Origin of the sequence: Flavobacterium sp. ASV13 (assembly GCF_000745775.1) — a bacterium.
In the GTDB taxonomy this organism is placed as follows: domain Bacteria; phylum Bacteroidota; class Bacteroidia; order Flavobacteriales; family Flavobacteriaceae; genus Flavobacterium.
The window spans coordinates 459,348-515,658 of the sequence record NZ_JQJY01000005.1 but is presented as its reverse complement, the minus strand read 5'-3'; the positions used below and the strand labels follow the sequence as shown (position 1 = coordinate 515,658).

The 56,311-nt window shown below is 33.7% G+C and carries 66 protein-coding genes (2 of these 66 only partly in view); 57 read left to right on the top strand and 9 right to left on the bottom strand.

Translation table 11 applies throughout. The features are described 5' to 3' along the window. A protein-coding gene (locus GQ47_RS16250) for a PQQ-dependent sugar dehydrogenase (protein ID WP_035650506.1) crosses the window boundary here: on the bottom strand, positions 1 to 1,159 show its 5' portion. The gene continues 119 nt to the left of window position 1, outside the view; 1,159 of the gene's 1,278 nt are visible here — the first part of the coding sequence; the start codon lies at positions 1,157 to 1,159; the stop codon falls past the left edge of the window. Positions 1,160 to 1,325: 166 nt separating this feature from the next. On the opposite strand from GQ47_RS16250, the gene hpt reads away from it, so the two are divergent. The 4 genes from hpt to obgE all read left to right on the top strand — a co-directional run bounded on the left by hpt (position 1,326) and on the right by obgE (position 5,013). Beyond that, positions 1,326 to 1,856 (top strand): hypoxanthine phosphoribosyltransferase, encoded by a 531-nt coding sequence (gene hpt, locus GQ47_RS16245; protein WP_035650503.1) that lies wholly within the window; start codon positions 1,326 to 1,328, stop codon positions 1,854 to 1,856. A gap of 71 nt (positions 1,857 to 1,927) precedes the next feature. Further along, positions 1,928 to 2,500, top strand: coding sequence for an adenylate kinase (locus GQ47_RS16240; RefSeq protein ID WP_035650501.1), 573 nt, complete (start codon positions 1,928 to 1,930; stop codon positions 2,498 to 2,500). Positions 2,501 to 2,597: 97 nt separating this feature from the next. Next, positions 2,598 to 3,872, top strand: coding sequence for a hemolysin family protein (locus GQ47_RS16235; RefSeq protein WP_081909369.1), 1,275 nt, complete (start codon positions 2,598 to 2,600; stop codon positions 3,870 to 3,872). 139 nt (positions 3,873 to 4,011) lie between these two features. Then, positions 4,012 to 5,013, top strand: coding sequence for a GTPase ObgE (gene obgE, locus GQ47_RS16230; protein WP_035650497.1), 1,002 nt, complete (start codon positions 4,012 to 4,014; stop codon positions 5,011 to 5,013). Between the two features lie 118 nt (positions 5,014 to 5,131). Here obgE and GQ47_RS16225 read toward each other — a convergent pair whose 3' ends face one another. Next, positions 5,132 to 5,662 carry an outer membrane beta-barrel protein gene (locus GQ47_RS16225; RefSeq protein WP_035650496.1) on the bottom strand — a complete coding sequence of 177 codons (531 nt, stop codon included), beginning with the start codon at positions 5,660 to 5,662 and terminating at the stop codon, positions 5,132 to 5,134. A 313-nt stretch (positions 5,663 to 5,975) separates the two neighbouring features. On the opposite strand from GQ47_RS16225, the gene GQ47_RS16220 reads away from it, so the two are divergent. The 6 genes from GQ47_RS16220 to GQ47_RS16195 all read left to right on the top strand — a co-directional run bounded on the left by GQ47_RS16220 (position 5,976) and on the right by GQ47_RS16195 (position 12,663). Continuing rightward, positions 5,976 to 8,120: a S46 family peptidase gene (locus GQ47_RS16220; RefSeq protein WP_035650495.1), complete on the top strand. Its 2,145-nt coding sequence runs from the start codon at positions 5,976 to 5,978 to the stop codon at positions 8,118 to 8,120. Between the two features lie 84 nt (positions 8,121 to 8,204). Further along, positions 8,205 to 8,891, top strand: coding sequence for a tetratricopeptide repeat protein (locus GQ47_RS16215; protein WP_035650494.1), 687 nt, complete (start codon positions 8,205 to 8,207; stop codon positions 8,889 to 8,891). A gap of 70 nt (positions 8,892 to 8,961) precedes the next feature. Further along, a complete protein-coding gene (murC, locus tag GQ47_RS16210; RefSeq protein WP_035650493.1) occupies positions 8,962 to 10,317 on the top strand; it encodes a UDP-N-acetylmuramate--L-alanine ligase in 1,356 nt (451 codons plus the stop codon). 196 nt (positions 10,318 to 10,513) lie between these two features. After that, positions 10,514 to 11,203: a RadC family protein gene (gene radC, locus GQ47_RS16205; RefSeq protein ID WP_035650491.1), complete on the top strand. Its 690-nt coding sequence runs from the start codon at positions 10,514 to 10,516 to the stop codon at positions 11,201 to 11,203. Between the two features lie 3 nt (positions 11,204 to 11,206). Continuing rightward, positions 11,207 to 11,893: a YjjG family noncanonical pyrimidine nucleotidase gene (locus GQ47_RS16200; RefSeq protein WP_035650489.1), complete on the top strand. Its 687-nt coding sequence runs from the start codon at positions 11,207 to 11,209 to the stop codon at positions 11,891 to 11,893. A 2-nt stretch (positions 11,894 to 11,895) separates the two neighbouring features. Next, the gene (locus GQ47_RS16195; RefSeq protein ID WP_035650486.1) at positions 11,896 to 12,663 is read left to right on the top strand and encodes a hypothetical protein; all 768 of its coding nucleotides are present in this window, start codon (positions 11,896 to 11,898) and stop codon (positions 12,661 to 12,663) included. A 15-nt stretch (positions 12,664 to 12,678) separates the two neighbouring features. On the opposite strand, the gene GQ47_RS16190 is transcribed toward GQ47_RS16195, so the two are convergent. Further along, the gene (locus tag GQ47_RS16190; RefSeq protein ID WP_035650482.1) at positions 12,679 to 13,956 is read right to left on the bottom strand and encodes a replication-associated recombination protein A; all 1,278 of its coding nucleotides are present in this window, start codon (positions 13,954 to 13,956) and stop codon (positions 12,679 to 12,681) included. 169 nt (positions 13,957 to 14,125) lie between these two features. Here GQ47_RS16190 and GQ47_RS16185 point away from each other — a divergent pair, with 169 nt between their 5' ends. Further along, entirely contained in the window at positions 14,126 to 14,890 is a 765-nt protein-coding gene (locus GQ47_RS16185) for a rhomboid family intramembrane serine protease (protein ID WP_035650479.1), read from the top strand. Positions 14,891 to 14,957: 67 nt separating this feature from the next. Beyond that, the gene (locus GQ47_RS16180; protein WP_035650477.1) at positions 14,958 to 15,464 is read left to right on the top strand and encodes a hypothetical protein; all 507 of its coding nucleotides are present in this window, start codon (positions 14,958 to 14,960) and stop codon (positions 15,462 to 15,464) included. A 3-nt stretch (positions 15,465 to 15,467) separates the two neighbouring features. Here the strand turns inward: GQ47_RS16180 and GQ47_RS16175 are convergent, their stop codons facing one another. The 5 genes from GQ47_RS16175 to GQ47_RS16155 form a co-directional block, all read right to left on the bottom strand. Further along, positions 15,468 to 16,268: a DUF2490 domain-containing protein gene (locus tag GQ47_RS16175; protein WP_035650475.1), complete on the bottom strand. Its 801-nt coding sequence runs from the start codon at positions 16,266 to 16,268 to the stop codon at positions 15,468 to 15,470. Between the two features lie 44 nt (positions 16,269 to 16,312). Further along, positions 16,313 to 17,047, bottom strand: a complete 735-nt coding sequence (rlmB, locus tag GQ47_RS16170; protein ID WP_035650473.1) for a 23S rRNA (guanosine(2251)-2'-O)-methyltransferase RlmB — start codon at positions 17,045 to 17,047, stop codon at positions 16,313 to 16,315. 86 nt (positions 17,048 to 17,133) lie between these two features. Further along, positions 17,134 to 18,582 (bottom strand): SusD/RagB family nutrient-binding outer membrane lipoprotein, encoded by a 1,449-nt coding sequence (locus GQ47_RS16165; protein WP_035650470.1) that lies wholly within the window; start codon positions 18,580 to 18,582, stop codon positions 17,134 to 17,136. Positions 18,583 to 18,593: 11 nt separating this feature from the next. After that, positions 18,594 to 21,839: a SusC/RagA family TonB-linked outer membrane protein gene (locus tag GQ47_RS16160; protein WP_035650468.1), complete on the bottom strand. Its 3,246-nt coding sequence runs from the start codon at positions 21,837 to 21,839 to the stop codon at positions 18,594 to 18,596. 85 nt (positions 21,840 to 21,924) lie between these two features. Then, positions 21,925 to 23,478 (bottom strand): BamA/TamA family outer membrane protein, encoded by a 1,554-nt coding sequence (locus GQ47_RS16155; RefSeq protein ID WP_238568000.1) that lies wholly within the window; start codon positions 23,476 to 23,478, stop codon positions 21,925 to 21,927. Between the two features lie 332 nt (positions 23,479 to 23,810). On the opposite strand from GQ47_RS16155, the gene rpsL reads away from it, so the two are divergent. The 37 genes from rpsL to ctlX all read left to right on the top strand — a co-directional run bounded on the left by rpsL (position 23,811) and on the right by ctlX (position 47,441). Then, positions 23,811 to 24,194 (top strand): 30S ribosomal protein S12, encoded by a 384-nt coding sequence (gene rpsL / locus GQ47_RS16150; protein WP_007136570.1) that lies wholly within the window; start codon positions 23,811 to 23,813, stop codon positions 24,192 to 24,194. 24 nt (positions 24,195 to 24,218) lie between these two features. Further along, entirely contained in the window at positions 24,219 to 24,695 is a 477-nt protein-coding gene (rpsG, locus tag GQ47_RS16145) for a 30S ribosomal protein S7 (RefSeq protein WP_026727879.1), read from the top strand. Positions 24,696 to 24,705: 10 nt separating this feature from the next. Continuing rightward, positions 24,706 to 26,862, top strand: coding sequence for an elongation factor G (gene fusA / locus GQ47_RS16140; protein ID WP_035650464.1), 2,157 nt, complete (start codon positions 24,706 to 24,708; stop codon positions 26,860 to 26,862). A gap of 11 nt (positions 26,863 to 26,873) precedes the next feature. Then, a complete protein-coding gene (gene rpsJ / locus GQ47_RS16135; protein ID WP_007803605.1) occupies positions 26,874 to 27,179 on the top strand; it encodes a 30S ribosomal protein S10 in 306 nt (101 codons plus the stop codon). Positions 27,180 to 27,585: 406 nt separating this feature from the next. Next, entirely contained in the window at positions 27,586 to 28,203 is a 618-nt protein-coding gene (gene rplC, locus GQ47_RS16130) for a 50S ribosomal protein L3 (protein WP_035650463.1), read from the top strand. Next, on the top strand, positions 28,203 to 28,832 hold the full coding sequence (gene rplD, locus GQ47_RS16125) for a 50S ribosomal protein L4 (RefSeq protein ID WP_035650461.1): 630 nt from the start codon (positions 28,203 to 28,205) through the stop codon (positions 28,830 to 28,832). The genes rplC and rplD overlap by 1 nt, the downstream gene beginning before the upstream one ends. Positions 28,833 to 28,839: 7 nt before the next feature. Next, the gene (rplW, locus tag GQ47_RS16120) at positions 28,840 to 29,130 is read left to right on the top strand and encodes a 50S ribosomal protein L23 (RefSeq protein ID WP_012022489.1); all 291 of its coding nucleotides are present in this window, start codon (positions 28,840 to 28,842) and stop codon (positions 29,128 to 29,130) included. A gap of 9 nt (positions 29,131 to 29,139) precedes the next feature. Continuing rightward, entirely contained in the window at positions 29,140 to 29,964 is an 825-nt protein-coding gene (rplB, locus tag GQ47_RS16115) for a 50S ribosomal protein L2 (protein ID WP_035650459.1), read from the top strand. 6 nt (positions 29,965 to 29,970) lie between these two features. Continuing rightward, positions 29,971 to 30,249 (top strand): 30S ribosomal protein S19, encoded by a 279-nt coding sequence (gene rpsS, locus GQ47_RS16110; protein ID WP_008464288.1) that lies wholly within the window; start codon positions 29,971 to 29,973, stop codon positions 30,247 to 30,249. A 6-nt stretch (positions 30,250 to 30,255) separates the two neighbouring features. Beyond that, a complete protein-coding gene (gene rplV, locus GQ47_RS16105; protein ID WP_007803631.1) occupies positions 30,256 to 30,669 on the top strand; it encodes a 50S ribosomal protein L22 in 414 nt (137 codons plus the stop codon). 5 nt (positions 30,670 to 30,674) lie between these two features. Further along, complete coding sequence (rpsC, locus tag GQ47_RS16100) at positions 30,675 to 31,436, top strand: 30S ribosomal protein S3 (protein WP_007803635.1); 762 nt, start codon at positions 30,675 to 30,677, stop codon at positions 31,434 to 31,436. Between the two features lie 19 nt (positions 31,437 to 31,455). Continuing rightward, on the top strand, positions 31,456 to 31,881 hold the full coding sequence (gene rplP / locus GQ47_RS16095; RefSeq protein ID WP_017495016.1) for a 50S ribosomal protein L16: 426 nt from the start codon (positions 31,456 to 31,458) through the stop codon (positions 31,879 to 31,881). A gap of 12 nt (positions 31,882 to 31,893) precedes the next feature. After that, positions 31,894 to 32,085, top strand: coding sequence for a 50S ribosomal protein L29 (rpmC, locus tag GQ47_RS16090; RefSeq protein ID WP_008464297.1), 192 nt, complete (start codon positions 31,894 to 31,896; stop codon positions 32,083 to 32,085). Positions 32,086 to 32,102: 17 nt separating this feature from the next. Beyond that, complete coding sequence (rpsQ, locus tag GQ47_RS16085; protein ID WP_007803646.1) at positions 32,103 to 32,363, top strand: 30S ribosomal protein S17; 261 nt, start codon at positions 32,103 to 32,105, stop codon at positions 32,361 to 32,363. Between the two features lie 2 nt (positions 32,364 to 32,365). After that, entirely contained in the window at positions 32,366 to 32,734 is a 369-nt protein-coding gene (rplN, locus tag GQ47_RS16080; protein ID WP_007803649.1) for a 50S ribosomal protein L14, read from the top strand. Between the two features lie 11 nt (positions 32,735 to 32,745). Continuing rightward, complete coding sequence (rplX, locus tag GQ47_RS16075) at positions 32,746 to 33,060, top strand: 50S ribosomal protein L24 (RefSeq protein WP_007803650.1); 315 nt, start codon at positions 32,746 to 32,748, stop codon at positions 33,058 to 33,060. Between the two features lie 2 nt (positions 33,061 to 33,062). Next, positions 33,063 to 33,614, top strand: coding sequence for a 50S ribosomal protein L5 (gene rplE, locus GQ47_RS16070; protein WP_012022484.1), 552 nt, complete (start codon positions 33,063 to 33,065; stop codon positions 33,612 to 33,614). Between the two features lie 3 nt (positions 33,615 to 33,617). Next, positions 33,618 to 33,887: a 30S ribosomal protein S14 gene (gene rpsN / locus GQ47_RS16065; RefSeq protein WP_031456037.1), complete on the top strand. Its 270-nt coding sequence runs from the start codon at positions 33,618 to 33,620 to the stop codon at positions 33,885 to 33,887. A 105-nt stretch (positions 33,888 to 33,992) separates the two neighbouring features. Next, the gene (rpsH, locus tag GQ47_RS16060) at positions 33,993 to 34,391 is read left to right on the top strand and encodes a 30S ribosomal protein S8 (protein ID WP_008464306.1); all 399 of its coding nucleotides are present in this window, start codon (positions 33,993 to 33,995) and stop codon (positions 34,389 to 34,391) included. 18 nt (positions 34,392 to 34,409) lie between these two features. Then, positions 34,410 to 34,952: a 50S ribosomal protein L6 gene (gene rplF / locus GQ47_RS16055; RefSeq protein ID WP_035650454.1), complete on the top strand. Its 543-nt coding sequence runs from the start codon at positions 34,410 to 34,412 to the stop codon at positions 34,950 to 34,952. Between the two features lie 11 nt (positions 34,953 to 34,963). Continuing rightward, complete coding sequence (gene rplR / locus GQ47_RS16050; protein WP_035650451.1) at positions 34,964 to 35,314, top strand: 50S ribosomal protein L18; 351 nt, start codon at positions 34,964 to 34,966, stop codon at positions 35,312 to 35,314. Between the two features lie 3 nt (positions 35,315 to 35,317). Then, the gene (gene rpsE, locus GQ47_RS16045) at positions 35,318 to 35,842 is read left to right on the top strand and encodes a 30S ribosomal protein S5 (protein ID WP_085950926.1); all 525 of its coding nucleotides are present in this window, start codon (positions 35,318 to 35,320) and stop codon (positions 35,840 to 35,842) included. Between the two features lie 12 nt (positions 35,843 to 35,854). Then, positions 35,855 to 36,037 carry a 50S ribosomal protein L30 gene (rpmD, locus tag GQ47_RS16040; protein ID WP_017495010.1) on the top strand — a complete coding sequence of 61 codons (183 nt, stop codon included), beginning with the start codon at positions 35,855 to 35,857 and terminating at the stop codon, positions 36,035 to 36,037. Positions 36,038 to 36,048: 11 nt separating this feature from the next. Continuing rightward, a complete protein-coding gene (gene rplO / locus GQ47_RS16035; protein ID WP_035650448.1) occupies positions 36,049 to 36,501 on the top strand; it encodes a 50S ribosomal protein L15 in 453 nt (150 codons plus the stop codon). A gap of 12 nt (positions 36,502 to 36,513) precedes the next feature. Beyond that, on the top strand, positions 36,514 to 37,860 hold the full coding sequence (secY, locus tag GQ47_RS16030) for a preprotein translocase subunit SecY (RefSeq protein WP_035650446.1): 1,347 nt from the start codon (positions 36,514 to 36,516) through the stop codon (positions 37,858 to 37,860). Positions 37,861 to 37,867: 7 nt separating this feature from the next. Next, entirely contained in the window at positions 37,868 to 38,083 is a 216-nt protein-coding gene (gene infA / locus GQ47_RS16025) for a translation initiation factor IF-1 (RefSeq protein WP_007136545.1), read from the top strand. A gap of 12 nt (positions 38,084 to 38,095) precedes the next feature. Then, a complete protein-coding gene (gene ykgO, locus GQ47_RS23220; protein WP_002987490.1) occupies positions 38,096 to 38,212 on the top strand; it encodes a type B 50S ribosomal protein L36 in 117 nt (38 codons plus the stop codon). Between the two features lie 2 nt (positions 38,213 to 38,214). After that, complete coding sequence (rpsM, locus tag GQ47_RS16020; RefSeq protein WP_012022478.1) at positions 38,215 to 38,589, top strand: 30S ribosomal protein S13; 375 nt, start codon at positions 38,215 to 38,217, stop codon at positions 38,587 to 38,589. An 8-nt stretch (positions 38,590 to 38,597) separates the two neighbouring features. Next, positions 38,598 to 38,981 carry a 30S ribosomal protein S11 gene (gene rpsK, locus GQ47_RS16015; RefSeq protein ID WP_007803677.1) on the top strand — a complete coding sequence of 128 codons (384 nt, stop codon included), beginning with the start codon at positions 38,598 to 38,600 and terminating at the stop codon, positions 38,979 to 38,981. Positions 38,982 to 39,072: 91 nt separating this feature from the next. After that, a complete protein-coding gene (gene rpsD, locus GQ47_RS16010; protein ID WP_035619621.1) occupies positions 39,073 to 39,678 on the top strand; it encodes a 30S ribosomal protein S4 in 606 nt (201 codons plus the stop codon). Positions 39,679 to 39,699: 21 nt separating this feature from the next. Then, positions 39,700 to 40,692 carry a DNA-directed RNA polymerase subunit alpha gene (locus GQ47_RS16005; RefSeq protein ID WP_026109818.1) on the top strand — a complete coding sequence of 331 codons (993 nt, stop codon included), beginning with the start codon at positions 39,700 to 39,702 and terminating at the stop codon, positions 40,690 to 40,692. A gap of 62 nt (positions 40,693 to 40,754) precedes the next feature. Then, positions 40,755 to 41,246 carry a 50S ribosomal protein L17 gene (rplQ, locus tag GQ47_RS16000; protein WP_026727865.1) on the top strand — a complete coding sequence of 164 codons (492 nt, stop codon included), beginning with the start codon at positions 40,755 to 40,757 and terminating at the stop codon, positions 41,244 to 41,246. A 244-nt stretch (positions 41,247 to 41,490) separates the two neighbouring features. After that, a complete protein-coding gene (carA, locus tag GQ47_RS15995) occupies positions 41,491 to 42,609 on the top strand; it encodes a glutamine-hydrolyzing carbamoyl-phosphate synthase small subunit (RefSeq protein ID WP_035650443.1) in 1,119 nt (372 codons plus the stop codon). A gap of 101 nt (positions 42,610 to 42,710) precedes the next feature. Beyond that, positions 42,711 to 44,003 (top strand): phosphopyruvate hydratase, encoded by a 1,293-nt coding sequence (eno, locus tag GQ47_RS15990; protein ID WP_035650440.1) that lies wholly within the window; start codon positions 42,711 to 42,713, stop codon positions 44,001 to 44,003. A gap of 156 nt (positions 44,004 to 44,159) precedes the next feature. After that, positions 44,160 to 45,437 (top strand): citrate synthase, encoded by a 1,278-nt coding sequence (locus GQ47_RS15985; RefSeq protein ID WP_035650438.1) that lies wholly within the window; start codon positions 44,160 to 44,162, stop codon positions 45,435 to 45,437. 63 nt (positions 45,438 to 45,500) lie between these two features. Beyond that, the gene (locus tag GQ47_RS15980; protein ID WP_035650437.1) at positions 45,501 to 46,415 is read left to right on the top strand and encodes a dimethylarginine dimethylaminohydrolase family protein; all 915 of its coding nucleotides are present in this window, start codon (positions 45,501 to 45,503) and stop codon (positions 46,413 to 46,415) included. 90 nt (positions 46,416 to 46,505) lie between these two features. Continuing rightward, positions 46,506 to 47,441 (top strand): citrulline utilization hydrolase CtlX, encoded by a 936-nt coding sequence (gene ctlX, locus GQ47_RS15975; RefSeq protein ID WP_035650435.1) that lies wholly within the window; start codon positions 46,506 to 46,508, stop codon positions 47,439 to 47,441. A gap of 82 nt (positions 47,442 to 47,523) precedes the next feature. On the opposite strand, the gene GQ47_RS15970 is transcribed toward ctlX, so the two are convergent. Next, complete coding sequence (locus GQ47_RS15970) at positions 47,524 to 48,150, bottom strand: MarC family NAAT transporter (protein ID WP_035650433.1); 627 nt, start codon at positions 48,148 to 48,150, stop codon at positions 47,524 to 47,526. A gap of 152 nt (positions 48,151 to 48,302) precedes the next feature. Here GQ47_RS15970 and GQ47_RS15965 point away from each other — a divergent pair, with 152 nt between their 5' ends. From GQ47_RS15965 to GQ47_RS15930, 8 genes are all read left to right on the top strand, one after another. Next, positions 48,303 to 48,668 (top strand): CoA-binding protein, encoded by a 366-nt coding sequence (locus GQ47_RS15965; RefSeq protein ID WP_035650431.1) that lies wholly within the window; start codon positions 48,303 to 48,305, stop codon positions 48,666 to 48,668. 151 nt (positions 48,669 to 48,819) lie between these two features. After that, entirely contained in the window at positions 48,820 to 49,440 is a 621-nt protein-coding gene (gene recR / locus GQ47_RS15960; RefSeq protein WP_035650738.1) for a recombination mediator RecR, read from the top strand. Positions 49,441 to 49,512: 72 nt separating this feature from the next. After that, on the top strand, positions 49,513 to 50,304 hold the full coding sequence (locus GQ47_RS15955; protein ID WP_035650428.1) for a polysaccharide biosynthesis/export family protein: 792 nt from the start codon (positions 49,513 to 49,515) through the stop codon (positions 50,302 to 50,304). A gap of 28 nt (positions 50,305 to 50,332) precedes the next feature. After that, a complete protein-coding gene (locus tag GQ47_RS15950) occupies positions 50,333 to 52,777 on the top strand; it encodes a polysaccharide biosynthesis tyrosine autokinase (protein ID WP_035650425.1) in 2,445 nt (814 codons plus the stop codon). A gap of 11 nt (positions 52,778 to 52,788) precedes the next feature. Continuing rightward, positions 52,789 to 53,772: an SDR family oxidoreductase gene (locus GQ47_RS15945; RefSeq protein ID WP_035650422.1), complete on the top strand. Its 984-nt coding sequence runs from the start codon at positions 52,789 to 52,791 to the stop codon at positions 53,770 to 53,772. A gap of 27 nt (positions 53,773 to 53,799) precedes the next feature. Next, positions 53,800 to 55,191 (top strand): UDP-glucose 6-dehydrogenase, encoded by a 1,392-nt coding sequence (locus GQ47_RS15940; protein WP_035650419.1) that lies wholly within the window; start codon positions 53,800 to 53,802, stop codon positions 55,189 to 55,191. Positions 55,192 to 55,279: 88 nt separating this feature from the next. Further along, complete coding sequence (locus GQ47_RS15935) at positions 55,280 to 55,744, top strand: UpxY family transcription antiterminator (protein ID WP_035650416.1); 465 nt, start codon at positions 55,280 to 55,282, stop codon at positions 55,742 to 55,744. Positions 55,745 to 56,031: 287 nt separating this feature from the next. Then, positions 56,032 to 56,311: the 5' portion of a nucleotide sugar dehydrogenase gene (locus GQ47_RS15930; protein WP_035650414.1), read on the top strand. It continues 1,004 nt past the right edge of the window; 280 of the gene's 1,284 nt are visible here — the first part of the coding sequence; it begins with the start codon at positions 56,032 to 56,034; the stop codon falls past the right edge of the window.

Here is a 56,311-nt window from a genome sequence, read left to right as displayed (position 1 = left end):
CAGAAATAAATCCGGTTAAAAAATCTTCTGGTTTTCCAGAAGGTTTTCCGTCTTTAAAAGGAACAAATAAAACTTTATAACCTGAAATATTAGAACGGTTCCAAGAACCATGCTGACCAACAAAGGCGCCATTTTTATATTTTGCCGGAAAAGCATCTTTAGTATAAAAAGCCAATCCAAGAGAAGCAGTGTGTGGTCCGACAGGAACATCTGGAACAATTGCTCTTTTGATTAAATCTTTTCGTTCGCCTTTCCCTTTCCATCTTGGATCAGGAATACTTCCAAAATACGAATAAGGCCATCCGTAAAAACCGCCTCTTTTTACACTCGTAATATAATCAGGGACCAAATCGTCACCAAGTTCATCTCTTTCATTTACTGCAGTCCAAAGCTCTTTTTTGTTCGCCGGATTCCAATCCATTCCCATTGGGTTTCTAAGTCCGTCAGCATAAATTTTTTCGCCGGTTCCGTCAGGATTAATTTCTAAAATGGCAGCGCGACGAATTTCTTTATCCATTCCGTTTTCTCCAACATTGCTTCCTGAACCAACACCAATATAAATTTTTGTTTCTTCAGGATTTGTAAGCAAACTTCTCGTCCAGTGATTGTTGTATCCGCCAGCTGGTAATTCAACAATTTTAGTTCCTTGAGTTTCTAATTTTAAAGGTGCATTTTTATAAGGATAACGATAAAGTCCATCGGTATTTGCAACATAAAAAAAGTCTTTTAAAATTAACATTCCTAAAGGTCGGTTAAGGTCTTTTAAAAAAACTTCTCGAGTTTCATATGTTCCGTCTTTGTCTTTGTCGCGCAAAATTATAATTTGGTTTTTACTCGTTCTTGTTCCGCTTTCAACAACAAAAATATCATCGTTTGGACCTATATAACTCCAACGAGGATTACTAAAACCGTCAGCAAATTTTGTAACGGTAAAACCTTCTGGTGCTATTGGCGTTTTTCCTTCTGGCCAGCCTATAACTTTACTGTTTTTCGTTTTTGATTCGGTTGCGTATGGAGGCGGCAGGGTGAGGTCGCCTATTGCAGTTTTTACAACAGTTGCAGGTTGTTTAGCTAAAGCTTCTTTTTCTTCCTTTGTTACTTGTCCTTGACAGGCTGTTAATATCAGGAATGCTGAAAAGATTTGTATTGTGGTTTTCATTGAGGTTTATATTAAAGTTTAAAAGGCCTCAATTTACTAAAATTTAAAAGATTTTTTTCGAAAAGATGTGCTTAATGTGCTTAAAAAATACTCAGACAGTTTATTTTGATACTTACAGTTAAGTTGTAATTCTGTATCTTTGTCCATTATTTTAAATTTAAAAATAATGATACAACTTCACGATAAACAATTTGTTCCGTTTATTTCGGCTAAAGAAATTGATTTTGCTTTAATCAAATTAGTGGCTCAGGTAGAAGACGATTTTGGAGATGATACACCAATTTTTATTGGAGTTTTAAACGGAGCCTTTATGGTTGTTTCCGATTTTTTGAAAAAATATAAAAAACCATGCGAAGTTTCATTTATAAAAATGGCATCGTATGAAGGTACTGAAAGCACAAATTCGGTTAAAGAATTAATCGGAATCAATCAGGATTTGACAGGCAGAACTGTTGTAATCATTGAAGATATTATTGATACCGGAAACACAATCGAAGAGTTAAAACATTTATTTAAAGAACGAAATGTAAAGCATTTTAAAATTGCAACATTATTTTTTAAGCCAGAAGCGTATAAAAAAGACATAAAAATCGATTATATCGGAATCAGAATCCCGAATAAATTTATTGTAGGTTACGGATTAGACTATGATGGTCTTGGAAGAAACCTGACAGAGGTTTATAAATTAGCTGAATAATTAAAAACAAACACAACTATATATTCATTTTAAACTTCTTAAAGTAAGAAGTCGCAACACTAACAGTCATTATGATTAACATCGTTTTATTTGGAAAGCCTGGTGCAGGAAAAGGAACTCAGGCAGAATTTTTAAAAGAAAAATACAATTTAACACACCTTTCAACAGGAGATATTTTTCGTTTCAATTTAAAAAATGATACTGAATTAGGAAAAAAAGCAAGAGTTTTTATGGATAACGGAGAATTAGTTCCGTGCGAAGTAACAACAGCAATGTTAATTGATGAAGTAAAAAAACACCCTGATACAGCAGGATTTTTATTTGATGGTTATCCAAGAACAATTGATCAGGCTGAAGCTTTAGATAAATTTTTGCCAACAATTGGTTCAAGTGTTACTGCTACAATTGCTTTAGAAGCTGATGACGAAATTTTAGTAGCACGTTTACTAGAAAGAGGAAAAACTAGCGGAAGAGCTGATGATCAAGACGAAGAAAAAATTCGTGTAAGATATCAGGAATACAACGAAAAAACAGCTCCATTAATTGGATATTATAAAGAGCAAAATAAATTTCATGCCGTAGATGGTATTGGAACAATTGAACAAATTACAGAAAGATTAACATCGGTTATAGATAATTTGTAACAAAACCTGTTTGAAGTTAAAAGTTAAATGTTTAGAAGGAAATTGAAATAAGTTCTGAAAAACATTTAACTTTTGGCTTTTAACTTTAAACTTAAAAATGGAAATACTAATAATATTTTTTCTAATACTATTAAATGGAGTTTTCTCGATGTCTGAAATTGCATTGATTTCGGCCAGAAAAAACAGATTGGAAACGGCGGCAAAAAAAGGAAATAAAGGTGCCAAAATTGCGCTAGATCTGGCGAATTCTCCAAACAAATTTTTATCAACGGTACAAATCGGAATTACCTTAATCGGGATTTTGACGGGTATTTATAGTGGTGATAAAATTACAATAGATGTAGAAAGTTTTGTTTCCGGTTTTGCTGTTTTAAAACCTTACGCTCATTCACTTGCAGTTGGAATTGTGGTTGTTGTTTTAACTTTTTTCTCGTTGGTTTTGGGAGAATTGCTTCCAAAACGAATTGGATTAAATTATCCTGAAGCAATCGCAAAAATGTTTGCAATGCCAATGAAAGTAATTTCGATTATTACAGCGCCATTTATTTGGCTCTTAACATCTTCGACCGATTTTTTGTTGAATATTCTTCAGATAAAACCAACCGCTGACGGAAAAGTTACTGAAGAGGAAATCAAAGCAATTATAAAAGAAGGAACTGAAGTTGGTGAAGTTCAGGAAATTGAGCAGGATATTGTAGAACGTGTTTTTCATATTGGAGATAGAAAAGTAAGTTCGTTAATGACGCACAGAAAATCTGTTGATATGCTTCCATTAAAAGCAGATAAAGAAAAGATTAAAGCATTAGTTGTTCAGGATTTACATACTGTTTACCCGGTTTACAAAGACAATTACGACGATATAGTTGGTGTTGTAACTTTAAAAAATATTTTTGCCAACATCGAAAATGATAATTTTGATTTGACTTCAATACTATCTGATGCACCTTATTTAATGGAGCAGACGACAGCTTACAAAGCGTTGGAAAATTTCAAAAAAACAGGTGTTCATTATGCTTTAGTTTCAGATGAATATGGAGTTTTTCAGGGTATGATTACTTTGAATGATATTTTGGAAGCTTTAGTAGGTGATGCATCTGAGTTTTATAAAGATGAATTTCAATTGATAGAAAGAGAAGATGGTTCATGGCTGGTTGACGGACATTACTCATTGCATGATTTCTTAACTTATTTTGAGTTAGATGAATTGACAAATGATTACGAAGTAAATACTGTTAGCGGAATGATTATGACCGAGCTGTCGCATATTCCAAAAGAAGGCGAAAAATTGGTTTGGCAAAAATTCGTTTTAGAGGTCATCGATATGGACGGCGTTAAGATCGATAAAGTGCTTGTAAAAGCTTTGAAAGAATAAAAAAAGTTTGCAGTCACAGTTTACAGTCGCAGTTTGTACTGAAAATATGGACTGGTATTGAAAAATAAATAAAATAGAGTTTAGATATAGAATTTAGAGCAATCTGAAATTTAAAATCTAAAATCTGAAATTCAGAAAAATGACAGAAGGAAATTTTGTAGATTACGTTAAGATATATGTTTCTTCCGGAAAAGGAGGAAAAGGATCTACGCATTTACATAGAGAGAAATTTATTGAAAAAGGAGGTCCTGACGGAGGTGACGGAGGTCGCGGAGGACATGTGTATTTAGTGGGAAATAAAGGACTCTGGACATTATTTCATTTAAAGTTTGCGCGTCACATTAAAGCTGGACATGGCGGAGACGGAGGAGGAGATCGTAGCACAGGAGCAGATGGAGATGATAAAATCATTGAAGTGCCTCTGGGAACTGTTGTAAAAGACAAAGAAACTGGCGAGACACTTTTTGAGATTACAGAACACGGAGAAAAACAGATTCTTGCAAGAGGAGGAAAGGGAGGTTTAGGAAACTGGCATTTTAGAAGTTCGACTAACCAAACGCCTCGTTATGCACAACCAGGTTTGCTTGGTGTAGAAATGGATGTCATTTTGGAACTTAAAGTTTTGGCTGATGTTGGTTTAGTTGGTTTCCCAAATGCAGGAAAATCTACTTTATTGTCTGTATTGACTTCGGCAAAACCAAAAATTGCTGATTATCCGTTTACGACTTTAAAACCAAACTTAGGTATTGTTGCTTACAGAGATTTTCAATCTTTTGTAATTGCTGATATTCCTGGAATTATTGAAGGTGCTGCCGAAGGAAAAGGTTTGGGACATTATTTCCTGCGTCATATTGAACGTAATTCAACATTACTATTTTTAGTTCCTGTTGATACGCCAGACATCAAAGCAGAATATGATATTTTGGTTAACGAATTAACCAAATACAATCCTGAAATGCTGGACAAAGAACGTCTTTTAGTTATCTCAAAATGCGATATGCTGGATGATGAATTAAAAGCCGAATTAAAGGCGGAACTTGATGTTTCCTTTAAAGATGTACCTTACATGTTTATTTCATCTGTTGCGCAACAAGGTTTGACAGATTTGAAAGATAAACTTTGGAAAATGCTTAACGAGTAAAATCGTTTTTCTTTATAAATATAAAACCCGACAATTAGAAAATTGTCGGGTTTTTTACTTTTTGCGCGAAAAAACAAAAAGTATAAAGGATTTTACTTTTTAACGTAAATCCAAAAAATTATAATCCGAAGTTTTTAGAAATTCCGATTTTTAAAGTTTTTCCAAAATCAAAACCAAAACGTTCTTGTCTTGGGTCATTTTTTCCATCAAGATTATCATAGTTTAATCCTCCGATAGAGAAATTTAAACCAAATCCTCTTTTCATGTTAATGAATAATGCAGGCGTTAAATTTGCATACATTCCTTTAGCATCGTTCAAGTTTGTAGATTGGTAGCCGGCGCCTAAATCTCCAAAAACAGAAAATAAATCTGACAGAGGTACCGTATAACGTACAAAACCTCCAATTTTATATCGCTCCGTTGTATCAGATCCAGAAGTTTTAACATTCATAATTGAACCTTCAACTCCGGCAGTCCATTGATCAGCAAACTGATACCCAACTTTTGGAGAAAATTCAAAGTTTTCAAGTTTAGAGTCTCCAATCTTTTCTGAAGAAAATCCAACATTTCCGCCTAGTAAAATTGAATTTTTTTGTGCACTTGCATAAGTTGTAATCATTACAACTACCGCTACTAATAATTTTTTCATCTTTTAAATTTTTTATAAGTGGGCAAATTTAGAAGATTTAAAATTGTAAGAAATAATTTATAATTAAAATTTTTAAAAGAAAGTATATTTTTACAAATTTTATTGTTTTTTAAAAGTCGTATTGTTTAGTTTTCTAAATTTTTAAATGTTTCGTGAAGATTTATACTCGATTTTTAAGATAATTTTTGTGTTCGCTTAAATTATGGATTTCGCAAAATCACCTTTTCTTTTATTTAATATGTTTTGAATTTGCGTTGAAAGCTTACTTTTTTTGCGAAAATGAGCTATATTCGCATCACTTAAATAAAATAACATGAAAAAAATAGTTTTATTCTTAACCATGTGCTTGATGGCTTTTCCTGTAAGAGCTGATGAAGGAATGTGGTTTTTGATGTTTATCGAAAGATTGAACCATAGAGATATGGAGAAAATGGGGCTTCAGTTAACAGCTGAAGAAATCTACAGTATCAATCATCATAGTTTAAAAGATGCTATTGTACAGTTCAATGGAGGTTGTACTGCTGAAATCGTTTCTAACAGTGGTTTGGTATTAACTAATCATCACTGTGGATATAGTGCGATTGCAGAACTTTCAACTGCCGAACAAAACCATTTGAAAGATGGTTTTTGGGCAAAAAATCGTTCAGAAGAATTGAAACCTAAATCTTTATATGTTCGTTTCTTCGTTCGTATGGACGATGTTTCGAAAAGAATTTTGTCAAAAGTAAATGATCAAATGACAGAAACTGAAAGAAATAAAATCATTCAACAAGAAATCAGTTTAATTGAAAAAGAAAACAGCGAAAACGGAAAATATACTGTTTCTGTTCGTCCTTTCTTTCAAGGAAATGAATATTATTATTTTGTTTACCAAGATTACACAGACGTTCGTTTGGTAGGAACACCGCCAGAAAGTGTTGGTAAATTTGGTGGAGATACTGACAACTGGGAATGGCCTCGTCAAACGGGAGATTTCTCTATGTTTAGAGTTTATGCTGATAAAGACGGAAATCCTGCAACGTATTCAAAAGATAATGTGCCATTACAGCCAAAACATTATTTGCCAGTAAGCATCAAAGGAGTTAAAGAAAATGATTTTGCAATGATTCTTGGTTATCCAGGTAGAACAAATCGCTGGATGCCAGCTGGAGGAATTGAGCAAAATGTAAAATTTGCTTATCCTGCATGGGTTGAAGGTGCAAAAACCGGAATGGATGTCATGAAAAAGTATATGGATAAAGATGCGACTGTTCGTTTAAACTACGCTTCTAAATATGCTTCGACTGCAAATTACTGGAAAAACCGTCAAGGTATGATCGATGCTTTAACAAAAGCCGGAACGGCAGATGCAAAAGCAGAGCAAGAAGATAAATTTTATGAGTGGGCAAGCAAGCCGGTAAATAAAGATAAATACGAAAATGTTATTCCGACAATTAATGACTATTACAGAGAAACGAATTTAAAAGCGCGTCACGATAATTATTTGTCACAAGTTTTACGAACGTCAAGTTATGCCGCTGGTCCAGCAAATCTTGGAAATGCATTGATTGCTTACTATAAAGAAAATGATGCTAAAAAAGCTGAAATGCTTCCTAAGATCAATGCAATGGTTGAGAACATTTATGGTGATTTTTATGCACCTTTAGAAAAAGATGTTTTAACGGCTCAGCTAAATTTATACGCTGCAAAAGCTTCTGAATATGGACTTGCTCCAGAAATTGCAAAAATGAAAGCGGCTAATAACGGAGATTTTACTGCTGATGTAGTAAAAGCAACTGAAATTAGTTATTTTACAAATAAAGAAAAAGTATTAGCATTTTTGGCTGATCCAAAACCATTAGCAATTGTACACGATCCATTGTATATTATTTCTAATGATCTTATGACTAAATTCCGTGCTAAAACAGATGATCAGGCAAAAGCAGATGATGGTTTTGCAATTGCTTACCGCAAATTAGTTGAAGGTTTAAGAGAGTCAAAATTAAACGCAATAAAATATCCGGATGCTAACTCAACTTTGAGATTGACTTACGGAAAAGTTCGCGCTTTACCTGCTGATCTTCGTAACGATGCTAAAATCAACAATTATACAGATATGGCTAGTATGGTAAAAAAATACAAAGCCGGAGATCAGGAATTTGATTTACCAGCTCGTTTATTAGAATTAAATAACAAAAAAGATTACGGACAATATGCTGATAAAGCAGGATATATGCCAATCAATTTCTTGACAGATAATGATATTACTGGAGGAAATTCAGGTTCACCGGTTCTTAATGGAAAAGGAGAATTAATCGGAATTGCTTTTGATGGAAACATCGAAGCGATGGCTGGAGATGTTATTTTTGATCCTAAATTGCAAAGAACTATCAATGTCGATATTCGTTATGTTCTTTGGATTATTGATAAATATGCAGGAGCTAAAAACATTATCGACGAATTGACGATTGCGAAATAATCTCAATTTCTTTATAAAATTAAACCCGACAGTTTTTGAAACTTGTCGGGTTTTTTGTTTTATATATTTCCTTATTTTTGATATATGAAAAAGCTGCTAATCTTATTTTTAATTGTCCCGATGTATTGTTGGTCGCAATCTAATTTTGAAAAAGCAGAAAAATTATTTCAGTCTAAAAAATACAATGAAGCCCAATTGCTTTTTGAGGGAATATTAAAAAACAATCCATTAGATTTAAAAACTTTGGAGTATTTGGGCGAAATTGCGGCACATCAAAAATCTTGGGTGAAAGGTGCTGAATATTTCAAAAAATTAAAAGAATTGAAACCTACAGTTGCTGACTATTTTTTTAAATACGGAGGTTGTCTGGCGATGCATGCTGTAGAAGTAAATAAAATTAAAGCTTTTTCAATGGTAGGTGATATGAAAGAAGCTTTTGAAAAAGCGATCGAACTCAATCCAAAACACGTTCAGGCAAGATGGGCATTGATTGAAATATATTTACAATTGCCTGGAATTTTAGGAGGAAGCGAATCGAAAGCAATTTCATATTCTAACGAATTAGCACAGTTTTCACCAATTGATGGTTATTTGTCAAAAGGAAGAATCGACGAATATTTTAAGCGTTATGATGCAGCTGAAAAAAATTATAAAAAAGCACATGAAATTGGCAATTCAAAAGTCACGTTTCAAAAATTATATAATTTATATTTGAACAAATTAAAAGATCCTAAAAAAGCACAGGAACTGAAACGAAAATTTGACGCATAACAATCAAATCTCAAAACTGAATTCTGAAAAATAAATTGGAATTTAGTATTTAAATAAATTGGAATTTTAAATGAAAACACATTTCATCGCGATAGGCGGAAGTGCCATGCACAACTTAGCATTAGCATTGCATAACAAAGGATATAAGGTTACAGGAAGCGACGATGCTATTTTTGAACCATCAAAATCAAGATTAGAAAAAAAGGGAATTCTTCCGGCTGAATTAGGTTGGTTTCCAGAAAAAATTACGGCTGATATTGATGCAATAATTTTGGGAATGCACGCAAAAGCAGATAATCCGGAATTGCTGAAAGCGCAGGAATTAGGATTGAAAATTTATTCATATCCAGAGTTTTTATATGAGCAATCAAAAAATAAAACGCGCGTTGTAATTGGCGGTTCTCACGGAAAAACGACAATTACTTCGATGATTTTGCACGTAATGCATTACCACAATATTGCGGTTGATTATATGGTTGGCGCGCAGTTAGAAGGTTTTGATACAATGGTTCACTTAACCGAAGAAAATGATTTTATGGTTCTGGAAGGAGATGAATATTTATCTTCACCAATTGACAGACGCCCGAAATTTCATTTGTATCAGCCAAATATCGCTTTGATTTCCGGAATTGCTTGGGATCATATTAATGTGTTTCCAACGTATGAAAATTACGTAGAGCAATTTGAAATCTTCATAGGAAAAATTACAAATGGAGGAATTTTGGTTTACAATGAAAATGATCCAGAAGTAAAACGTGTTGCAGAAGCAGCTACAAATCCAATTCGAAAACTGGCCTATTCGACTCCAAATTATACAGTAAGCGACGGAGTAACTTTGTTGGAAACTCCTGAAGGTGATATGCCAATTGAAGTTTTTGGGGCGCATAATTTAAATAATTTGGCTGGAGCCAAATGGATTTGCCAAAATATGGGTGTAGATGAGGCTGATTTTTATGAAGCAATTGCAAGTTTCAAAGGTGCTTCAAAACGTTTAGAAAAAATAGCTGAAGGAAAAGGCAAAGTTGCTTACAAAGATTTTGCGCATTCGCCAAGTAAAGTTGCCGCTACAACAAAAGCGGTAAAAGAACAGTACCCAAACAGAACTTTGGTAGCATGTCTAGAACTTCATACATATAGTAGTTTAAATGCTGAATTCTTAAAAGAATATGAAGGCGCACTTGAATATGCTGATGTGGCAGTTGTGTTTTATTCACCAGATGCCGTAAAAATCAAACAATTGGAAGAAGTAACTTACGAGCAAATTGCAAAAGCATTTAATCGTGAAGATCTTGTTATTTATACTAATCCAGCTGAATTCAAAGAATATTTATTCAATTTGAATTTAGATAATTCTGCACTTTTATTAATGAGTTCCGGAAATTATGGCGGATTAAATTTTGACGAAGTAAAAGGTTTGATTGAGTAATTAATCAATTAGAAAATTAGATAATGTGTCAATTGCATTGCAGTTGGCACTTTTTTTTTAAAATTATCAAATTTTCTAATTGACACATTTTCTAATTGACACATTTTCTAATTGACACATTTTCTAATTGTTTTATTTTTTTGAGAGATTTTTCTTCTTTTTTAAATATATTCGCTTTTCATTAAAATATATTTACATGGAAAAATCCCACTTCCCAATTCCCAATTGGTCGGAGGATGACAGACCTCGCGAGAAATTAATGCTAAAAGGAAAAAATGCCTTGAGCGATGCTGAATTAATTGCAATTTTGATAGGTTCAGGCAGCCGAAATGAATCGGCAGTGGAGTTGAGTAAAAGGATTTTGGCTAATGCCGATAACTTAAATGCATTGGGGAAAATGTCGATTTCTCAATTGATGAATTTTAAAGGAATAGGAGAGGCGAAAGCTATTGCAATTATTGCTGCATTGGAGCTTGGTCGTCGTCGCCGAGCCGAAGATGCTGTCGAATTAATAAAAATTACTTCAAGCAAATTGGTTTTTGAATTGATGCTTCCTATTATTGGAGAATTGGCTCATGAAGAATTTTGGGTGCTTTTTCTGAATAATTCTAATAAAGTAATTTCGAAATCGCAACTGAGTAAAGGAGGTATCACGGGGACTATTGTAGATGTTCGGCTGGTTTTTAAACTAGCCCTTGAAAATGGAGCTACTAGCTTGATTTTGTGTCACAATCATCCATCTGGAAATACGCAACCAAGTGAGGCTGACAAACTCATTACGAATCGCATTAAATTGGCGGGCGAAAGCTTAGATGTTAAAGTTTTGGACCATTTGATTATTACTGAAACAAAATATTATAGTTTTGTAGACGAAGGAATTTTTTAGTTTATGAACACTAATATTACAGATGTTTTTTTTGATTTAGATCACACGCTTTGGGATTTTGACAAAAATTCAGAAATGGCTTTTGATCGTATTTTCAAAAATAAATTTCCAGAAATCAAAACAGAGGATTTTATTGAAAAATATATTCCGATCAATCAGGCGTGCTGGAAGTTATATCAAAACGATGAAATAACACACACTGAACTGCGTTATAACAGATTAAAGCTTTCGTTCGATACTTTGAATTATGAAATTTCAGATGAAAATATCAACGCCATTGCTACTGATTATATCGAATTTTTGACGGATAATAATCATCTTTTTGATGGAGCAGTTGAAGTTTTGGACTATTTAAAACCAAAATATAAACTACACATTATAACTAATGGCTTTGCAAAAGTTCAGGACAAGAAAATCAAGAATGCATCACTTTCCGATTATTTTAATACGATTACAAATTCAGAATTAGCTGGTGTAAAAAAACCAAATAGTATTATCTTTGATTATGCTGTTAATTTGGCTCAGGCTTCAAAAGAAAATAGTATCATGATTGGGGATTGTTTAGATGCCGATGTAAACGGAGCTTTAAATGCTGGTCTGGATGCGATTTTCTTTAATGAGAAAAAAATTGATGTTGCACAAAATATAAAACAAGTAAACCATTTATTAGAACTTAAAAAATATTTATAATGATGAGAATTAAATTTTTGCTGGCTGTATTTTTCATTTCAGTTATCGGATTTGCACAATCTGTAAATGATTACAAAGCGGTTATTGTACCGTTGAAATATGATTTTTTAAAATCTGAAAATCAATACAGATTGGCAACAATAAGCAAAGGAAATTTAACTAAAGCTGGTTTTCAGGCTTTTTATGCAAATGAAGAACTTCCAGCAGAACTTAACGACCGTTGTCAGCTTTTATATATTGATGTAAAAAAAGATAATGGTTTTTTGGTTACTAAACTTTTTGTTGAGCTGAAAGATTGCTACGGTACAGTGGTTTATACTTCAGAAATTGGAAAAAGCAAAGAAAAAGATTATGAAGTGGCGTATAGAGAGAGTTTAAATATGGCTTTTATTTCAATTAATGGTCTTCATTATAAATACAGCGGAAAAACTGCTACACCTAGTGGAAAAGCGGGTATGATTACCGCAGCTCCAGTTGCGGTTGCAGCAACTGCGAGACCTTCTCAACCTGTTGCAACTCCTGTTTCTACTCCAGTTGCTGATGTTACAGATCCAAATTTACTTTACGCACAACCAACAGAAAATGGATTTCAGTTGATCGACAAAACACCAAAAGTAGTAATGAAATTATTGAAAACTTCACGTCCAGATTCATTCATTGCTATTAAAGATGGAGTTCAGGGAACTTTGAATGCAAAAGACAATCAATGGTTTTTTGAATATTATCAAAATGATAAATTAGTTTCTGAAAAAGTTTCAGTTAAATTCTAAATATAAAATATGGTTTTAGTAACCATATTTATCTTTCCAACGGTTCTTTAAAAATTCGCGGTTGCTATTCTCTCTAGAATTGTTTCCAGGATTGTAAAGAACCGTTTCTTTTACGGCATCAGGCATGAATTCTTGTTCTGCAAAATTATTGGCATAATCATGCGAATATTTGTAATCATCTCCATACCCTAATTCTTTCATCAATTTTGTTGGAGCATTTCTTAAGTGAATAGGAACTGGCAAGTCTCCAGTTTGTTTTACTAATTGTTGTGCGTTTCCAATTGCCATATAAGAGGCGTTGCTCTTAGGCGAAGTTGCAAGATAAATGGCACATTGGCTCAAAATAATACGGCTTTCTGGATAACCAATTGTAGTTACAGCCTGAAAAGTATTATTTGCCATAATAAAGGCCGTTGGGTTTGCATTTCCAATATCTTCGCTAGATAAAATAAGCATTCTTCGGGCAATGAATTTTACATCTTCACCACCTTCAATCATTCTGGCAAGCCAATATACAGCTCCGTTAGGATCACTTCCGCGTATTGATTTTATAAATGCTGAAATAATATCATAATGTTGCTCACCCGTTTTGTCATATAAAACAGTATTTTGCTGTACGAGTTCAAAAACTCTGTCATTTGTTATAGTGATTTCATCGCCAGCTGAAGCATTTACAACCAATTCAAAAATATTGAGCAACTTTCTACCATCTCCGCCAGAAAGTCGCAATAAAGCTTCTGTTTCCTTTAAAATAATCTTTTTAGAAGCAAGATAACTGTCCACTTTCATTGCGCGATGCAATAAGGCTTCCAGGTCCTCTTTTGTAAATGCATTTAAGATATAAACCTGACAACGCGACAATAATGCGGGAATAACTTCAAAACTTGGGTTTTCTGTTGTTGCACCAACTAGTGTAATCCATCCTTTTTCAACTGCAGCCAAAAGTGAATCTTGCTGAGATTTGCTGAAACGATGAATCTCATCAATAAATAAAATGGGATTTTTGGCAGTAAATAAACCACCGCTTTGTTTTGCTTTATCAATAACATCCCGAATATCTTTTACACCCGAATTGATAGCGCTTAATATATAAAATGGACGTTTTGATTCTTGTGCAATAATTTGTGCCAAAGTAGTTTTTCCTGTGCCAGGCGGTCCCCAAAAAATTAAAGACGGAATAATTCCTTTTGAAATCTGTTGTGTCAAAGATCCATTCGGGCCAACCAAATGACTTTGACTTACATAATCTTCTAATTTCTGTGGGCGAATACGCTCGGCTAACGGTGCTTCCATTTTGTAAAATTAGTATTTTTTAATTTTAGATTTTGTCTCTTAAAAGTTAAAACAAATGATTCAGAGAAGATTGTTACAATCTGAGACATGTTTTATAATATGACAAATTATCAGTAAATTAGATTTGGACAGTTTTTTGATGCCAATAACTGAATTGATTTCTTAAAATATGAATGATAAAGATTTTAAATTTTCAACAGCTGTAATTGGGCTTCCTTTGTTTTTTGTCCTTTTTTTATGGATAGTTTATTGGTTTCAGATTCGTTTCGATTTCGATTTTTACCAAAACGGAATTTATCCAAGGGATTTTTCGGGTTTGCAAGGCGTTTTGTTTAGTCCTTTTATCCATGAAAATTTAGAACATCTGTATAATAATTCGATTCCGTTGCTTGTTTTGTTGGCTGCGTTGCATTTTTTTTATCCAAAGCAAACTATTCCGGTTATTGCTTATGGAATTTTGTTCTCGGGCTTAATTACATGGATTATTGGTCGGGAAAATTATCATATTGGCGCAAGCGGACTGATTTATGTTTTGGTGAGTTTTATTTTCTTCAAAGGAATTCAAACGGGTTATTATCGTTTAGTTGCACTTTCACTTTCAGTAATTTTATTATACGGCGGAATGATTTGGTATGTTTTTCCAGACGTGGATAAAAGCATTTCTTGGGAAGGGCATTTGGCCGGTTTCCTTACAGGTTTTGTTTTGTCTTTATTTTACAAAACTCCAGAATATGCGAAACCAATTTTCTACGATTGGCAGCGTCCTGATTTCAATCCGGAGGATGATCCTTTTATGAAGCATTTCGATGAAAATGGAAATTTTGTAAATACTGAAATTCCTGAGGAAGAATCTGATTTAGAAAATAATTATTTCACTTCAAGTTTTCCGGTATATTATGTTGTAACAAATTCTGAATCAGAGAATAAAGAATAATAGCCAATTCTATTCTGATTTAAAAAGGTTATTTTTGTATAAGATATTCTAATTTATTTTACTTGTTATGAAGAAGATAGGATTTGTATTTTTTGTTTTGTTCTTTTTAGTAAATAATAAAGCAACTGCGCAATGCGATATTAAAAATAGAATATTGGCTGATGGATCAATGGTGTATTATTTTGATCCCGAAGTTTTTTATACAACTACATCAAAATCGTTAAAAATTAATATCGTTACCGATAAAGAACATTATTTCATAGCACTTCAGCCAACTCCGTTTCCATCAAAAAAAGAAGGTAAGAAAATTAAAGATGATTTAATTATGCACTTGGCGGATAATAAAATATATAAGTTGGCGTATTATGATACGCAGTATATTAAAAATGATTCAATTATGCAGGTTTTGTATTTAATTGATGATAAGGATCTCGATTCGTTTTCGAAATTTGAAGCTTTAGTTGCTGAAATTAAAATGGAAGGGACTGAATTTGTCAGAGACTATAATTTTAAATTGCATAAACGAGCTATTATAAGACAGCTTGCTTGCTTTTTGAAAGAAGAAGAAAAGTGAGATTTACTCGTCGCTTGGCGGCGAATCATTTTTATGCAATAAATTTTTATTTAGATTTTCAAAAAGATTATTGAATGTTATTGCTATAGATGCTGCGTTTACTGTTTGGTTGCCGTTATTTCTGGGAAGATATTCATTAGCATATGTTAATTCGAGTTGGATATCATCTGTAAATAAATATCCTGCTCCAATATTAAATCTGTTTCGGTCAAAAAAGCTTTCTCCGGTTACTTTTGTTCCTGATTTAAAATAAAGTTCGTCTGAGGCGATTATATAAACGACACCTTCTCTCAGAATTTTACTATTAATAGGTTTTATGTATTTAATTTGTTGACGATAACGAAGTACATTTTCGTAATCATCGACTTGATTTTTCATGTGTCTAAGCTCTAATCTCATTCGAGTACTTAGAGTATAGCCGGTTTTATGAAAGTAATAAATTCCCTGTAAAGCAAATCTCCATTCCGGCGATTCAAACTGCCCAATTTCGGGAACATCTTTGTTATTGTAATACGCAAGAAATGCAGATAGTTTCCATCTTGGAGTTAAGTAATAGTGTCCCCAACCGCGAAGCGATCTCTGAATGTTTTGTTCAAATATATTTGATGAAGATTCTGTACTACTGTAGGTTGCGGCAATATCTAGTTCTGCAGACCATTTTTTATTTATGGTTCTATTAAGCTGAATCTCGTTCCAGAATTGATTGTATGTGGTAGTTTGTCCATGAATAATACTTGTAATTGAAAAAATTACAAGTATTAAACTGATTTTTTTAAATATGTTATGAGTATTTTTTGAAGACATTCATTAGGTAATTTATGAGTCCACTTAATCCTCAATATTGCTCTTTAGCTTCTTTGACGAACTGCTTCGTATAAAAATGCACCACAAGCTACAGAAACATTCAGCGATCCTATAGAGCCAAACATAGGCAGTTTAGCTTTTTCATCTACAATTTTAAGCACCGAAGGATTGATTCCTCTGTCTTCAGAACCCATAATAATTGCTACAGGCTCGTTTAGCGTTACATCGTAAATATTTTGATCTGTTTTTTCAGTTGCAGCAACAGTTTTGATTCCTGATCCTTGCAAATAAAAAATGGCGTCTTTAATATGTTCAACTTTACAGATTGGAACATTAAAAACAGCTCCAGCAGAAGTTTTCACTGTATCTCCATTTACAGGTGCTGAACCAGCTTTCTGGATAATGATACCATTCACTCCGGTACATTCTGCAGTTCTGATAATTGCACCAAAATTTCTTGCATCAGAAATTTGATCTAGAATTAAAAATAATGGTTTTGAATCAGATTCAATAGTTGATTCAACTAAATGCTCTAATTCAATAAATCCAATAGGTGATATTGTTGCAACAGCACCTTGGTGATTATTTGGAGTAAGACGATTTAATTTTTCAACCGGCACATAAGAGAAATTAATGTTAGCGCGTTTCATCACTTTCATTAAATCTTTCATTAATTCTCCAGAAATTTCTTTTTGTATAAATACTTTGTCAACTTCTTTTCCTGCCTGAATTGCTTCTATAATGGCTCTAATTCCAAATATTTGATGTTCTTTTTCCATGATGCAAATATAGGTATATTGTTTATATAAAAAAAAACCACTCTGAATGAACAGAGTGGTTTTAGTATTATGTTTTCGGTCTAAAATTAGAATTTATCCCAGAAAAGTTTTGTAGTTAACAAATCTCCACCGATAGCTGTAGAAGCAGCTTTCCAGTTTGTGCTATTTGTTTGTTGCTCAAGAACTGGGTAAGTCATTCTTACAGGAACTTTTCCACCAGCATTGTTGATTGCTGTAGGAGGAGCTAATAATACAGGGAAGTCTAACCTTCTCCAGAAATTCCAACCAGTCAAAGCTTGATTATACATCGCTACCCAAGCTTGCTCTCCAATTGATTTTTTCCAATTAACAGCATCGTATGGTTTTGTTGCAAGGTACGCTGTAGCATCTGCTGCTGAACCACCCCATTCTAAGATTGAAGCAGTAACCGCTGCAGTATAAGCTGCTGGTGCTGCCGCTGTATTCCAACGTGCATTTGCTTCAGCAACGTAGAAAGCAACTTCTGTGTAAGTTAAGATATTTCCTGGAGTATCTGGAGTGTATGCATAATCTCCAGCATGAGAATAATCTGCAAATTCACCACCTTCACCAATTGGAAGACCAATATATTGACCACCTTTTGTTGTAAAGTAGCCAGGTCTTCTTGGATCGCTAGATGCGTTCATGTAGTCAACTAGAGTTTTTCCACCAACGAAATCTTCTCTACCACTAGCTTCTAAGTTTTCATACAAAGGATTGTAGTTCGGTGAATCTGGTAAGTATGGGAAATGTCCATTATTAGCTGGTGATGTCATTACTCCTGCTGCAATAGCTGCATTAGCTGTTGTTTGTGCTAAACTTGGATTAGAATCGGCAATTCCAATTGCTAATTTTAATTTTAAAGAGTTAGCAAATATTCTCCAGCTAGGAATATCTCCATTGTAATATTTGTCACCTTTAGTGAAAGATGGGAAGTCATGATCCTCAGCAACATTTGTCAAGTTAGCTGTTGCAGCAGTGATTCTTGTAATTAAATCTTGATAGATAGTTGCTCCGTCATCATATGCAGGTAATGGATATTTATTAAGATCTGCAGCTTGAGTATAAGGAATATTTCCAAAAGTATCTACTAAAAGTTGGTACGTGTACACCTGCATGATTTCAATAATAGCTAATTGATTCTTTTTGTTTACTGGCCAGTCAGCAAGTTCACTTGCAGTTGGTGCATAAGCGTTGATAATCTCTTTAGCTTTGTTTAGATTTTTCAGTACGTTAACGTAATTATCTGAGTAAATTTGGTTAGAAACATTACGGTTTGTAAAGTCATAATTACTTTCGTTTACATACGTTGTTTCTTGCCAGTATTGCATTGTCAATCTAAAGTTGTTTTCGTTTACGCTTGGAGTATTAACATAATCGCTTAATTCTTTTTGTGCGTAAGTGATCAATGATCCCGGTACAGTGGTATAGGCACTATTTGGGTCGGTGTTTGCATCTTCATTAACACAAGCTGTCATTGACAGGCCTATTGCTAATATTGCTATGATTTTTTTCATCTTCATTTTTTTTAAAAATTAACTTTGACATTAAAAGAAATATTTCTTGTTGTCGGCATAGGTCCTGATTGGTAACCTTGTGTGTTACCTGAAGACAATCCTGCTTCTGGATCAGAATAAGGCAAGCTTTTGTCAATGATCCAAAGATTGTTACCTATTACACTAAAAGAAGCTCCTTTAATTGCACTTCCTAAAATGCTTGAAGGAAGATTATAAGTCAATACAACCTCTCTTAATTTTACAAATCCAGCGTCATAAACAAATGCAGCAGCAGGTGGGTCAGTACCTAAAACCTGGCTAGATTGAGATCTGTCTAATCTTGTAGTATTTGTAATATATTGTGGTTGAGATCCTCCAGGAGTGTAAGCTGGGTTTGCCATTACACCTTGTAAAACTTCACCACCACCATTTGCTAATGTATTTCTGATAGGATTTCCTAAGTCGTTGTTCCCGACAGAGTTAGCGTAGATACCTGTTCCGTATCCATAATATTGGTCAAGTGAGAAAACACTTCCTCCCTTTTTCATATCAATTAAGAAGCTGAAAGAAAGGTTTTTGTAGTTGAATTTATTGTTAATACCACCAATCCAATCTGCTTGGTAAGTTCCTAATTTGTTGTCAGTAGTTGTAGAAACTTCGTATGCACCGTTAGCACCGATAATTCTGTTACCAGCATCATCTAATACGTAAGTTGTTCCCCAGATTTGACCATAGTCTTGGTTTAATGGAGCATTGATACTGATACCTCCTTGAAGAGAGTTGATGTTGATGTTTTCAATACCTGGAGCTAACTCAGTAACTTTAGTATTAGGATTTGACCAGTTAACGCTAATATCCCAAGAGAAGTTGTCTGTTTTAACTGGAGTTCCAGTAAGAGTAACCTCAAAACCTTTTGTTGTTAACGTACCAGCGTTTACAGTGCTGAAAGCTGATCCAGTTGATGTAGATACCGGTAATGGTAAAATTTGATCAAATGCTTTGTTTTGGAACCAAGCAACATCAAATCCAAGTCTGTTTTGTGCAAATTGCATATTCAAACCAACCTCTACGTTGTCTAACTGTTGTGGTTTTAAGTTTGCATTTTTAGCAGTTGTGTTGAAAGAATATACTGGAGTTCCAAATGGAGTTCTAGCAGTATAAGAATCCATTAATTGATTTGGATCTGTATCAGAACCTACTTGAGCATAAGCAACTCTGAATTTACCAAAGTTGATGAACTCAACATCTTTTAACCAGTTTGAGAAAACAACACTTCCAGAAATTGCAGAATACCAATATGCATTGTTATCAGCTGGAAGAGCAGAAGACTCATCTCTTCTTACAGAACCTTCTAAATAGTAAGTTCCTTTGTATCCTAAAGTCGCTTGTGCGAATAGACCTAATACTTCTTTTCTTGTATCTACAATTCTAGGAAGTGCAGGAGCAGAAAGTGAGTTAGAAATAGTGTATAATCCAGGGATGTATAAACCTCCTGAAGTCATTTGTTGATTAGTGAATCTGCTTTGTACGTTGTAGTTTGTACCAAGAAGAACATTAAGATTTAAATCTTCGCTTAAGTCTTTTTTATACGTAGCTAAGAAATCATAGTTTTGCTCGCTGAAATTGTAAAGATCTAATGCATAACCAGATGGCTGAGCAGGAAGGTTTTGAAGGTTTGAGTTAGAACCTAGAGTTGCTGGAGTTGAACCTGGAGCAATTCTGTCTTCTGTTTTTAGGTTGAAACCGTCAGTACCAATTCTACCTGTAAAACTTAAGTTTTTGTTTACGTCATAAGTAATACTTGCGTTAGCAGCAACTCTTTGTCTGCTATCGTTGTTGTAGTTTTCATATCTTTGAAAGTAAGGGTTATCCCAGTATGCTGGAGTAATATCTGCTGCACTTTTGATGTTCCAAGTATAATTTTGGCGGTGTGCGAAATATAAATCTCTTTGCTCGTTAAGGTCAACGTTTGTTGCCCACCATTGTCTGAAACCAGCTAATTGGTTTCCTCCGTATCCAGTTGAGTTTCTGTTTCTTGTGTTTTGTGAAACATAAGTCGCATTGAAAGTAGAGCTTAATTTGTCGTTAAATTTGTAAGTACCGGCAAAGTTAAAGTTGTTTTTGCTTAATAATGAATTTGGCAAAATGTCTCTGCTGTCTGTATTTGCGTAAGTTAATCTGTAAGTAGCTTTTTCAGTACCTCCATTTAACGAGATGTTGTTAATTGTAGATGTTCCTGTATCAAAAAATTCGATTGGACCATTTTGTGCAACTTTCCATGGAGTTTGTTTTCCGTAATTAGGAGAATCTGGAGTAAAAGCATCATATTGCCATACTAATGAGCCATCATACTTTGGTCCGTAAGAAGCATCGTCTCCAGATCTAGATCTTGGTTGTCCGTTGTAGGTAGAGAATCTTTGTCCGAAATAACCTTGACCATATTCAGTTTGGTATTTTGGGAAAGTTGTTTTGTCTACAGTAGACATAGTGTAAGAAGAAGAGAATTCAACTGATAAATCAGTTCTAGATTTCCCTTTTTTAGTTGTAATGATGATCGCACCATTTTGAGCTCTAGATCCGTAAAGAGCTGTTGCAGCAGCACCTTTTAATACGTTGATCTCAGCAATGTTGTTTGGGTTGATATCTGATGCAGCGTTACCGTAATCGTAACCACCTCTACCACTTTTTTGATCATTACTGTTTACGTTGTTGTTCAAAATTGGCACACCATCAACTACGAATAAAGCCTGGTTGTCTCCCAAAAGTGATTTAAAACCTCTAAGAACCACGTTTGTAGATCCTCCAAAGTTAGTACCTTGAGTTACGCTAAGACCAGCAACTTTTCCAGATAAGTTATTCGTGAAGTTTCCTGTTGGTACAGTTCCAACTTGCTCAGCTGATACTGTTTGAGCAGAATAACCAAGAGATTTTTTCTCTCTTTTAATACCTAAAGCAGTCGTTACTACAACTCCTTCAAGTTCTTGAGCGGCTGCTGCTAATTTTACGTTTAATGAAGTAGAACTTGCAGCTACTTCTTGGGTTTTCATTCCAATGTAGCTAAATACCAAAACTTGGCTTGATGATGCTTTGATAGTAAATTTACCATCAAAATCAGTTTGCGTTCCAGCTTTTGTTCCTTTAACTAATACACTAACACCTGGTAAAGGCATTCCGGCATTGTCAGAAACGGTCCCTGAAACGGCTCTTTCTTGCGCAAAAGTAAGTTGCGCTACTAGTACTAATAAAAGCACTAAGAATCCATTGAACTTTAGTTTCATTTTTAAATATTTTGAATTAGTATCGCAAAACTCTTAATAATTTGTTAACTATCCTAATATTAGTTTAAACTTTTTTCAGTTCCTGCTAAAATTTAACATTATAACATATGTTTACGATAGTGTTATATAATTGTAACTCTTCGATATTTTGACTGCCATTCGTGAGGTTTATCTTTAATAATCCGTTTGGTGTTTGTAAAACCGTCCCAATTCCTAGTCCTATTAATTTCTTTGTTTTGTTTGGGTCAATAGTAGATGTTAAGTCTTGATATATACCATAATCTGCTATTGTGTGTATGTAGATGGTTGGCGTAAATTTATATCTGTATTCTGTAAGAATTAAAAAATTAAAGTTAGATTGTAAACTGTTTTCTAAAAAACCTCTAATAGAATTCATGCCGCCAAATCGAAACAATTCATTGGAAATATAGTTCTTGCTTTGTAGATAGAAATTTTGTGAATTTATGTTAATGAAATTCTTGGAGTTAATCTCGAAATTGTACGATGCATTTAAATTTGTATAAAATTGCGTACTCGATCCGGCTGTTTCAGGATCGTTGTTGGTGTTTCTTTTTCCGTAACCAATTATCCAGTTTACAAGTGCTTTTCGAGGAAGAAGATTATTCTTGTAGTCAATTTGTTTATAGTCGAAGCTTGATGTGAAAAATGCATTTTTAAAATCGCTGATTTGTGAATTGTTTATGTTTTGGATATCGCTAGATTCGGTTGATTGATATCCTGCGTAAATTTTGGAATTGTAATTTAAGTAATATCCTAAGTCAATAGCAGTTTTTGTATTTTGAAAAGTACTGTCTTGTTTGAATATGTTCAATTGAGCTTTAATTCCTAGTGGAGATTTGAAAATGTATGGAATTTCTAATTTTGAATTGAACGTTTTTTGCTGATTTCCATCGCTCTTCCAGTACAAAGAAAATTGTTCGCCGGCATGAAGTGTGTTTAATAATGTAATATCTATATATCCATTTATATTCATTTTGTTCTCGTCGTCGTTTGAGAATCCAATATAGCCATCAAAAGTGTTTGCTTTTCTTTTTTCTATATAGGTATAAATTTTGGTTGAATCGGTTGTGAATAGTATTTCGGGATATTTTGTTTGTGAAATAAATTCATAACTGTTTATGTCTTCGTAGAGTTGTTGTGTTGTTTCTTGATTGAATGTTTTATTTAAATATTTTTTATTGAGTTGTTTTAAATGTCCTTGTGGGAAAAAATCTTTTCCTTTTGAATTTGCATAATTAAGTATAATTGAATTTATGGTTCTTTTTTTTTCTGATTTGAAATTTAAGTCCGCATAAATTATAGATTTCTTTTTTTGAATATTTTCAAGTTTGATTTTGCTAAGTGCGTAGCCTTGTTTTTCAGCATCGATAATTTTTTGATTTAAATAATTTTCAACTTTAGTGTACGGAAGAATTATGGTGTCATTTTTTGTTTCTTCCGAATAAAAAAAAGAATTATTTCTACCTATATATATATGTATATATTTTGTCTGTTCTTTTAAATCAATTTCAGCATTGTAAGTGCTGTCGTTTATTTGGGTTGTGTTTTGAGTATTGTTTTCTAAATAACCAATTTTAGATAGCTTTTCGGATGTGTTTTTTACTTCTTCAGATAGCAATTTTATATTTAGATGATCTTTTCTGTAATTTAAAGAGTCAATGATTTGAGTTTCAGTTTTGTTAGCTCCCTTTATTGTTAGATGGAAATTTTGGGCATAGCTTGAAAAGCTTATTAGGTAAAGAAGGAATATTTTTAATAAGAGTTTCAAAAGCTGTTTTTTCATTTGTTAATAGTATTGCAAATATCTATTGTTTGTTTGTAAAAACATAAGGTTAAATAATGTTCTTGAAAATTAATGATTTAACGTTTGTATAGTGAAAAATATTTTATACATTTGCAACCCCGTAAAAAGCGGGAATTTAATAAACATAATAATTTTTAGTATTAATTATGCCAACAATTCAACAATTAGTAAGAACAGGAAGAACTCAGATCACTAAGAAGAGTAAATCGGTTGCTTTAGATTCTTGTCCTCAAAGAAGAGGGGTTTGTACGCGTGTTTACACTACTACACCAAAAAAACCAAACTCTGCAATGCGTAAAGTTGCGCGTGTGCGTTTGACAAATGGTAATGAAGTGAATGCTTACATCCCTGGAGAAGGACATAATCTACAAGAGCACTCGATAGTATTAGTGCGAGGTGGAAGGGTAAAAGATTTACCAGGTGTTAGATATCATATCGTTCGTGGAGCGCTTGACACGTCAGGAGTTGCAGGAAGAACGCAAAGAAGATCTAAGTACGGTGCTAAACGCCCAAAAGAAGCAAAAAAGTAATTTAAAAACTTTTAAGAAAAAGACATGAGAAAAAGAGCGGCAAAGAAAAGACCACTTTTACCGGATCCAAGGTTTAACGACCAATTAGTAACACGTTTTGTGAATAACTTAATGTGGGATGGTAAGAAATCTACAGCTTTTAAAGTATTTTATGATGCAATTGACATCATTGAAACTAAAAAGCAAAATGATGAGAAGACTTCATTAGAGATCTGGAAAGATGCTTTAACAAACGTTATGCCTCACGTAGAAGTACGTAGCCGTAGAGTTGGTGGAGCTACATTCCAAATTCCAATGCAGATTCGTCCAGACAGAAAAATTTCTATGGCAATGAAGTGGTTAATACTTTATTCAAGAAGAAGAAATGAAAAATCTATGGCACAACGTTTAGCGTCAGAATGTTTAGCTGCTGCTAAAGAAGAAGGTGCTGCGGTTAAGAAAAGAATGGATACTCACAAAATGGCAGAGGCTAACAAAGCATTCTCTCATTTTAGATTTTAATTCGTAAGAAATGGCTAGAGATTTAAAATATACAAGAAATATCGGGATTGCTGCTCACATTGATGCTGGTAAAACAACAACAACTGAGCGTATTCTTTTTTATACTGGAAAGTCACACAAAATTGGTGAGGTGCACGATGGTGCTGCAACAATGGACTGGATGGCGCAAGAGCAAGAAAGAGGTATTACAATTACTTCTGCTGCTACAACTTGTACTTGGAATTTTCCAACTGAGCAAGGTAAGACTCTTCCGGAATCATTGCCTTATCACTTTAATATTATTGATACTCCTGGACACGTTGATTTTACTGTAGAGGTAAACCGTTCTTTACGTGTACTTGATGGTTTGGTTTTCTTGTTTAGTGCTGTTGATGGTGTTGAACCACAGTCAGAAACTAACTGGAGACTTGCTGATCAATATAGAGTTCCTCGTATGGGATTCGTAAACAAAATGGACCGTCAAGGTGCTAACTTTTTAGGAGTATGCGGACAGGTTAAAGATATGTTGAAATCGAATGCGGTTGCAATTACTTTGCCTATTGGTGATGAAGCAGATTTTAAAGGTATTGTTGACTTAGTTAAAAATCAAGCTATTGTATGGCATGATGAAACTCAAGGAGCTACTTTTGATATCGTTGATATTCCTGCTGATATGGTAGACGAGGTTAGACAATATCGTTCTATCCTTATCGAAGAGATTGCTACTTACGACGAGAATCTTTTGGATAAATACATGGAGGATGAAAACTCTATTACAGAGGAAGAAATCAACAATGCATTAAGAGCTGCTACTATTGATATGGCAATTATCCCAATGCTTGCTGGTTCGTCTTTCAAAAACAAAGGTGTTCAATTTATGTTGGATGCGGTTTGTAAGTATTTGCCATCTCCATTAGATAAAGAAGGTATCGAAGGAATTCACCCTGATGATGCTGATTTATTAGAAGAAGATCAAACTAAAATCTTGCGTAAGCCAGATGTTAAAGAGCCATTCGCGGCTTTAGCATTTAAAATCGCTACTGACCCATTCGTAGGTCGTTTAGCTTTCTTTCGTGCTTACTCTGGACGTTTAGATGCTGGTTCTTACGTTTTGAATACTCGTTCTGGTAATAAAGAAAGAATTTCTCGTATCTACCAAATGCATGCTAATAAACAAAATCCAATCGAATTTATTGAGGCTGGGGATATTGGTGCTGCTGTTGGATTTAAAGATATCAAAACAGGAGATACTCTTTGTGATGAAAAGAATCCAATTATCTTGGAGTCTATGAAATTCCCAGATCCTGTAATTGGTATTGCTATTGAGCCAAAAACAAAAGCTGACGTTGATAAAATGGGTATGGCTTTAGCTAAATTAGCTGAAGAAGATCCAACATTTACAGTTAGAACTGATGAGGCTTCTGGTCAAACTATTATTTCAGGTATGGGTGAGCTTCACTTAGATATCTTAGTAGATCGTATGAAACGTGAGTTTAAAGTTGAAGTGAATCAAGGTGAGCCTCAAGTTGAGTACAAAGAAGCGTTTACAAGATCTGCAACACATAGAGAGACTTACAAGAAACAATCTGGAGGTCGTGGTAAATTCGGTGATATCGTATTTACAATTGAGCCTGCTGATGAAGTTGATGGTAAAGTTCCAGTTGGATTACAATTTATCAATGCTGTAAAAGGTGGTAACGTTCCTAAAGAATATATCCCTGCTGTTGAAAAAGGATTTAGAGAGGCTATGAAAACTGGTCCATTAGCAGGATATGCTGTGGATAGTTTGAAAGTGACTTTAACTGATGGATCTTTCCACCCTGTGGATTCTGATGCATTATCTTTTGAGTTAGCTGCAAGAATGGGTTATAAAGAGTCTGGACGTGCTGCTGGAGCTGTTATTCTTGAGCCAATCATGAAAATCGAAGTTATTACTCCAGAAGAAAATATGGGTGATATCGTAGGTGACTTGAACCGTCGTAGAGGTCAGGTTAATGATATGGGTGACAGAAATGGAGCTAAAACTATCAAGGCTGACGTGCCTTTATCAGAAATGTTTGGTTATGTAACAACATTAAGAACATTATCTTCTGGTAGAGCAACTTCAACAATGGAGTTTTCTCACTATGCAGAAACGCCTTCTAATATTTCAGAAGCGGTAATTAAAAAAGCAAAAGGTAACGCTTAATTCTTAAGAAAATGAGTCAAAAAATCAGAATAAAACTAAAATCTTACGATCACATGTTGGTAGATAAATCTGCTGAAAAGATCGTAAAAACAGTAAAAACTACTGGAGCAGTTGTAACAGGTCCAATTCCGTTGCCAACTCACAAAAAACTTTTCACTGTATTACGTTCTCCGCACGTTAACAAAAAAGCGAGAGAGCAATTTGAAGTAATGTCATACAAGAGATTGATTGATATTTATTCATCTTCATCTAAAACTATTGATGCTTTAATGAAACTTGAATTGCCAAGTGGAGTAGAAGTAGAGATAAAAGTATAATTTTTTATATTTTTTTCATATAAAAAGCGAGACAGAAATGTCTCGCTTTTTTTGTTTTTAAAAGATGATTTAGATTCACTGATTTTTTAAATGTTTCATGATTTTTATGGTCTTTTGAATTTGTGTAAATCCCTTTGTTTTAAGGAGGTGCGAAAGTTTTTTATTTCAATTTTATTAAGTAATTGTTAAGTCTGAATTGTCTAAAGATTAAAAAGAAAGTTTCAAATTTTGAGATATGCAAAGTTGTTTTTGGTGTCATTTTGGAGCTTGGATTTTGATTATGAGTGATTTAATTTTTGTAACCGTTTGGTATATTCAATTTTAATGTCTACTTTTGCACTCCCTGTTTGGAAATTTCTGTTATTTTCAAATTGAAGGGAATTTTAGTAATTAATAATTAATATTTATGTCTGGGTTAATTGGTAAGAAAATCGGCATGACAAGTATTTTCGATGAAAACGGGAAAAACATTCCTTGTACAGTAATCGAAGCTGGTCCATGCGTTGTTACCCAAGTCAGAACCAAAGGTGTTGACGGGTACGAAGCGTTGCAACTTGGTTTCGATGACAAAAACGAGAAACATTCCACTAAAGCGGCTTTAGGTCACTTTAAAAAAGCTGGAACTGTTGCTAAGAAAAAAGTCGTTGAATTCCAAGATTTTGCAACTGAACAAAAATTAGGAGATCTTATTGATGTTTCTATTTTTGAAGAAGGAGAATTTGTAGATGTACAAGGTGTATCTAAAGGTAAAGGTTTTCAGGGTGTTGTTAAACGTCACGGTTTTGGTGGGGTTGGACAAGCTACTCATGGTCAGCACAACCGTTTAAGAGCGCCAGGTTCTGTAGGAGCTTCTTCTTATCCATCTAGAGTATTCAAAGGAATGCGTATGGCTGGAAGAATGGGAGGAGAAAATGTAAAAGTTCAAAACCTTAGAGTTTTAAAAGTAGTGGCTGAAAAGAACCTACTTGTTGTTAAAGGGTGTATTCCTGGGCACAAAAACTCTTACGTAATCATTCAGAAGTAATGGAAGTAAAAGTATTAGATTTCAACGGAAAAGATACTGGAAGAAAAGTTCAACTTTCTGATTCAGTATTCGCAATTGAACCAAACAATCACGCAGTATATCTTGATGTTAAGCAATATCTTGCTAATCAAAGACAAGGTACTCACAAGGCTAAAGAAAGAGCTGAAGTAACTGGAAGTACGCGTAAGATTAAAAAACAAAAAGGAACTGGTACTGCTCGTGCAGGAAGTGTTAAGAATCCTTTGTTTAAAGGTGGTGGAACAGTTTTCGGACCAAGACCAAGAAGTTATTCATTCAAATTGAATAAAAACTTAAAAAGATTGGCTAGAAAATCAGCTTTCTCAATCAAAGCAAAAGAAGCAAATATTGTTGTTCTTGAAGACTTTAATTTTGAAGCGCCAAACACTAAAAATTTCATTAACGTTTTGAAAGCTTTAGGGTTAGAAAATAAAAAATCTCTATTTGTATTGGGTGAGTCAAATAAAAACGTATATTTGTCGTCACGTAATTTAAAGGCTTCTAATGTTGTAACTAGCTCAGAATTAAGCACTTACGCAATATTAAACGCTAATAATTTAGTGCTTTTGGAAGGTTCTTTAGAGTTAATTGAAGAAAATTTAAGTAAATAATAGGAATATGAGCATCATTATCAGACCTATAGTAACGGAAAAAGTAACCAAAGAAAGTGAAGTTCTAAACCGTTTTGGATTCGTTGTTGACAAAAAAGCGAACAAAGTTCAAATTAAGAAAGCTGTTGAGGCTGCTTATGGAGTAACTATCGTTTCAGTTAATACAATGAATGTGAGACCGGATAGATCTACTAAATACACTAAAAGTGGTTTAATCAGTGGAAAGACAAATGCAATCAAAAAAGCAATTGTTCAAGTACAAGAAGGAGAAACAATTGATTTTTACAACAATATCTAAGATAGAAAAATGTCAGTAAGAAAATTAAAACCTATTACCCCAGGTCAGCGATTTAGAGTTGTGAATGGTTATGACGCCATTACAACTGATAAGCCGGAACGCTCTTTGATAGCGCCGATAAAAAACTCTGGAGGTAGAAATAGTCAAGGAAAGATGACCATGCGTTATACGGGTGGTGGTCACAAGCAGAGATATCGTATTATTGATTTCAAAAGAACTAAAGATGGAATTCCAGCTACAGTGAAATCAATCGAATACGATCCAAATCGTACTGCATTTATCGCTTTATTAGCTTATGCTGATGGAGAGAAAACTTATGTAATTGCTCAAAACGGATTGAAAGTTGGTCAGAAATTAGTTTCTGGTCCAGAATCTCAACCTGAAATTGGTAATACATTGCCTTTAAGCAGAATTCCTCTTGGAACTGTTATATCTTGTATTGAGTTACGTCCAGGACAAGGAGCAGTTATTGCTCGTTCAGCTGGAACTTTTGCTCAGTTAATGGCGAGAGACGGGAAATATGCAACAATTAAAATGCCATCTGGTGAAACAAGATTAATCTTGTTAACTTGCTCGGCTACAATTGGAGCTGTTTCTAATTCTGACCACCAATTAGTTGTATCTGGAAAAGCAGGTAGAACAAGATGGTTAGGAAGAAGACCTAGAACTAGACCAGTAGCGATGAACCCAGTTGATCACCCTATGGGAGGTGGTGAAGGACGTTCTTCTGGAGGGCACCCACGTTCAAGAAACGGATTGCCAGCTAAAGGTTACAGAACTCGTTCTAAGAAAAACCCGAGTAACAAGTATATCGTAGAACGTAGAAAGAAATAATAAGATATGGCACGTTCATTAAAAAAAGGACCTTTCGTTCATTATAAATTAGACAAGAAAGTTCAAGAAAACGTAGAAAGTGGTAAAAATGCAGTTGTAAAGACTTGGTCTAGAGCTTCAATGATTACTCCGGATTTCGTTGGACAAACTATCGCAGTTCATAACGGTCGTCAATTTGTACCAGTTTACGTAACAGAAAACATGGTAGGTCACAAATTAGGAGAGTTTTCACCAACTAGATCTTTTAGAGGTCATGCTGGAGCAAAAAATAAAGGTAAAAAATAAGAAGCAATGGGAGTTCGTAAAAGAGAAACAGCAGATGCGAGAAAAGAGGCTAATAAGTCTATTGCTTTCGCAAAATTGAATAACTGCCCTACTTCACCTAGAAAAATGCGCTTAGTAGCGGACTTGGTAAGAGGTCAGAAGGTAGAAAGAGCACTTAACATTTTAAGATTCAGTTCTAAAGAAGCTTCAAGAAAATTAGAAAAACTATTGTTATCTGCAATCAACAACTGGGAGCAAAAAAATAGTGAAGGTAATTTAGAAGAAGCTGGATTATTTGTTAAAGAGATCAGAGTAGATGGTGGAATGATGTTGAAAAGACTTCGTCCAGCTCCACAAGGTCGTGCACACAGAATCAGAAAACGTTCTAATCACGTAACAATCGTGCTTGGAGCTATCAATAACACACAAAGCAATTCTTAAGCAGCATGGGACAAAAGACAAATCCAATTGGAAATAGACTTGGTATCATCAGAGGATGGGACTCAAACTGGTATGGTGGAAATGATTACGGTGATAAATTAGCCGAAGATCACAAAATCAGAAAGTATATCCATGCTCGTTTATCAAAAGCTAGTGTATCAAAAGTAATCATCGAGAGAACTTTGAAACTTGTAACCGTTACTATCACTACTGCTAGACCTGGTATCATTATCGGAAAAGGTGGACAAGAGGTAGACAAGTTAAAAGAGGAACTTAAGAAAGTTACTGACAAAGAGGTTCAAATTAACATCTTTGAAATTAAAAGACCTGAGTTAGATGCTTATCTTGTGGCGACAAGCATCGCTCGTCAAATCGAAAGCCGTATTTCTTACAGACGTGCAATCAAAATGGCTATTGCTGCTTCTATGCGTATGAACGCTGAAGGTATCAAAGTTTTGATTTCTGGTCGTTTGAATGGTGCTGAGATGGCGCGTTCAGAAGGTTTCAAAGAAGGTAGAATTCCTCTATCAACTTTCAGAGCTGATATTGATTATGCTTTGGCTGAAGCTCATACTACTTACGGTAGAATGGGTATCAAAGTATGGATCATGAAAGGTGAGGTTTACGGAAAGAGAGATCTTTCTCCACTTGCAGGAATGGATAAAAAACAATCTGGAACTGGTGGTGGTAAAGGTGGAGATTCTCCAAGAGGAGATAGAAAACCTTTTAACAAAGGTGGTAAACCAGACGCTCGTAAAAGAAAGTAAATTTTTAAACTAAAGAAAAATGTTACAGCCTAAAAGAACAAAATACCGTAAGGTACAAAAAGGTAAGATGAAAGGTAACTCTCAAAGAGGGCATGAACTTTCTAATGGAATGTTTGGTATTAAATCTGTACATGAAGATGGAATGTTCTTAACTTCTCGTCAAATCGAAGCTGCACGTATCGCTGCAACTCGTTACATGAAGAGAGAGGGACAATTATGGATTAAAATATTTCCAGACAAACCTATCACTAAGAAACCTCTTGAAGTACGTATGGGTAAAGGTAAAGGAGCAGTTGAGTATTGGGCTGCTGTTGTTAAACCAGGAAGAATTATGTTTGAAGTTGGAGGAGTTCCATTGTCAGTTGCAAAAGAGGCTTTACGTCTTGCGGCTCAGAAACTTCCAGTAAAAACTAAATTCGTCGTTGCTAGAGATTTCGAAGCATAATTTATATTTATTATGAAACAATCAGAAATAAAAGATCTTTCTGCAGCGGAGTTGCAAGAAAAGCTTAGTCAAACTAAGAAAGTATATGCTGACCTAAAAATGGCTCATGCTATTTCTCCAATTGCTAACCCACTTCAAATTAGAAGTGTTAGAAGAACAGTTGCAAGATTAGCTACAGAGTTAACTAAAAGAGAGTTACAATAATTGTATTCTGCTGAAAGATGGAAGAAAAAAGAAATTTAAGAAAAGAAAGAATAGGTGTTGTTACTTCAAATAAAATGGATAAATCTATTGTTATTGCTGAAGTAAGAAAAGTAAAACACCCATTATACGGTAAGTTCGTGTTGAAAACAAAGAAATATGTTGCACACGACGAAACAAACGACTGTAACATTGGAGATACTGTAAGAATTAGCGAAACGCGTCCTTTAAGTAAAACAAAATGTTGGAGATTAGTTGAAATCTTAGAAAGAGCTAAATAATTATGGTACAACAGGAATCAAGACTAAAAGTAGCAGATAACACGGGAGCTAAGGAAGTTTTAACTATCCGTGTTTTAGGAGGTACCAAAAGAAGGTATGCCTCTGTTGGTGACAAGATTGTAGTATCTATTAAAGATGCAACTCCAAACGGAAACGTTAAAAAAGGAGCTGTTTCAACTGCAGTTGTTGTACGTACCAAAAAAGAAGTGAGAAGAGCTGATGGTTCTTATATCCGTTTCGATGACAATGCATGTGTTCTTTTGAACGCTGCAGGTGAAATGAGAGGGACTCGTGTTTTTGGTCCGGTAGCAAGAGAACTTCGTGAAAAACAATTCATGAAAATTGTATCATTAGCACCAGAAGTGCTTTAATTCGTTTTAAGATGATAAAGCTAAAAATAAAATCAGGAGATATCGTAAGAGTTATTGCTGGAGACCATAAAGGTGCTGAAGGTAAAGTTCTGCGTGTTTACCGTGAGAAAAATAAAGCGATAGTTGAAGGTGTAAACATGGTTTCGAAACATACAAAACCAAGTGCTAAAAACCCTCAAGGTGGTATCGTTAAGAAAGAGGCTTCTATTCAAATTTCTAACATTTCTCTAATTGATCCTAAAACTAAGGAAACAACTAGAGTAGGTATTAGAGTAGAAGGAGATAAGAAAGTAAGATTTTCAAAAAAATCTAATCAAGTACTATAGTAATGGCATATACACCTAGACTAAAAGAAGAATATAAGAGTAGAGTAATCTCTGCTCTTAAAGAAGAGTTCGGATATACAAACGTAATGCAAGTTCCTAAACTTGAAAAAATCGTTTTGAGCCGTGGAGTTGGTGCAGCTGTATCTGATAAAAAACTTATTGACTATGCAGTTGATGAGTTGACAAAGATCACTGGACAAAAAGCAGTATCTACAATTTCTAAGAAAGACGTTGCGTCTTTCAAATTAAGAAAAGGGATGCCTATTGGAGCAAAAGTAACTTTACGTGGTGAAAGAATGTATGAGTTTTTAGATAGACTTATTACTTCTGCTTTACCACGCGTTAGAGATTTTGGTGGTATTAAAGCTACTGGTTTCGACGGAAGAGGTAACTACAATCTTGGAGTTTTAGAGCAAATCATTTTCCCTGAAATTGATATTGACAAAGTAAACAAAATTTCAGGAATGGATATTACATTTGTTACTACTGCAAAAACAGACAAGGAAGCAAAGTCATTATTGGCTGAATTAGGATTACCTTTTAAAAAGAATTAAGACATGGCTAAAGAATCAATGAAAGCCCGTGAGGTGAAAAGAGAGAAAACGGTAGCTAAGTATGCTGAAAAAAGAAAAGCTTTATTAGAAGCTGGAGATTATGAAGGCTTACAAAAATTACCTAAAAATGCTTCACCAGTTCGTTTACACAATCGTTGTAAATTAACAGGTAGACCTAGAGGTTATATTCGTCAATTTGGTATTTCACGTGTAACTTTCCGTGAAATGGCTAATAATGGATTAATTCCAGGAGTTAAAAAAGCGTCTTGGTAATCTCGCAATAAGTTATTACTTTTGCAAACCAAAAAATAATTTTTAATTGATTAAAGGTTCGGGGGACGAGTGTCTCCCGAAAACCATAATCGCAATCAAATACATATGTATACAGATCCTATTGCAGATTATTTGACTAGAGTTCGTAACGCTGTGGCTGCAAACCACAAAGTTGTTGAAATTCCAGCTTCTAATCTTAAAAAAGAAATAACTAAGATCTTATTTGATCAAGGTTATATCTTAAGTTACAAATTTGAACAGAACACTGTACAAGGTTCTATCAAAATTGCTTTGAAGTATGATAAAGATACTAAAGAGCCTGTAATCAAAGATATCCAAAGAATTAGTAAACCTGGTTTACGTAAGTACGCGGGTGCTGCCAAATTACCTAGAATCCTTAACGGATTAGGAATTGCTATTGTTTCTACATCAAAAGGTTTGATGACAGGAAAACAAGCTAAGCAATTAAATGTAGGTGGTGAAGTAATTTGTTACGTATACTAATTTTAAACACTAGATAAGATGTCAAGAATAGGTAAAAGCCCAATTGTAATCCCTGCTGGTGTAACTGTTGAAGTTAAAGACGGTATTATTACAGTAAAAGGAAAAAAAGGTCAACTAGTTCAGGAGTTTTCGGACGTAAATGTAACTGTTGAAGGCGATCAAGTTTTAGTAGAAAGATCGTCTGATCATAAAGACCATAGAGCAAAACACGGATTATTCAGATCTTTGATCAGTAATATGGTTGTTGGTGTATCTGAAGGTTTTACAAAAGAACTAGAATTAGTTGGAGTTGGTTATAGAGCTTCAAACCAAGGTCAAAAATTAGATTTAGCTCTTGGATATTCTCACAATATTGTTTTAGAAATTGCTCCAGAAGTAGCTTTAGAAACAATATCTGAAAAAGGTAAGAACCCTATCGTAAAATTAACATCATTTGATAAACAACTTTTAGGTCAAGTTGCTGCGAAAATCAGAGGTTTCCGTAAGCCAGAGCCATATAAAGGAAAAGGTGTTAAATTTGTGGGTGAAGTATTAAGAAGAAAAGCAGGTAAATCAGCTTAAAAAATAAGATTATGTCATTAACAAAATCTGAAAGAAGACAGAGAATTAAATTCAGAATTAGAAAATCGGTTAGTGGTTCTGCTGCAAGACCAAGACTTTCTGTTTTTAGAAGTAATAAAGAAATTTACGCTCAAATCATTGATGATGTAAATGGAGTTACTATATTAGCTGCATCTTCTAGAGAAAAAGAAATAGGAAAAGGTACTAACGTTGAAGTAGCTGCTGCTGTTGGAAAATTAGTTGCAGAAAAAGCGTTAAAAGCTGGGATTGATACCATCACTTTTGATAGAGGTGGATATTTATATCACGGTCGTATTAAATCATTAGCAGAAGGCGCAAGAGCCGCTGGACTTAAATTCTAATATATTATGTCTAAATACAAAAATGTAGAATTGGTAAAACCTAGTGGTCTTGAACTTAAAGATCGTCTAGTTAGTGTTAATCGTGTTACTAAAGTTACAAAAGGTGGTAGAGCTTTCGGTTTTTCTGCTATTGTAGTTGTAGGTGATGAAAATGGAGTAGTTGGTCACGGATTAGGAAAATCTAAAGACGTTTCTGAAGCAATTGCGAAAGCAGTAGAAGATGCAAAGAAAAATTTAGTAAAAATTCCTTTGAATGGTCAGTCAGTTCCTCACGAACAAAAAGGTAAATTTGGTGGTGCACGTGTATTCTTAATTCCTGCTTCTCATGGTACAGGAGTTATTGCTGGTGGAGCTGTTCGTTCAGTTCTTGAATCAGTAGGTATTCACGACGTATTATCTAAATCTCAAGGATCATCAAATCCTCATAACGTAGTGAAAGCAACTTTTGATGCTTTATTACAAATGAGAAGCGCTCATACTGTTGCAAAACAAAGAGGTGTTTCTTTAGAAAAAGTTTTTAAAGGTTAATTCAAGGAAATTATGGCTAAATTATTAGTAAAACAAGTAAGAAGCAAAATCAACTGTCCTCTTTCTCAAAAAAGAGGTTTGGAAGCTTTAGGTCTACGTAAAATGGGACAAGTTGTAGAGCATGATTCAAATCCTGCTATCCTTGGTATGATAAACAAAGTTAAACACTTAGTTTCTGTTGAAGAAGCTAAATAACAAATACTGTTATGAATTTAAGTAACTTACAACCAGCTGAAGGATCAACGCACAATCAAAATAAAAGATTAGGTAGAGGAGAAGGTTCTGGAAAAGGTGGCACTGCTGCAAGAGGTCACAAAGGAGCAAAATCTCGTTCTGGTTATTCAAAAAAGATTGGTTTTGAAGGAGGGCAAATGCCGCTTCAAAGACGTGTACCTAAGTTTGGTTTCACAAACATCAATCGTAAAGAATACGAAGGTGTTAATTTAGATACGCTTCAATTATTAGTAGACAATGGTTTGGTTACTGATTCTGTTTCTATGACAGAATTTGTTGCAAATCGTCTAGCTACCAAAAATGAAATCGTTAAGATTTTAGGTAGAGGAGAGTTGAAAGCAAAATTAAAAGTAACTGCTCACAAATTTACTGCTACTGCAAAAGCTGCTATTGAAGCTGCTGGTGGAGAGGCTGTAACAATATAATTTTTCTATTGTATGAAGAAATTTATTGAATCAATTAGCAATGTTTGGAAAATCGAAGAACTAAAGAATAGAATTCTAATTACTTTAGGATTACTTTTAGTATATCGTTTTGGAGCACACGTTACCCTTCCTGGAGTTGATGCAACTCAATTAACAGGTTTAGCAGGGCAAACTAAACAAGGTTTAGGTTCTGTCTTAGACATGTTTACAGGAGGTGCTTTCTCTAAAGCTTCAGTTTTTGCTTTAGGTATTATGCCTTATATTTCTGCATCTATTGTTGTTCAGTTAATGGGAATTGCTATTCCTTATTTGCAAAAACTTCAAAATGATGGAGAGAGTGGTAGAAAAAAGATTAATCAAATTACACGTTGGTTAACTATTGCTATTACATTGGTTCAAGGTCCAACCTATATCTACAATCTATACAGAACATTGCCTGGCAGTGCTTTTCTACTAGGCTTTAACTCACCTGAGTTTTTATTCTCTTCTGTAATCATTTTAGTTACTGGTACAATTTTTGCTATGTGGCTTGGTGAAAAAATTACTGATAAAGGTATTGGAAATGGAATTTCATTATTAATTATGGTTGGTATCTTAGCTCGTTTACCGCAAGCTTTTATTCAAGAGTTTACTACGAGAGTTACCAATAACAATGGAGGACCAATGTTGTTAGTTATTGAAATTATTTTGTGGTTATTAGTGATTATTTCTTGTGTATTGCTTACAATGGCAGTACGTAGAATTCCTGTTCAGTACGCTCGTCGTACGACTACTGGTGATTATGAGCAAGATTTAGCAGGTGGTAATAGACAATGGATTCCTTTGAAGCTAAATGCTGCTGGGGTTATGCCAATTATTTTTGCTCAGGCAATTATGTTTATACCTGCAGCTGTAGCTGGGTTATCTCAGTCAGAAACATCACAATCCATTCTTGTAGTATTTAAAGACATGTTTGGTTTTTGGTATAATTTATTATTCGCAACTTTAATTATTGTGTTTACATTCTTTTATACTGCAATCACTGTGCCGACTAACAAAATGGCTGATGACTTGAAAAGAAGTGGTGGTTTTATTCCTGGGGTTCGTCCTGGTGCTGAAACTTCAGACTTCCTTGATAAAGTGATGTCTTTAATAACTTTTCCAGGTTCTTTATTCCTTGCTTTGATTGCTGTGTTCCCAGCTATTGTAGTTAGTGTTATTGGGGTAACAGATGCTTGGGCAATGTTTTTTGGAGGTACCTCATTAATAATTATGGTTGGAGTTGCAATAGATACCATTCAGCAAATCAATTCATATTTGTTAAACAAACATTATGATGGTTTAATGAAGACTGGTAAAAATAGAAAAGCAGTAGCTTAATATATTTATGGCAAAACAATCAGCAATAGAACAAGACGGATCAATCATTGAAGCATTGTCAAATGCGATGTTCCGTGTAGAGTTAGAAAATGGACATATTGTAATTGCTCATATTTCTGGTAAAATGCGTATGCATTACATCAAATTATTACCTGGTGATAAAGTGAAACTAGAAATGAGTCCTTATGATTTGTCAAAAGCAAGAATTACTTATCGATATTAAAGGATAATTACTATGAAAGTTAGAGCATCAGTAAAAAAGAGAAGTGCCGAGTGCATTATCGTGCGTAGAAAAGGGAGACTGTACGTAATAAACAAAAAGAATCCTAGATTTAAACAAAGACAAGGATAATTATGGCAAGAATAGCAGGGGTAGATATCCCAAAAAACAAAAGAGGTGTTATCGCACTTACCTACATCTTCGGATTAGGAAAAAGTAGAGCTATTGAGATTTTAGAAAAAGCTCAAGTTAGCCAAGATAAAAAAGTTCAAGATTGGAATGATGATGAGATCGGAGCAATTCGTGATGCAGTTTCATTTTACAAAATTGAAGGAGAATTACGTTCTGAAGTTTCTTTGAACATCAAACGTTTAATGGATATTGGTTGTTACAGAGGTATCCGTCATAGATCTGGTCTTCCATTAAGAGGACAAAGAACTAAAAACAACTCTAGAACAAGAAAAGGTAAAAGAAAAACTGTTGCTAACAAGAAAAAAGCAACTAAATAATAAGTAATATGGCTAAAGCAACTGCAAAAAAACGTAAAGTTATCGTTGAATCAACGGGTGAAGCTCATATTTCTGCGACTTTCAACAATATTATCATTTCTTTGACTAATAAGAAAGGTGAAGTTATTTCTTGGTCTTCAGCTGGTAAAATGGGTTTCAGAGGTTCTAAAAAGAACACTCCGTATGCAGCTCAAATGGCAGCAGAAGATTGTAGTAAAGTAGCTCTTGAAGCAGGACTTAAAAAAGTAAAAGTTTATGTAAAAGGACCAGGAAACGGACGTGAGTCTGCTATCCGTTCTATTCATAACGGTGGAATTGAAGTTACTGAAATTATCGATGTTACTCCAATGCCTCACAACGGATGTCGTCCTCCGAAAAGACGTAGAGTTTAATACTCAAAATTATTATAGTATAACCTAGATAGAACATAGATTATCGAAGGATAAGACCTGAATTCATAATCTCTATCTTAAACAATTTAAAATGGCAAGATATACTGGTCCTAGCACAAGAATCGCCCGTAAATTTGGCGAAGCAATTTTCGGAGATGATAAATCTTTCGAAAAAAGAAATTACCCACCTGGACAACACGGGATGGCTAAAAAAAGAGGAAAAAAATCTGAGTACGCTGTTCAGTTAATGGAAAAGCAAAAAGCTAAATATTCTTACGGAATTTTAGAAAAACAATTCAGAAATTTATTCGAAAAAGCATCAGCTACTAAAGGAGTTACTGGTGAAGTTTTATTACAATTATGCGAAGCAAGATTGGATAACGTAGTTTTTAGAATGGGTATCGCTCCTTCTAGAAGAGGTGCGCGTCAAATCGTATCTCACAGACACGTTACTGTAAATGGTGAAGTTGTAAATATTCCTTCTTACCACCTTAAACCTGGTGATAAAGTTGCAGTTCGTGAAAAATCTAAATCTTTAGAAGCTATCGAACGTTCTTTATCAAATTCAAGTCATGTTTATGAATGGATTACTTGGAACAATGATCTTAAAGAAGGAACTTTCGTTTCTGTACCTGCAAGACTTCAAATTCCAGAAAACATTAAAGAACAATTAATCGTAGAGTTGTACAACAAATAATAATTGACTTAGTCGAAATTTATGGCAATATTTAATTTTCAAAAGCCCGATAAAGTTATCATGATCGATTCAACCGATTTTGAAGGTAAATTTGAATTTAGACCTTTGGAACCTGGTTACGGATTGACAGTTGGTAATGCACTTAGAAGAGTTTTGCTTTCAGCGTTAGAAGGTTATGCAATTACATCTGTTCGTATCGAAGGTGTAGATCATGAGTTTTCTACTATTTCAGGTGTTGTTGAAGATGTTACCGAAATTATCCTTAATCTAAAACAAGTTCGTTTCAAACGTCAAATTGAAGATATTGATAATGAAGCAGTTACTATTTCTGTTTCTGGTAAAGATCAGCTAACGGCAGGTGATTTTCAAAAATTTATTTCAGGTTTCCAAGTTTTGAATCCAGACCTTGTTATCTGTAATTTAGATTCTAAAATCAAATTGAACTTCGATTTAACGATCGAAAAAGGTAGAGGATACGTTCCTGCTGAAGAGAACAAAAAACAGAATGCTGCAATTGGAACGATTTTTACAGATTCTATTTTTACTCCGGTAAAAAATGTAAAATATGCAATCGAAAATTTCCGTGTAGAGCAAAAAACAGATTACGAAAAATTAGTTTTTGAAATCAAAACTGATGGATCTATTAATCCTAAAGATGCTCTTACTGAAGCTGCTAAAGTTTTAATTCACCATTTCATGTTGTTTTCTGATGAAAGAATTACACTTGAGGCTGACGAAATTGCACAAACAGAATCGTATGATGAAGAGTCATTGCATATGAGACAATTGCTTAAAACTAAGCTTGTTGATATGGATTTATCTGTAAGAGCATTAAATTGCTTGAAAGCGGCTGAAGTTGATACACTTGGTGATTTAGTATCGTTCAATAAAAATGACCTAATGAAATTCCGTAATTTCGGTAAAAAATCTTTAACTGAACTTGATGAACTTGTTGCAGTTAAAAATTTGACTTTCGGAATGGATTTAGCTAAATACAAATTAGATAAAGAATAATTTACTTCATATTTTGCTCTCCATAGTGGATTGTAGCAAGATGAAGATAAAAAAAACACGTCATGAGACACGGAAAAAAATTCAACCACTTAAGCAGACAGACTGGACATAGAAAAGCTATGTTGGCTAATATGGCTTGTTCTCTTATTGAGCACAAACGTATTAACACTACTGTTGCTAAAGCTAAAGCGCTTAAACAATTCGTTGAGCCTTTAATCACTAAATCAAAAGAAGATACGACTCACAACCGTCGTATTGTTTTTGCTTACTTACGTAGCAAATATGCTGTAACTGACTTGTTCAGAGATGTAGCTGCTAAAGTTGGTGACCGTCCAGGTGGATACACTCGTATCATTAAAGTTGGAAATCGTTTGGGAGATAACGCTGATATGGCGATGATCGAACTTGTTGACTTCAATGAACTTTACAACGGAGGTAAAAAAGAAGTTAAAAAAGCTAAAAGCCGTCGTGGTGGTAAAGCAAAAAAAGCTGAAGGAACTGCTCCTGAAGCTCCAGCTGCTGAATCAGAAACGACTACAGAAGCTTCTGAATAATTATGAAAGTAATGATTCTATAAAAATCAAGGATAAACTAATTGTTAGTTTATCCTTTTTTTTTTGATTTTTTTGAAACCTTTAAAAATGTAACTTATTTAAAATGCTAGGTTTTATTTTTACGAATGAAAGTTTTAAAAAATCTTGGAAGAGCTCTTTTAAAGAAGTAAATTTGCAAAATATCTAATTACAAATGAAGCTTTTCAAGTTTCATACACAATTAAAAAACAATACAAATTAAAGAATGAAATACACAACACGACAAAGCGCCATTTTATTACTAAGTGATGGAACTATTTTTCACGGAAAGTCTATCGGTATTAGCGGTAAAACTTTTGGTGAGGTTTGTTTTAATACTGGAATGACCGGATATCAGGAGATTTTTACAGATCCTTCTTATTTTGGTCAAATTATGGTTGCGACTAATCCGCATATTGGTAATTATGGTGTTAATGATTTAGAAGTAGAATCAGACAGCATTAAAATTGCAGGTTTGGTTTGTAAAAACTTTAGCTTTAATTATTCAAGAGAAGGTGCTTCTGGAAGTTTGGAAGATTACTTTACCAAGCAAAACCTGATTTGTATTTCTGATGTTGATACAAGAGCTCTTGTAAGTTATATTCGTGACAATGGAGCAATGAATGCTGTAATTTGTACAGATGGTACTTCAATTGAAGATTTGAAAAAGGAATTAGCAGATGTTCCAAATATGGAAGGTCTAGAACTTGCGTCTAAAGTGTCTACAACTGAACCATATTTTGTTGGAGATGAAAATGCAACTTATAAAATTTCTGCACTTGACCTTGGAATTAAAAAGAATATTTTAAGAAATCTTGCCAAGAGAGATTGCTATATTAAAGTTTTTCCATATAACTCAACTTATGAGGATTTAAATTCGTTTAATCCAGATGGATTTTTCTTGTCAAACGGGCCTGGAGATCCGGATCCTTTATTTGGAGCAATTGAAGTTGCAAAGAAAATTCTTGCTGAGGATAGACCTTTATTCGGAATTTGTTTAGGACATCAAGTAATTGGCCTTGCCAATGGTATTGAAACTTATAAAATGTTTAACGGACACCGAGGAATTAATCATCCTGTTAAAAATATTTTAACTGGTAAAGGAGAGATTACTTCTCAGAATCATGGATTTGCGGTTAAGAAAGAACAATTGGAAAATCATCCAGAATTGGAGATTACCCATGTGCATTTAAATGATGGTACTGTTGCCGGAATGAGAATGAAAAATAAGAATTGTTTTTCAGTGCAATATCACCCAGAGGCAAGCCCGGGACCACATGATTCATCTTATTTATTTGATCAATTTGTTGAGAATATAAAACTGGCTACCTCTAAAACGATGTAGTTAATAAATAAAGGTGTTTAATGTCTAGATTGCGTTTTTAGTATTAAATATTTTTATAATTTCGAAAAAAAAATATAATTTATTAATAAAAAACAAAAATAATGAGTATTATAATTAAAGTTCACGCAAGACAAATTCTTGATTCTAGAGGTAATCCTACTATTGAAGTTGATGTAGTAACTGAAAATGGAGTTTTAGGTAGAGCTGCTGTTCCTTCTGGAGCATCAACTGGAGAGCACGAAGCTGTTGAATTACGTGATGGAGGTAAAGCTTATCTAGGTAAAGGTGTTTTGAATGCAGTGAACAATGTAAATACTGTTATTGCTGAAGAATTAGTTGGAACTTCTGTTTTCGAACAAAACACAATTGACCAATTAATGATTGATTTAGATGGAACTCCAAATAAATCTAAACTAGGAGCTAATGCTATTTTAGGTGTTTCTTTAGCTGCTGCAAAAGCTGCTGCTAACGAACTTGGATTGCCATTGTACAGATATGTAGGTGGTGTTTCTGCTAACACATTGCCAGTTCCGATGATGAACATCATCAACGGTGGTTCTCACTCTGATGCGCCTATCGCATTTCAAGAATTTATGATTTTCCCTGTAAAAGCTACTTCTTTTACACATGCTATGCAAATGGGGACTGAAATTTTTCACAGCTTGAAAAAAGTATTACACGATAGAGGTTTAAGTACGGCTGTAGGTGATGAAGGAGGTTTTGCTCCAAACTTAGCTGGTGGTACTGAAGATGCTTTAGATACTATTAAATTAGCAGTTGAGAAAGCAGGATATACTTTCGGTGACGAAATTATGATTGCGCTTGACTGTGCGGCTTCTGAGTTTTATGTAAACGGTAAATATGATTACACTAAATTTGAAGGAGAAACTGGAAAAATCAGAACATCTGAAGAGCAAGCGGATTATTTAGCTGAACTTGCTGCTAAATATCCAATTATTTCTATCGAAGACGGTATGTACGAAGACGATTGGAATGGATGGAAATACTTGACTGAGAAAATTGGAAATAAAGTACAATTAGTTGGAGATGATTTATTCGTTACTAATGTTGAACGTTTGTCAACTGGTATCGAAAAAGGTATTGCTAATTCAATTTTAGTAAAAGTAAACCAAATTGGTACTTTGACAGAAACTATTGCAGCTGTAAATATGGCTAAAAATGCTGGGTATACATCTGTAATGTCTCACCGTTCTGGAGAAACTGAAGATAATACAATTGCAGATTTAGCTGTGGCTTTAAACTGTGGGCAAATCAAAACTGGTTCTGCTTCACGTTCTGATCGTATGGCTAAATACAACCAATTATTAAGAATTGAAGAAGAACTTGGAAGTACTGCTTATTTTCCTGGTTTAAACGCTTTCAAGATCAAATAATTGTAAGAGTTATATATTGAAAAGAAACCATTCGTGTTAACGAATGGTTTTTTTTTGGAGTTTTAACAAATTCATAGCAGGATTCTTTTTTTAGTTAGTCTTAAATTCCTTAGATTTGATAAATTATTATTTTATAGAATTATTCCCGATTATATTATGTCAAAAATAGCTACATTAGAAGTAGATGGTAAAAAAATTGAACTTCCGGTTATCACAGGGAGCGAAAATGAATCAGCTATCGATATTAACAAATTACGTGATTTAACAGGTATTATTACAATCGACCCGGGTTATAAAAACTCAGGATCTTGTACAAGTGAAATTACTTTCTTAGACGGAGAATTAGGAATCTTACGTTACAGAGGATATTCAATTGAAGATTTAGCTGAAAAGGCTAGTTTTTTAGAGGTGTCTTATCTTTTGATTTTTGGAGAACTGCCAACAGCTGCAGAATTAGAAAACTTTGAAAATGGTATTAAAAAACATTCGTTAGTTAACGAAGAAATGAAAAATATCATTGACGGTTTTCCAAAAACTGCGCATCCAATGGGTGTTTTGTCAGCTTTGACAAGCGCTTTAACTGCTTTCAACCCAAAAGCAGTGAATGTGGATAACGAAAAAGAAATGTATGAGGCAATTTGCAAAACAATGGCTAAATTTTTAGTTATTGCAACTTGGACATACAGAAAATCAATGGGATATCCATTGAACTATTATGACAATACAAAAGGATATGTTGAGAACTTTATGCAGTTGATGTTTCAATTGCCAACAGGACCTTACAAAGCAAATCCTGTTGTTGTTGATGCATTGGATAAATTATTTATTCTTCACGCAGATCACGAACAAAACTGTTCAACTTCAACAGTAAGAATGGTTGGTTCATCTCACGCTGGATTATTTGCTTCAATCTCTTCTGGAGTTTCTGCTCTTTGGGGACCTCTTCATGGAGGAGCAAATCAGGCTGTTCTTGAAATGTTGGAAGAAATCAACAAAGATGGTGGAGATACTGATAAATTCTTGGCTAAAGCTAAAGATAAAAATGATCCATTCCGTTTAATGGGATTCGGACACAGAGTTTATAAAAACTTTGATCCAAGAGCAAAAATCATCAAAAAAGCGGCTAAAGAAGTTTTAGAAACTTTAGGTGTTGAAGATCCAATTTTAGATATTGCTAGAAAATTAGAAACAGCAGCTCTTGAAGACGAATACTTCAAATCAAGAAACTTATATCCAAACGTTGATTTCTACTCAGGAATTATTTACAGAGCGTTAGGAATTCCAACAGATATGTTTACAGTAATGTTTGCTATCGGAAGATTGCCAGGATGGATCGCACAATGGAAAGAAATGCGTGAAAACAAAGAGCCAATTGGAAGACCAAGACAAATTTACACAGGGCATCCGTTAAGAGAATTTAAGCCTAACAAATAAAAAATAGAAAGCTTCACTTACATGTGAAGCTTTTTTTATCTTTGCTCAAAATATAATAAAGTTATGTTGCAATTAAATGTAAAGAACGAAACGTCAAGACTGCGGGCTGTAGTTTTGGGTTCAGCCGTTCATAATGGGCCAACTCCAACCTTAGAGGAAGCTTATGACCCTAAGTCATTGGAACATATTAAAGCAGGAACCTATCCGATCGAAAAAGACATGGTTGTTGAAATGGAAGCTTTTAATTCTGTTTTTCAAAAGTATGACGTTAAAGTCTATCGCCCGGAAATGATTGAGAACTACAATCAGATTTTTGCTCGAGATATTGGATTTGTAATTGATGATGTTTTTGTAAAATCAAATATACTGCCTGATCGTGAACGTGAACTAGACGCAATTCAATATGTAATAGATCAAATTGAACCTCTAAAAGTTGTTCGTCCGCCTGAAGAAGTTCATATTGAAGGAGGCGATGTTATGCTTTGGAATGATCATATTTTTATAGGAACTTACAAAGGAAGTGATTATAAAGATTATATAACCGCAAGGACTAACATGCATGGGGTTAATTATATTAAAGAGTTATTTCCAAACAAAATTGTAAAAGAATTTGATCTGGTTAAATCTAAACTAGAAGCTAGAGATAATGCATTGCACTTAGATTGTTGTTTTCAGCCAGTTGGAGAAAATAAAGGAATTATCTACAAAAGAGGTTTTCGTGAAGAAGCTGATTATTTATATCTAGTGAATCTTTTTGGAAAAGAAAATTTGTTTCATATCGAAAGAAATGAAATGTATAATATGTTTTCAAATGTGTTTTCAATTGATAAAAATGTTGTGGTTTCGGAGAAAAATTTCACACGCTTAAATAACTGGCTTCGTGCAAATGGTTTTACGGTTGAAGAAATTCCGTATGCCGAAATTGCAAAACAAGAAGGATTATTAAGATGTTCAACACTTCCGTTAATTAGAGACTAAAATAGTTTTTGAGTTTCAAGTTTAAGGTTTTTACAAGACGCTAAATTTTAAACTTGAAGCCTTAAACTTGAAACAAAAAAATATAAAATCATGAAACAGACAACAAATGCAATCGTGATGATTCGGCCTGTTGCATTCAGAATGAATGAACAGACTGCCGTAAATAATTATTATCAAAAAGTATTAGACGGACTTTTACCAAGTACTGTAAATGCTAAAGCACAGCAGGAATTTGATGCTTTTGTTGAAAAACTTAGAGTGGTTGGAGTAGATGTTACAGTTATTGAAGATACTTTGGAAACAGATACTCCGGATAGTATTTTTCCAAATAACTGGGTTTCATTTCATGAAAATGGAGATGTAGCACTTTATCCGATGTTTGCTGAAAACAGACGCCAAGAACGTCGCGAAGATATTTTGGACACTTTGGAAGAAAAGGGTTTTGAAATATCAAATATAATGGATTACACTTCTGCTGAAGATGATGGTTATTTTTTAGAAGGAACAGGGAGTCTTCTTTTAGACCGTGCTAATGCAAAAGCGTATTGCGCTTTGTCGCCTCGTGCCGATGAAGAATTATTTATTGAATTCTGTGAAGATTTTGATTATGCTCCTGTAATTTTTGAAGCTTTTCAGACTGTTGACGGAGAACGAAAACTCATTTATCATACAAATGTGATGATGTGTTTGGGCGAAACTTTTGCGGTTATTTGTGCAGATTGCATCGATGATAAAAAAGAACGAAAAATGGTTTTGGATAATTTGAGAGACGACAAAAAAGAAATCATTTTAATTACAGAAGATCAGGTAAACAATTTTGCTGGAAATATGTTGGAAGTTAGAGGGACAAACGATAAAAAGTATATTGTTATGAGTGCATCGGCTCATCAAAGTTTAACTGCAAAGCAAATTGCACAATTAGAAAAACACGCCGAAATTTTAAGTTCGAGCTTGGATACAATTGAAGCTTGTGGCGGTGGAAGCGCACGCTGCATGATGGCTGAAGTTTTCTTGCCAAGGAATTAAAAAAAAACAGGTTTTTAAATAAATAAAGAAGGGATAAAGTTTAAAGTTTTATCCCTTTTTTTATTTTTTAAAAAGTTTTAGATTAAAAGTTTCCTTTAATAATATTTACAATAGAACTTACGATATATTGAATTCCGATAGAAATTACAATGAATCCAACTATTCGGGAAATTGCAACAATTCCTGATGCACCTAGTATGCGGGCAAGGTAATGTGCACTTTTTAGAATGGCAAAAATGCTGACTCCAATTGCTAAAATAGCAAGACATGAAATAATGATTTCATTCATTTCATGATGTTCTTGGTAAAAAGCAATTAGAAGAGAAATTGAACCTGGTCCCGCTAACATTGGAATTGCTAATGGCGTCAAGGCAATGTCGTTTCTTTGCTGTGCGTCAGTTTCAATTTTTTTATTTATTCCTCGTTTTTTATTAAATTTTCCCGAAAGCAATGAAAAGCCAGAATTCACAATTACAATTCCGCCTGCAATTCGAAGAGCATCAATGCTAATCCCAAAAAATGTCAAAACATATTGACCGATAAAAAAAGATACCAATAAAATGATAAAAACATTTATTGCGGTCCATAGAGAAATTCTTGAACGTTCTTTTTGTGAATCGTGCTGTGTTAATCCAACGAAAATCGGTACAGTGCCAATTGGGTTTAAAACGGAAAAAAGTGCGGCAAATAAGTAAATGAATAAATCCATAAAATTTCGGTTAGTGAAGTAAAAGTAGTTATTTTTTTATATTGACAGCTAAAACGGAGTTATGATATTATTTTTTTAGAGTCAATATTCTGAATTTATAAGACAAGTTAACCTCATTCTTTTTAACTACTTTTGCACTTTAAATTAAAAAGATGAAAAATAAAAAGACATTACTTCTAGGTGCTACAACAAAACCAGATCGTTATGCATTTAGAGCCATAAATATGCTTACTCAAAAAGGGCACACAGTATTAGCAATTGGTCAAAATACTGGAGAGGTAGCTGGTGTAAAAATTCATACAAAAGCAATTCCTGTAAAAAATATCGATACAGTAACTTTGTATTTAAACCCATCTCGTCAACGTGATTATTATAATTATATAATTGAAGCACAACCTAAAAGAGTAATTTTTAATCCCGGAACAGAGAACCCTGAATTGTATCAATTACTAGAGTTGAATAATATTGAGGTCGAAGTTGCTTGTACATTAGTTTTATTGGCTACAAACCAATATTAATCGAAAAAAAGCGTTTTAAAACTTTCCAATTGTATTGGGAAGTTTTGTTTTTTATTGGCAGATAGAAACAAGATAAATCCCTATTTCTTTTAGAGTTGAATTTAATTGTTTGAAAGATGCTGATACCGTTAAAAATGTTACTTTTGTCGTCATGGAATTTTCATCAAAATTAATAGAGAAAGCGGTTAATGAAATGTCGCAATTGCCTGGTATTGGTAAACGTACAGCTCTGCGATTAGTTCTTCATTTGCTTAAACAGCCAAAGGAGCAAACAGGCTTTTTGTCTCAGGCACTTTTAAATATGCGTGAGGATATTAAATTTTGTGAAAATTGCCATAACATTTCAGATACAAAAGTGTGTGAAATATGTGTCAATTCATCTAGAAATCATCAGACTATTTGTGTTGTTGAGGATATTCGTGATGTTATGGCTATTGAAAATACGGGTCAGTATAAAGGGATTTATCATGTGTTGGGAGGAAAAATTTCTCCAATTGAAGGTGTTGGTCCAAGTCAGTTAAATATTTCAACTTTAGTCGAAAAAGTCAAATCCGGAAAAGTTGTTGAAATCATTTTTGCATTAAGTTCAACCATGGAAGGTGATACGACCAATTTTTATATCTATAAACAAATTGCAGAATTTCAAATTATAATTTCTACGATTGCAAGAGGAATATCAGTAGGAGACGAATTGGAATATGCTGATGAAGTTACTCTCGGCAGAAGTATTTTGCATCGCGTTCCATTTGAAAAAACATTCAAGAACAATTAAATAAACCCCAATTGAAATATAGATTTTCCGAAGATTAAATGGAAAAGCTATATTTGCGATAAAATTTTAACAATGACAAAAAATAGTTTTTATATCCTGTTGCTGATTAGTATGCTTTTTACTTCATGTATTCCTATAAAAGATTTAGTATATCTGCAGGATAAAAATTCTTCTGAAGACTCAAATACTGTTGCAGTAGTTGAAACTAAGCCTTACAGGCTTCAGGTTAATGATGTTTTAAGTATTAATTTAAAAGCCATAGACCCTAAATTAGTTGCAATTTTTAATAAAACAGAGAGTACATCTCTAACAACCGGAAGATCTGAGGCTGCCTTATATTTTGACGGATTTACAGTTGATGATCATGGGAATATTCGAATTCCAATTTTAGGCGAAATAAATGTTATTGGTTATACTCTGGAAGAAGTTCGAGTGATAATTGAGAAAAAATTGCTTGAAGAATATTTTAAAACAGATGCTAATATATTTGTGACAATAAAATTAGCGGGTTTTAGATATACAATAAATGGAGAGGTTGGAAGCACAGGTACAAAAACAATGTTTCAAGAGCATGTGAATATTATGGAAGCTGTTGCAAATGCTGGAGATATTAATACAGTGGGAGATAGAAAATCTGTGACTATAATTCGACAAACACCTACCGGAGTTCAAATGAACGAGATTGACCTTACTGATGTGAACGTCATGAAATCTCCTTACTATTACTTACAACCTAATGATTATATTTATGTCAAGCCATTGAGACAAAAAACATGGGGAACTGGGCAAACGGGAATACAGTCAATAGGTACAATTATTACTTTATTGTCACTGGCAACAACAGTGTATTTAATTATAAAATAAGAATCAAAACTAAAAATTAGGCTCGAAAATGTTAGATATAAAAGATTTGTCGATTTTTGAAAATCATTCAAGTTTTGATTTTAAAGGTATGTTGCTAAAAATTCTTAGCTATTGGAAATGGTTTTTAGTGAGTTTAATTATCGCGTTTACTATTGCATATCAGGTAAATATTCGTAAAGAAAAAATTTATGGAATGCAGACTTTGATTTCGATTAAAGAAGAAAGCAATCCTTTTTTTACCTCAAATACAAGCTTGGTTTTTAATTGGGGAGGAATTTCAGATCAGGTAAATGGAATAACAACAATATTACAGTCAAGATCTCATAATGAGTTAGTAGTTAGTAAACTTCAATATTATATTGATTACCTAACCATGGGTGAATACAATTTAATTGATGCTTATGGTAGCGTGCCATTTTATGTTGATATCGATAAATCTAGAGGGCAGCTTGCAAATACCTTGATAAAAATTAAATTTATCAGTGCAAATGTATATGAGATACATATTCCTTTTGAGAATAATTCGGTTTCATTGATTAATTATGCTGAAAATTCATATTCTAAAACAGCAGTTCAGCCTGTAGAATTTGTAAAAAGGTACAAAGTTGGTGAACGCGTTTCTTTGCCTTTTTTAAATTGGGAATTGCAAATTAATGATAATCCGGGTTTGTATATAGGAAACGAGTATTTTGTCAAATTCAATGATTTTGATGGAACAGTTTCCCGTTACAAAGGCATAAGTGTTGGTTCTGATGATAAGGGCGGCTCAATTTTGACTTTGGGAATGCAAGGCACAAACAAAGCGAGACTTGTTGAGTATCTTAATTCAACAGTAAAAATGTTGATCAAAATTCAATTGGATGGGAAAAATCAATTTGCAAACAATACGATTAAATTTATTGATAGTACTTTAGTTGCTATGGAATTGCAATTAAAGCAAACAGGGAATGAGTTAAAATCATTTAGAAAAGATAAAAATATCTATGAAATAGAAGATGGAGGGGCGAAGGTTTCTGACAAAATAATGAATTTTGATGTCGAAAGAGATCAGATCGCCAGAAAAATTACATATTATAATTCACTAAAATCGTATCTAAATAACAGTGTTGATTATTCGAGATTACCAGCACCATCAGTTGCAGGAATTGAGGACCCGAATATTGCGACAAATATTTCGAAGCTAATTGCGCTCTCAACTCAAAGGTCAGAAATGGCATATGCCGTTAAAAGCGATAAGATTTTTAAGGATTTTGATAATCAAATGGAGGCGCTTAAAAGCGTTTTGCTTGAAAATATTGTTTCTGCAAAAGCATCTCTCGTTTATGATTTATCGTTAGTAAATGCTAAAATAGGAGAAGCGGAAAATACAGTTAAAAGGTTGCCAGAAGAGCAACAGGAGCTATTGAAGATAAAAAGAAAATATGATTTAAACGACAATATTTATACAACATTTCTTCAAAAACGAAATGAAGCAGAAATTGTAAAAGCATCTAATTTATCTGACATCCATTTTATTGATCCGGCTAAAGAAATAGGAGGAGCTTTGGTAGGTCCTAAAACTTCTGTTAATTATATATTAGCGCTGTTTTTAGGAATACTGATTCCCTTGTTAATTGTTTTACTGATTTTTTTTATTAATAATTCCATTCAAAACACTGAGGAGCTTACAAAGTTGAGTCAAATACCAATAATTGGTGTAATCGGTGTAAATAAAGGAGGGGTTAATCTCGCTGTTTTCGATAAACCTAAATCGGCACTTTCTGAAGCTTTTAGGGCAATTCGATCTTCATTGCAATTTTTGTATAAAAAACGGCAGGTAAGTGGTTCAAAAACTTTAATGATAACTTCATCAATAAGTGGTGAAGGAAAAACATTCTGTTCGATAAATATTGCAACAGTTTTTGCCTTGAGCGAAAAGAAAACGGTTATTGTAGGTTTGGATTTAAGAAAGCCAAGATTGGCAGATGAATTTAATTTAACTACTCAGACGGGAGTTGTGAATTATTTAATTAGACAAAATAATTTGAGTGAAATTACGAATTCTACAGAGGTTCCAAATCTTGATGTTATTCTTTCTGGACCAATTCCTCCAAATCCATCAGAGTTGATTTTGAGTGAAGCGATGGGAGAATTAATTGAAGAATTAAAAAATAAATACGATTATATCATTTTGGATACACCTCCTGTAGGTTTAGTTTCAGATGCATTAGAATTATCTCAATACTCAGACGTAACTTTGTATATCGTGAGACAGAATTATACTAAAAAAGATATGATAACGTTGTTGAATACCAGAGTTAAGAGAGGTGAACTAAGTAATGCAAGTATTGTTTTCAATGGATATGAAAACAAAGCAAAATATGGTTCAGCTTATGGTTACGGATATGGTTATGGAGATTATTCTAACGGATATCTGGATGAGGAAGAAAAAAAGAAATCAATAAAAACTTTTCTAAATAAATTGAAAAAATAAATTTGATTCAAATGGGAACATCAATTCAAAGGACTATTTTAATTACAGGAGGTGCGGGATTTATTGGCTCAAATTTGTGTGAATATTTTTTGAGGCTTGGTGATAAAGTAGTTTGTCTAGATAATTTTTCAACTGGACATCGTCATAATTTGGATAATTTTATTGAAGATTCAAATTTTGAATTAATTGAAGGTGATATTCGCAATTTAACAGATTGTATTTTAGCCGTGAAAGGAGTCGATTATGTTTTGCACCAAGCGGCATTAGGTTCTGTTCCTCGTTCGATAAATGATCCAATAACGACAAATGATGTAAATGTTTCCGGTTTTTTAAATATGCTAGTCGCATGCAGAGATGAAAAAGTTAAACGTTTTATCTACGCTGCAAGTTCGTCAACATATGGAGATTCTGAAGGATTGCCTAAAGTTGAAGATATTATAGGGAAACCATTATCACCATACGCCATAACTAAATATGTGAATGAATTGTATGCTGAAATTTTTAGTAGAACATACGGTTTAGAAACTATTGGCTTACGATATTTCAATGTTTTTGGACAGAGACAAGACCCGGAAGGAGCTTATGCAGCAGTAATTCCAAAGTTTGTAAAACAGTTGATAAAATATGAAAGCCCTGTGATAAATGGTGATGGAAATTATTCAAGGGATTTTACCTATATCGAAAATGTAATTCAGATGAATGACTTGGCGATTAAAATCCAAAATACTGAGGCTACTAATACAGTTTACAATACAGCATTTGGAGAACGCAATACATTGAATGATTTGGTAGAATGTTTAAAAGAATATCTTTCAGAATTTGATTCGAAAATTGCTGATGTCAAAATTATTTATCGAGAAAATAGAGCAGGAGACATTCCACATTCGTTGGCAAGTATTGATAAGGCTAAAAGTATGCTAGGTTATGATCCAAAATATTCTTTACAAGATGGTTTGAAGGAAGCGGTAAACTGGTATTGGAATAATTTAAAATAAAAATAGACTAAGTTAATAGTATAATAAATGAAAGTTACAAAAATTTGTTGCATAGGTGCAGGTTATGTTGGAGGTCCAACTATGGCAGTGATTGCTCAAAAATGTCCACATATTCAAGTGACAGTTGTCGATTTGAACGAACAAAGAATCAAAGACTGGAATGATCCAGATACTAATAATATTCCTATTTACGAACCAGGTTTATCTGAAATTGTTGATGAAGCAAGAGGAAGAAATCTTTTCTTTTCGACAGATGTTGAAAAAGCAATTGATGAAGCCCAAGTGATTTTTATATCAGTTAATACGCCAACGAAAACATACGGAAAAGGTAAAGGCATGGCAGCTGATTTAAAATACATTGAATTGTGCGCCAGACAAATTGCAAAAGTAGCAAAGGAAAATAAGATAGTTGTAGAAAAATCTACTTTACCAGTAAGAACAGCCGAAGCTATAAAAAGTATTTTAGATAATACAGGAAATGGTGTGCAATTTCAGATTTTGTCTAATCCTGAGTTTTTAGCAGAAGGAACTGCAGTTACAGATTTGTTGAATCCTGATCGAATTTTAATTGGTGGAGATACAACTCCAGAGGGTGAATCGGCAATAAATGCTTTAGTTGATGTTTATGCGAACTGGGTCGATAAAAATAAAATTTTAACAACAAATGTTTGGTCTTCAGAATTATCGAAACTTACGGCAAATGCATTTTTAGCACAAAGAATTTCTTCAATAAATGCAATGTCTGAATTATGCGAAAAGACAGGAGCTGATGTAAGTGAAGTTGCAAAAGCGATTGGAATGGACAGTCGAATTGGGCCAAAGTTTTTAAAAGCTTCAGTCGGATTTGGAGGTTCTTGTTTTCAAAAAGACATTTTGAATTTAGTATACATAGCGAAATCATATGGATTGAATGAAGTGGCTGATTATTGGGAACAGGTTATCATAATGAATGACCATCAAAAAAGAAGATTTTCTAATAAAATTGTTCAGACTTTATATAACACTGTCGCTGATAAGAAAATAACATTTTTAGGTTGGGCCTTCAAAAAAGACACGAATGATACCCGTGAATCAGCTGCAATTTACGTTGCTGACGATTTAATTAATGAGCAGGCAAAAATATCAGTATATGATCCTAAAGTTTCAGGAAGTAAAATGTTAACTGATTTAAATTATTTGCAAACTAGAACAGATGAAGAAAATAATGCTGCGCTAACTGCGTTTGATAATCCTTATGAAGCTTGTTTAGGAGCACATGCTATTTCAATTTTGACCGAATGGGATGAATTTGTCTCTTATGACTGGCAAAAGATTTACGATGCAATGCATAAGCCTGCTTTTATATTTGACGGACGAAATGTTTTGAATGCAAAAGAGTTAGAGTCAATAGGGTTTATTTATAAAGGAATTGGTTCATAAATGTAAAAGCCAAATATTGAATTAAGATTTAGTATTATAGAATGAATGAAGTATGAATGGAATTTTGTTTCAATATAGTGTTTAATTTATGAATTGGTATGTAGTTTATACAAAGCCCAAATGGGAGAAAAAAGTAGCAGAGAGGCTGACTCAAATAGGTGTAGAATGCTATTGCCCATTAATTACCCAAGTAAAACAATGGTCAGACAGAAAGAAAAAAATTGAGGTTCCTCTTTTTAACTCTTATGTATTTGTTCAACTTTCAGAAATAGATCGAAATTCCGTTTTTAATATTCCAGGTGTTGTTAGGTATTTATTTTGGCTTGGAAAACCTGCAATTGTCCGTGATGAAGAAATTGGTATAATTAAATCGAGTCTTAACGCGACAAATGTAAGTGATGTTTCAGTTTCATCAATTCAAGTGGGAGACCGGATAAAGCTTGAATCAGGAGCTTTTAGTAATCAAGATGCAATTGTTCAGGAAATTTCAAAAACGCATTATATTTTGGTATTAGAATCTTTAGGTTGTGTGCTAAAGGTTAAATACAAATAAATGATAAAATTTTTTAAAAAAAAGCAGAGGATAAAATCAATAAAAATTAAGGTTTTATTTTCTGTTTTTTTTATGGCGTATTTTTTTACAGTCTGACAGATAACTAGTTGAGTTTTTAAAGATTTTCTTATTTTTTGTTTTCTAAGTATTACGGGAAACCGTGTTGAATAAATTGATTGAATGTGCTATATTTGCCGTGATTATACTTTTTTAGTAAACCAAGCATATTAATGGGACTTGGAATGGCGAAGCCATGTGTTGTTATGAATAAAGCTAATATTTTTTAAATGAACGAAGACATAAAAATAGCTGTTATAGGTTTAGGTTATGTTGGTCTCCCTTTAGCAAGATTATTTGCTACAAAATATCCAGTTGTGGGTTTTGATATTAATAAATCGAGGGTAGATAACTTAAAATCTGGAATAGATTCTACTCTGGAGGTTGATCAATATGATTTACAAAAAGTATTAGTTGATAAACCTAATTCACAAATTGGACTGTATTGTACAAGTTCTTCAACAGATATTGCTGATTGTAATTATTTTATAATTACTGTCCCAACTCCTG

Bases quoted from the DNA above. Each gene is read 5' to 3' on its own strand.
- hpt (WP_035650503.1), top strand. From the start codon at position 1,326: ATGATACAACTTCACGATAAACAATTTGTTCCGTTTATTTCGGCTAAA.
- GQ47_RS16240 (WP_035650501.1), top strand. From the start codon at position 1,928: ATGATTAACATCGTTTTATTTGGAAAGCCTGGTGCAGGAAAAGGAACT.
- GQ47_RS16235 (WP_081909369.1), top strand. From the start codon at position 2,598: ATGGAAATACTAATAATATTTTTTCTAATACTATTAAATGGAGTTTTC.
- obgE (WP_035650497.1), top strand. From the start codon at position 4,012: ATGACAGAAGGAAATTTTGTAGATTACGTTAAGATATATGTTTCTTCC.
- GQ47_RS16225 (WP_035650496.1), bottom strand. From the start codon at position 5,662: ATGAAAAAATTATTAGTAGCGGTAGTTGTAATGATTACAACTTATGCA.
- GQ47_RS16220 (WP_035650495.1), top strand. From the start codon at position 5,976: ATGAAAAAAATAGTTTTATTCTTAACCATGTGCTTGATGGCTTTTCCT.
- GQ47_RS16215 (WP_035650494.1), top strand. From the start codon at position 8,205: ATGAAAAAGCTGCTAATCTTATTTTTAATTGTCCCGATGTATTGTTGG.
- murC (WP_035650493.1), top strand. From the start codon at position 8,962: ATGAAAACACATTTCATCGCGATAGGCGGAAGTGCCATGCACAACTTA.
- radC (WP_035650491.1), top strand. From the start codon at position 10,514: ATGGAAAAATCCCACTTCCCAATTCCCAATTGGTCGGAGGATGACAGA.
- GQ47_RS16200 (WP_035650489.1), top strand. From the start codon at position 11,207: ATGAACACTAATATTACAGATGTTTTTTTTGATTTAGATCACACGCTT.
- GQ47_RS16195 (WP_035650486.1), top strand. From the start codon at position 11,896: ATGAGAATTAAATTTTTGCTGGCTGTATTTTTCATTTCAGTTATCGGA.
- GQ47_RS16190 (WP_035650482.1), bottom strand. From the start codon at position 13,956: ATGGAAGCACCGTTAGCCGAGCGTATTCGCCCACAGAAATTAGAAGAT.
- GQ47_RS16185 (WP_035650479.1), top strand. From the start codon at position 14,126: ATGAATGATAAAGATTTTAAATTTTCAACAGCTGTAATTGGGCTTCCT.
- GQ47_RS16180 (WP_035650477.1), top strand. From the start codon at position 14,958: ATGAAGAAGATAGGATTTGTATTTTTTGTTTTGTTCTTTTTAGTAAAT.
- GQ47_RS16175 (WP_035650475.1), bottom strand. From the start codon at position 16,268: ATGTCTTCAAAAAATACTCATAACATATTTAAAAAAATCAGTTTAATA.
- rlmB (WP_035650473.1), bottom strand. From the start codon at position 17,047: ATGGAAAAAGAACATCAAATATTTGGAATTAGAGCCATTATAGAAGCA.
- GQ47_RS16165 (WP_035650470.1), bottom strand. From the start codon at position 18,582: ATGAAAAAAATCATAGCAATATTAGCAATAGGCCTGTCAATGACAGCT.
- GQ47_RS16160 (WP_035650468.1), bottom strand. From the start codon at position 21,839: ATGAAACTAAAGTTCAATGGATTCTTAGTGCTTTTATTAGTACTAGTA.
- rpsL (WP_007136570.1), top strand. From the start codon at position 23,811: ATGCCAACAATTCAACAATTAGTAAGAACAGGAAGAACTCAGATCACT.
- rpsG (WP_026727879.1), top strand. From the start codon at position 24,219: ATGAGAAAAAGAGCGGCAAAGAAAAGACCACTTTTACCGGATCCAAGG.
- fusA (WP_035650464.1), top strand. From the start codon at position 24,706: ATGGCTAGAGATTTAAAATATACAAGAAATATCGGGATTGCTGCTCAC.
- rpsJ (WP_007803605.1), top strand. From the start codon at position 26,874: ATGAGTCAAAAAATCAGAATAAAACTAAAATCTTACGATCACATGTTG.
- rplC (WP_035650463.1), top strand. From the start codon at position 27,586: ATGTCTGGGTTAATTGGTAAGAAAATCGGCATGACAAGTATTTTCGAT.
- rplD (WP_035650461.1), top strand. From the start codon at position 28,203: ATGGAAGTAAAAGTATTAGATTTCAACGGAAAAGATACTGGAAGAAAA.
- rplW (WP_012022489.1), top strand. From the start codon at position 28,840: ATGAGCATCATTATCAGACCTATAGTAACGGAAAAAGTAACCAAAGAA.
- rplB (WP_035650459.1), top strand. From the start codon at position 29,140: ATGTCAGTAAGAAAATTAAAACCTATTACCCCAGGTCAGCGATTTAGA.
- rpsS (WP_008464288.1), top strand. From the start codon at position 29,971: ATGGCACGTTCATTAAAAAAAGGACCTTTCGTTCATTATAAATTAGAC.
- rplV (WP_007803631.1), top strand. From the start codon at position 30,256: ATGGGAGTTCGTAAAAGAGAAACAGCAGATGCGAGAAAAGAGGCTAAT.
- rpsC (WP_007803635.1), top strand. From the start codon at position 30,675: ATGGGACAAAAGACAAATCCAATTGGAAATAGACTTGGTATCATCAGA.
- rplP (WP_017495016.1), top strand. From the start codon at position 31,456: ATGTTACAGCCTAAAAGAACAAAATACCGTAAGGTACAAAAAGGTAAG.
- rpmC (WP_008464297.1), top strand. From the start codon at position 31,894: ATGAAACAATCAGAAATAAAAGATCTTTCTGCAGCGGAGTTGCAAGAA.
- rpsQ (WP_007803646.1), top strand. From the start codon at position 32,103: ATGGAAGAAAAAAGAAATTTAAGAAAAGAAAGAATAGGTGTTGTTACT.
- rplN (WP_007803649.1), top strand. From the start codon at position 32,366: ATGGTACAACAGGAATCAAGACTAAAAGTAGCAGATAACACGGGAGCT.
- rplX (WP_007803650.1), top strand. From the start codon at position 32,746: ATGATAAAGCTAAAAATAAAATCAGGAGATATCGTAAGAGTTATTGCT.
- rplE (WP_012022484.1), top strand. From the start codon at position 33,063: ATGGCATATACACCTAGACTAAAAGAAGAATATAAGAGTAGAGTAATC.
- rpsN (WP_031456037.1), top strand. From the start codon at position 33,618: ATGGCTAAAGAATCAATGAAAGCCCGTGAGGTGAAAAGAGAGAAAACG.
- rpsH (WP_008464306.1), top strand. From the start codon at position 33,993: ATGTATACAGATCCTATTGCAGATTATTTGACTAGAGTTCGTAACGCT.
- rplF (WP_035650454.1), top strand. From the start codon at position 34,410: ATGTCAAGAATAGGTAAAAGCCCAATTGTAATCCCTGCTGGTGTAACT.
- rplR (WP_035650451.1), top strand. From the start codon at position 34,964: ATGTCATTAACAAAATCTGAAAGAAGACAGAGAATTAAATTCAGAATT.
- rpmD (WP_017495010.1), top strand. From the start codon at position 35,855: ATGGCTAAATTATTAGTAAAACAAGTAAGAAGCAAAATCAACTGTCCT.
- rplO (WP_035650448.1), top strand. From the start codon at position 36,049: ATGAATTTAAGTAACTTACAACCAGCTGAAGGATCAACGCACAATCAA.
- secY (WP_035650446.1), top strand. From the start codon at position 36,514: ATGAAGAAATTTATTGAATCAATTAGCAATGTTTGGAAAATCGAAGAA.
- infA (WP_007136545.1), top strand. From the start codon at position 37,868: ATGGCAAAACAATCAGCAATAGAACAAGACGGATCAATCATTGAAGCA.
- ykgO (WP_002987490.1), top strand. From the start codon at position 38,096: ATGAAAGTTAGAGCATCAGTAAAAAAGAGAAGTGCCGAGTGCATTATC.
- rpsM (WP_012022478.1), top strand. From the start codon at position 38,215: ATGGCAAGAATAGCAGGGGTAGATATCCCAAAAAACAAAAGAGGTGTT.
- rpsK (WP_007803677.1), top strand. From the start codon at position 38,598: ATGGCTAAAGCAACTGCAAAAAAACGTAAAGTTATCGTTGAATCAACG.
- rpsD (WP_035619621.1), top strand. From the start codon at position 39,073: ATGGCAAGATATACTGGTCCTAGCACAAGAATCGCCCGTAAATTTGGC.
- GQ47_RS16005 (WP_026109818.1), top strand. From the start codon at position 39,700: ATGGCAATATTTAATTTTCAAAAGCCCGATAAAGTTATCATGATCGAT.
- rplQ (WP_026727865.1), top strand. From the start codon at position 40,755: ATGAGACACGGAAAAAAATTCAACCACTTAAGCAGACAGACTGGACAT.
- carA (WP_035650443.1), top strand. From the start codon at position 41,491: ATGAAATACACAACACGACAAAGCGCCATTTTATTACTAAGTGATGGA.
- eno (WP_035650440.1), top strand. From the start codon at position 42,711: ATGAGTATTATAATTAAAGTTCACGCAAGACAAATTCTTGATTCTAGA.
- GQ47_RS15985 (WP_035650438.1), top strand. From the start codon at position 44,160: ATGTCAAAAATAGCTACATTAGAAGTAGATGGTAAAAAAATTGAACTT.
- GQ47_RS15980 (WP_035650437.1), top strand. From the start codon at position 45,501: ATGTTGCAATTAAATGTAAAGAACGAAACGTCAAGACTGCGGGCTGTA.
- ctlX (WP_035650435.1), top strand. From the start codon at position 46,506: ATGAAACAGACAACAAATGCAATCGTGATGATTCGGCCTGTTGCATTC.
- GQ47_RS15970 (WP_035650433.1), bottom strand. From the start codon at position 48,150: ATGGATTTATTCATTTACTTATTTGCCGCACTTTTTTCCGTTTTAAAC.
- GQ47_RS15965 (WP_035650431.1), top strand. From the start codon at position 48,303: ATGAAAAATAAAAAGACATTACTTCTAGGTGCTACAACAAAACCAGAT.
- recR (WP_035650738.1), top strand. From the start codon at position 48,820: ATGGAATTTTCATCAAAATTAATAGAGAAAGCGGTTAATGAAATGTCG.
- GQ47_RS15955 (WP_035650428.1), top strand. From the start codon at position 49,513: ATGACAAAAAATAGTTTTTATATCCTGTTGCTGATTAGTATGCTTTTT.
- GQ47_RS15950 (WP_035650425.1), top strand. From the start codon at position 50,333: ATGTTAGATATAAAAGATTTGTCGATTTTTGAAAATCATTCAAGTTTT.
- GQ47_RS15945 (WP_035650422.1), top strand. From the start codon at position 52,789: ATGGGAACATCAATTCAAAGGACTATTTTAATTACAGGAGGTGCGGGA.
- GQ47_RS15940 (WP_035650419.1), top strand. From the start codon at position 53,800: ATGAAAGTTACAAAAATTTGTTGCATAGGTGCAGGTTATGTTGGAGGT.
- GQ47_RS15935 (WP_035650416.1), top strand. From the start codon at position 55,280: ATGAATTGGTATGTAGTTTATACAAAGCCCAAATGGGAGAAAAAAGTA.